The 57,671-nt window shown below is 72.1% G+C and carries 46 protein-coding genes (2 of these 46 cut by a window edge); 16 read left to right on the top strand and 30 right to left on the bottom strand.

Annotated features, from left to right (window positions below; all coding sequences use genetic code 11):
• From ACIOC1_RS09730 to gmd, 4 genes are all read right to left on the bottom strand, one after another.
• On the bottom strand, positions 1–586 hold the 5' portion of the coding sequence (locus ACIOC1_RS09730) for a glycosyltransferase family 2 protein (RefSeq protein ID WP_355334560.1). 239 nt of this gene lie to the left of the window's left edge; the window shows 586 of its 825 coding nt (coding positions 1–586); its start codon is at positions 584–586; its stop codon lies off the left edge, out of view.
• Positions 587–636: 50 nt separating this feature from the next.
• Complete coding sequence (locus tag ACIOC1_RS09725) at positions 637–1,389, bottom strand: hypothetical protein (RefSeq protein ID WP_401853073.1); 753 nt, start codon at positions 1,387–1,389, stop codon at positions 637–639.
• The gene (locus ACIOC1_RS09720; RefSeq protein WP_401853070.1) at positions 1,386–3,608 is read right to left on the bottom strand and encodes a LamG-like jellyroll fold domain-containing protein; all 2,223 of its coding nucleotides are present in this window, start codon (positions 3,606–3,608) and stop codon (positions 1,386–1,388) included. Before ACIOC1_RS09720 ends, ACIOC1_RS09725 begins: the two co-directional genes overlap by 4 nt.
• Before the next feature lie 119 nt (positions 3,609–3,727).
• Positions 3,728–4,741, bottom strand: a complete 1,014-nt coding sequence (gmd, locus tag ACIOC1_RS09715) for a GDP-mannose 4,6-dehydratase (protein ID WP_188285703.1) — start codon at positions 4,739–4,741, stop codon at positions 3,728–3,730.
• A gap of 95 nt (positions 4,742–4,836) precedes the next feature.
• Between gmd and ACIOC1_RS09710 the strand changes: the two genes are divergently transcribed.
• On the top strand, positions 4,837–5,799 hold the full coding sequence (locus ACIOC1_RS09710) for a GDP-L-fucose synthase (protein WP_355334550.1): 963 nt from the start codon (positions 4,837–4,839) through the stop codon (positions 5,797–5,799).
• Here ACIOC1_RS09710 and ACIOC1_RS09705 read toward each other — a convergent pair.
• Positions 5,796–7,292, bottom strand: a complete 1,497-nt coding sequence (locus ACIOC1_RS09705) for an exopolysaccharide biosynthesis polyprenyl glycosylphosphotransferase (protein ID WP_391043682.1) — start codon at positions 7,290–7,292, stop codon at positions 5,796–5,798. The two genes, ACIOC1_RS09710 and ACIOC1_RS09705, sit on opposite strands and share 4 nt — an antisense overlap.
• A 286-nt stretch (positions 7,293–7,578) precedes the next feature.
• Between ACIOC1_RS09705 and ACIOC1_RS09700 the strand changes: the two genes are divergently transcribed.
• Complete coding sequence (locus tag ACIOC1_RS09700; RefSeq protein ID WP_401853066.1) at positions 7,579–8,574, top strand: small ribosomal subunit Rsm22 family protein; 996 nt, start codon at positions 7,579–7,581, stop codon at positions 8,572–8,574.
• A 4-nt stretch (positions 8,575–8,578) separates the two neighbouring features.
• On the opposite strand, the gene corA is transcribed toward ACIOC1_RS09700, so the two are convergent.
• The 6 genes from corA to ACIOC1_RS09670 form a co-directional block, all read right to left on the bottom strand.
• A complete protein-coding gene (gene corA / locus ACIOC1_RS09695; protein ID WP_391043687.1) occupies positions 8,579–9,742 on the bottom strand; it encodes a magnesium/cobalt transporter CorA in 1,164 nt (387 codons plus the stop codon).
• Complete coding sequence (locus ACIOC1_RS09690; protein WP_355334541.1) at positions 9,739–11,316, bottom strand: NAD(P)/FAD-dependent oxidoreductase; 1,578 nt, start codon at positions 11,314–11,316, stop codon at positions 9,739–9,741. The genes corA and ACIOC1_RS09690 overlap by 4 nt, the downstream gene beginning before the upstream one ends.
• 147 nt (positions 11,317–11,463) lie before the next feature.
• Positions 11,464–12,285 (bottom strand): dimethylargininase, encoded by an 822-nt coding sequence (ddaH, locus tag ACIOC1_RS09685; RefSeq protein WP_391043693.1) that lies wholly within the window; start codon positions 12,283–12,285, stop codon positions 11,464–11,466.
• A gap of 457 nt (positions 12,286–12,742) precedes the next feature.
• Positions 12,743–13,573, bottom strand: a complete 831-nt coding sequence (locus ACIOC1_RS09680) for a heme ABC transporter ATP-binding protein (protein WP_355334538.1) — start codon at positions 13,571–13,573, stop codon at positions 12,743–12,745.
• A complete protein-coding gene (locus ACIOC1_RS09675) occupies positions 13,570–14,580 on the bottom strand; it encodes a FecCD family ABC transporter permease (RefSeq protein WP_401853063.1) in 1,011 nt (336 codons plus the stop codon). Before ACIOC1_RS09675 ends, ACIOC1_RS09680 begins: the two co-directional genes overlap by 4 nt.
• 254 nt (positions 14,581–14,834) lie before the next feature.
• Positions 14,835–15,869 (bottom strand): ABC transporter substrate-binding protein, encoded by a 1,035-nt coding sequence (locus ACIOC1_RS09670; protein WP_355334535.1) that lies wholly within the window; start codon positions 15,867–15,869, stop codon positions 14,835–14,837.
• A 562-nt stretch (positions 15,870–16,431) separates the two neighbouring features.
• Between ACIOC1_RS09670 and ACIOC1_RS09665 the strand changes: the two genes are divergently transcribed.
• Together ACIOC1_RS09665 and ACIOC1_RS09660 are read left to right on the top strand one after the other, a co-directional pair.
• Positions 16,432–17,922, top strand: a complete 1,491-nt coding sequence (locus tag ACIOC1_RS09665; protein WP_401853060.1) for an HtaA domain-containing protein — start codon at positions 16,432–16,434, stop codon at positions 17,920–17,922.
• A 208-nt stretch (positions 17,923–18,130) separates the two neighbouring features.
• Positions 18,131–19,708 (top strand): HtaA domain-containing protein, encoded by a 1,578-nt coding sequence (locus tag ACIOC1_RS09660; protein ID WP_401853058.1) that lies wholly within the window; start codon positions 18,131–18,133, stop codon positions 19,706–19,708.
• Between the two features lie 169 nt (positions 19,709–19,877).
• Here ACIOC1_RS09660 and ACIOC1_RS09655 read toward each other — a convergent pair whose 3' ends face one another.
• The gene (locus tag ACIOC1_RS09655) at positions 19,878–20,576 is read right to left on the bottom strand and encodes a heme oxygenase (biliverdin-producing) (RefSeq protein ID WP_401853632.1); all 699 of its coding nucleotides are present in this window, start codon (positions 20,574–20,576) and stop codon (positions 19,878–19,880) included.
• 221 nt (positions 20,577–20,797) lie between these two features.
• Between ACIOC1_RS09655 and ACIOC1_RS09650 the strand changes: the two genes are divergently transcribed.
• Positions 20,798–21,538, top strand: a complete 741-nt coding sequence (locus ACIOC1_RS09650; protein ID WP_355334526.1) for a bifunctional DNA primase/polymerase — start codon at positions 20,798–20,800, stop codon at positions 21,536–21,538.
• 65 nt (positions 21,539–21,603) lie between these two features.
• Here the strand turns inward: ACIOC1_RS09650 and ACIOC1_RS09645 are convergent, their stop codons facing one another.
• Both ACIOC1_RS09645 and map read right to left on the bottom strand, forming a co-directional pair.
• The gene (locus ACIOC1_RS09645) at positions 21,604–22,578 is read right to left on the bottom strand and encodes a hypothetical protein (protein WP_401853055.1); all 975 of its coding nucleotides are present in this window, start codon (positions 22,576–22,578) and stop codon (positions 21,604–21,606) included.
• Positions 22,575–23,432 (bottom strand): type I methionyl aminopeptidase, encoded by an 858-nt coding sequence (gene map, locus ACIOC1_RS09640; RefSeq protein WP_355334521.1) that lies wholly within the window; start codon positions 23,430–23,432, stop codon positions 22,575–22,577. Before map ends, ACIOC1_RS09645 begins: the two co-directional genes overlap by 4 nt.
• An 81-nt stretch (positions 23,433–23,513) precedes the next feature.
• Between map and ACIOC1_RS09635 the strand changes: the two genes are divergently transcribed.
• A complete protein-coding gene (locus ACIOC1_RS09635; protein WP_391160044.1) occupies positions 23,514–23,771 on the top strand; it encodes a hypothetical protein in 258 nt (85 codons plus the stop codon).
• Positions 23,772–23,796: 25 nt separating this feature from the next.
• On the opposite strand, the gene ACIOC1_RS09630 is transcribed toward ACIOC1_RS09635, so the two are convergent.
• Complete coding sequence (locus ACIOC1_RS09630) at positions 23,797–25,074, bottom strand: MFS transporter (RefSeq protein ID WP_401853052.1); 1,278 nt, start codon at positions 25,072–25,074, stop codon at positions 23,797–23,799.
• 254 nt (positions 25,075–25,328) lie between these two features.
• Positions 25,329–25,931: a hypothetical protein gene (locus ACIOC1_RS09625; RefSeq protein WP_401853050.1), complete on the bottom strand. Its 603-nt coding sequence runs from the start codon at positions 25,929–25,931 to the stop codon at positions 25,329–25,331.
• An 82-nt stretch (positions 25,932–26,013) separates the two neighbouring features.
• Here ACIOC1_RS09625 and npdG point away from each other — a divergent pair, with 82 nt between their 5' ends.
• Positions 26,014–26,727, top strand: a complete 714-nt coding sequence (gene npdG, locus ACIOC1_RS09620) for an NADPH-dependent F420 reductase (protein ID WP_355334512.1) — start codon at positions 26,014–26,016, stop codon at positions 26,725–26,727.
• Between the two features lie 169 nt (positions 26,728–26,896).
• Positions 26,897–27,100 (top strand): hypothetical protein, encoded by a 204-nt coding sequence (locus ACIOC1_RS09615; protein ID WP_355334509.1) that lies wholly within the window; start codon positions 26,897–26,899, stop codon positions 27,098–27,100.
• Between the two features lie 2 nt (positions 27,101–27,102).
• On the opposite strand, the gene ACIOC1_RS09610 is transcribed toward ACIOC1_RS09615, so the two are convergent.
• Positions 27,103–27,894 (bottom strand): site-2 protease family protein, encoded by a 792-nt coding sequence (locus ACIOC1_RS09610; RefSeq protein WP_391160037.1) that lies wholly within the window; start codon positions 27,892–27,894, stop codon positions 27,103–27,105.
• Between the two features lie 342 nt (positions 27,895–28,236).
• On the opposite strand from ACIOC1_RS09610, the gene ACIOC1_RS09605 reads away from it, so the two are divergent.
• The gene (locus tag ACIOC1_RS09605; protein ID WP_401853047.1) at positions 28,237–31,956 is read left to right on the top strand and encodes an AfsR/SARP family transcriptional regulator; all 3,720 of its coding nucleotides are present in this window, start codon (positions 28,237–28,239) and stop codon (positions 31,954–31,956) included.
• A gap of 33 nt (positions 31,957–31,989) precedes the next feature.
• Here the strand turns inward: ACIOC1_RS09605 and ACIOC1_RS09600 are convergent, their stop codons facing one another.
• The 5 genes from ACIOC1_RS09600 to panB all read right to left on the bottom strand — a co-directional run bounded on the left by ACIOC1_RS09600 (position 31,990) and on the right by panB (position 36,437).
• A complete protein-coding gene (locus tag ACIOC1_RS09600) occupies positions 31,990–32,823 on the bottom strand; it encodes an ABC transporter permease (RefSeq protein WP_188280623.1) in 834 nt (277 codons plus the stop codon).
• Entirely contained in the window at positions 32,820–33,872 is a 1,053-nt protein-coding gene (locus ACIOC1_RS09595; RefSeq protein ID WP_355334499.1) for an ATP-binding cassette domain-containing protein, read from the bottom strand. The genes ACIOC1_RS09600 and ACIOC1_RS09595 overlap by 4 nt, the downstream gene beginning before the upstream one ends.
• Before the next feature lie 121 nt (positions 33,873–33,993).
• Complete coding sequence (locus ACIOC1_RS09590; RefSeq protein ID WP_355334496.1) at positions 33,994–34,671, bottom strand: zf-HC2 domain-containing protein; 678 nt, start codon at positions 34,669–34,671, stop codon at positions 33,994–33,996.
• Positions 34,668–35,294 carry a sigma-70 family RNA polymerase sigma factor gene (locus ACIOC1_RS09585; protein ID WP_355334493.1) on the bottom strand — a complete coding sequence of 209 codons (627 nt, stop codon included), beginning with the start codon at positions 35,292–35,294 and terminating at the stop codon, positions 34,668–34,670. Before ACIOC1_RS09585 ends, ACIOC1_RS09590 begins: the two co-directional genes overlap by 4 nt.
• 219 nt (positions 35,295–35,513) lie before the next feature.
• Entirely contained in the window at positions 35,514–36,437 is a 924-nt protein-coding gene (gene panB, locus ACIOC1_RS09580) for a 3-methyl-2-oxobutanoate hydroxymethyltransferase (protein ID WP_355334490.1), read from the bottom strand.
• A gap of 160 nt (positions 36,438–36,597) precedes the next feature.
• Between panB and ACIOC1_RS09575 the strand changes: the two genes are divergently transcribed.
• The 4 genes from ACIOC1_RS09575 to ACIOC1_RS09560 all read left to right on the top strand — a co-directional run bounded on the left by ACIOC1_RS09575 (position 36,598) and on the right by ACIOC1_RS09560 (position 41,562).
• The gene (locus ACIOC1_RS09575; RefSeq protein ID WP_355334487.1) at positions 36,598–38,199 is read left to right on the top strand and encodes an MFS transporter; all 1,602 of its coding nucleotides are present in this window, start codon (positions 36,598–36,600) and stop codon (positions 38,197–38,199) included.
• Positions 38,196–38,813 carry a TetR/AcrR family transcriptional regulator gene (locus ACIOC1_RS09570; protein WP_355334485.1) on the top strand — a complete coding sequence of 206 codons (618 nt, stop codon included), beginning with the start codon at positions 38,196–38,198 and terminating at the stop codon, positions 38,811–38,813. The genes ACIOC1_RS09575 and ACIOC1_RS09570 overlap by 4 nt, the downstream gene beginning before the upstream one ends.
• Before the next feature lie 248 nt (positions 38,814–39,061).
• Positions 39,062–40,045 carry an endonuclease/exonuclease/phosphatase family protein gene (locus ACIOC1_RS09565; RefSeq protein WP_401853630.1) on the top strand — a complete coding sequence of 328 codons (984 nt, stop codon included), beginning with the start codon at positions 39,062–39,064 and terminating at the stop codon, positions 40,043–40,045.
• 140 nt (positions 40,046–40,185) lie between these two features.
• Complete coding sequence (locus ACIOC1_RS09560) at positions 40,186–41,562, top strand: glycosyltransferase 87 family protein (RefSeq protein WP_355334480.1); 1,377 nt, start codon at positions 40,186–40,188, stop codon at positions 41,560–41,562.
• Here ACIOC1_RS09560 and ACIOC1_RS09555 read toward each other — a convergent pair.
• The 7 genes from ACIOC1_RS09555 to ACIOC1_RS09525 all read right to left on the bottom strand — a co-directional run bounded on the left by ACIOC1_RS09555 (position 41,468) and on the right by ACIOC1_RS09525 (position 52,265).
• Complete coding sequence (locus ACIOC1_RS09555) at positions 41,468–42,958, bottom strand: N,N-dimethylformamidase beta subunit family domain-containing protein (protein ID WP_401853628.1); 1,491 nt, start codon at positions 42,956–42,958, stop codon at positions 41,468–41,470. The two genes, ACIOC1_RS09560 and ACIOC1_RS09555, sit on opposite strands and share 95 nt — an antisense overlap.
• A gap of 256 nt (positions 42,959–43,214) precedes the next feature.
• Positions 43,215–44,975, bottom strand: coding sequence for an NAD+ synthase (locus ACIOC1_RS09550; RefSeq protein ID WP_391043735.1), 1,761 nt, complete (start codon positions 44,973–44,975; stop codon positions 43,215–43,217).
• Between the two features lie 408 nt (positions 44,976–45,383).
• Positions 45,384–47,021, bottom strand: coding sequence for an alpha-amylase family glycosyl hydrolase (locus ACIOC1_RS09545; RefSeq protein ID WP_355334474.1), 1,638 nt, complete (start codon positions 47,019–47,021; stop codon positions 45,384–45,386).
• A gap of 122 nt (positions 47,022–47,143) precedes the next feature.
• Positions 47,144–48,034, bottom strand: a complete 891-nt coding sequence (locus ACIOC1_RS09540; protein ID WP_355334473.1) for a carbohydrate ABC transporter permease — start codon at positions 48,032–48,034, stop codon at positions 47,144–47,146.
• Positions 48,035–48,048: 14 nt separating this feature from the next.
• On the bottom strand, positions 48,049–49,005 hold the full coding sequence (locus ACIOC1_RS09535; RefSeq protein ID WP_355334470.1) for a sugar ABC transporter permease: 957 nt from the start codon (positions 49,003–49,005) through the stop codon (positions 48,049–48,051).
• An 83-nt stretch (positions 49,006–49,088) separates the two neighbouring features.
• Positions 49,089–50,501: an extracellular solute-binding protein gene (locus tag ACIOC1_RS09530; protein WP_355334468.1), complete on the bottom strand. Its 1,413-nt coding sequence runs from the start codon at positions 50,499–50,501 to the stop codon at positions 49,089–49,091.
• 738 nt (positions 50,502–51,239) lie between these two features.
• Positions 51,240–52,265 carry a LacI family DNA-binding transcriptional regulator gene (locus ACIOC1_RS09525; RefSeq protein WP_188279764.1) on the bottom strand — a complete coding sequence of 342 codons (1,026 nt, stop codon included), beginning with the start codon at positions 52,263–52,265 and terminating at the stop codon, positions 51,240–51,242.
• Positions 52,266–52,435: 170 nt separating this feature from the next.
• Between ACIOC1_RS09525 and ACIOC1_RS09520 the strand changes: the two genes are divergently transcribed.
• Positions 52,436–54,682: a discoidin domain-containing protein gene (locus tag ACIOC1_RS09520; protein WP_401853040.1), complete on the top strand. Its 2,247-nt coding sequence runs from the start codon at positions 52,436–52,438 to the stop codon at positions 54,680–54,682.
• On the opposite strand, the gene ACIOC1_RS09515 is transcribed toward ACIOC1_RS09520, so the two are convergent.
• The gene (locus ACIOC1_RS09515) at positions 54,670–55,938 is read right to left on the bottom strand and encodes a helix-turn-helix domain-containing protein (RefSeq protein WP_391160020.1); all 1,269 of its coding nucleotides are present in this window, start codon (positions 55,936–55,938) and stop codon (positions 54,670–54,672) included. The genes ACIOC1_RS09520 and ACIOC1_RS09515 overlap by 13 nt on opposite strands.
• Before the next feature lie 503 nt (positions 55,939–56,441).
• Between ACIOC1_RS09515 and ACIOC1_RS09510 the strand changes: the two genes are divergently transcribed.
• Positions 56,442–57,074 (top strand): hypothetical protein, encoded by a 633-nt coding sequence (locus ACIOC1_RS09510; protein ID WP_355334461.1) that lies wholly within the window; start codon positions 56,442–56,444, stop codon positions 57,072–57,074.
• Between the two features lie 259 nt (positions 57,075–57,333).
• Positions 57,334–57,671 carry the beginning of a DUF6801 domain-containing protein gene (locus tag ACIOC1_RS09505; RefSeq protein WP_401853038.1) on the top strand. It continues 1,429 nt past the right edge of the window, so only the first 338 of its 1,767 coding nucleotides appear in the window; it begins with the start codon at positions 57,334–57,336; its stop codon lies beyond the right edge, outside the window.

Raw genomic sequence — 57,671 nt, 5'->3', positions numbered from 1 at the left:
AGTAGCGGTTGTGCCGCTCGAACCAGGTGCGCACCGGGTCGAGATCCTCGTGCTCGATCGGTGAGCGCAGCCGGGCGGCCGACGGCGCGACCGGCTGGTAGTGGCCCTCCTGCTCGCCCATGCCGGGCGCTTCGAGGTCGCCGACCTCGGGAAAGTGGCAGCGCGTGCGGTCCAGCAGCGCGCGCTTGACGATGGTGTAGCCGTGCCGCAGCCGCCGTCCCGCGAACCAGTAGCCCAGCGGGATGTCGAAGGCGGCCACCGACGGCGGCCCGGCCGCGAAGGCGGCCTTCAGCTCGGCCAGCAGCTCGGGGCTCGGCGTCTCGTCGCCGTCGAGGAAGAGCAGCCAGGGGATCTCGGTGCGCACATGGTCCAGACACCACTGCTTCTTCTTGGGGTACTTGCCGTCCCACGCGTACTCGACGATCTCCGCGCCGAGGCCCTCGGCGATCTTGCAGGTGTCGTCGGTGCTGGCCGAGTCGACCACCACCACGGCCTCGACGTGGTCGATGACCGACGACACCGTACGGGCGATGTTCTCCGCCTCGTTCTTGGTCGGTATCGCCACCACGATCGGGAGCTTGCTCATGCGGTCCCTCCGTTCATCTCGGTCTCGTCCTGCGGCTCACGGCGCATCGCTCACCCCGTGCCCGCGAGCCACACGTAGCAGCCGCTGGAGGTGACGCCGCGCGCGGCGGCGGGGACTGTCATCCGGGCGCCGCTGCCGGCCGACAGGGTGCCGTTCGAGCTGGTCACCCGCCAGGTGCAGTGCGTCGACGGGTGCGGCGCGCGGTAGGTGCCGGGCGCGACCGACGTGCCGGGGACGGCCTTCGCCGCCACCGTGAACGTCCCGTCGGCGAAGCCCCGCGCGGCGGCGTCGATCACCGACTGCTGGTCGGGGCAGAGGCTGCGGACGGCCGCCGCCGCGCCGGACCCGCTGATGTCGCCGGTGACGATCGCCCCGGCCGCCGCGTCCTTGTCGATCTTCGCGGTACGGGTCAGCCGGTCGCAGATCTCCTGGCCGCCCTCGAGGACGGCCACCGGGTCGGTGCCCTTGGGCACCCGCCCCGACAGATACGACTTCTGGGGCTTGCTGAAGGTCCCGCCGCCGGGCGGGGTGAGCTGCGCGTCCGGCACCTTCGGGGCGTCGGCCGCGGACCCCGGCGCCTCGGTGCTGTCGTCCGAACCGGCACCGGCGTCGGGGCTCGTGGTCGCGGACGGTCCCGAAGTGCCGCCCGTGGCCGTCGCGGAGACGCCGGGCGACGCCTTCGCGTCGTTCCTCGCCGTGTCGTGGCCGCCTCCGCCACCCCCGCCGCCGCAGGCGCCGAGCAGCACCGCCGCCGCCGTCACGAGGACGGCGGCGGCAGTGGCGGAGCGGTGTTTCCGGGTCACCCGGCGGTCCCGAGCGCGTACTGGTTCGCGATCTGGGCCGGGCTGAGGACCGTCGGGAAGACGGCCGCCTCGTCGATCGAGCCCGCGAAGAACTGGCTCTTCGGCTGGGAAGGCCAGCCGTTCAGGTTGTCGCCGCCGACCCGCCAGAAACCGTCGTAGTTCTGGCTGGTGGTGACGGTGGCGTCACTGCCCTTGAGGGCGCCGTCCACGTACAGCCGCATCCCGTTCGCCCCCTGCGTGGCGACGACCTGGTGCCAGTTGCCGTCGTTGTAGCCGCCGGTGGGCGTGGAGACGATGCGAGTGCTGCCGGTGTAGGCGCCGAAGATGAGCTGACCGCTGTCGGTCATGTAGACGTGCTTGTCGTAGTTGCCGCTGGTCTCGGTCGCCAGGTTCCCGAAGCCGATCAGCTTGCCGCCGGAGGTCGTGGTGGTCTTGAACCACGTCTCGACGCTGTACGCGGACGGTGTGGGGTGCGAGCGGTCGCTGTACGTCCACTGGGTGGAGCCGTTGAAGGTGTACGCCTTCGAGCCGGGCACCGCGCCCGGCGAGACGGCGTGCACCGGGCCGCCGACGCTGATCCCGCTGTCGTCGGCCGCGGAGGCGTCCGCGTTGTACGAACCGGCGGCGGCGTCGTAGCGCCAGTACAGATTCGCGCCGTCGGCGAGGACCTGCGTGGCGTACGGCTCGGCCGTGGCCGGGACGGTGGCCGCCGCGTTCGGCGACTGGGCGCTGGTGTTGACGCCGTCACTGGCCGACACCCGGTAGGTGTACTTCACGCCGGGCGTGACATTGGTGTCGGTGAACGTGATCTGCGGGCGGATCCAGGGCTTGGAGTCGCCGCTGACCGTGTAGACGGGGGTGGCGGCGCCGTTGCGGTACACGTTGTAGATCAGCGTGCCGTCGTCGTTGTCGGTGCTCGACTGCCAGGTCACCTTCACCGCACTGGGGTCGATGCTGCTCACCGCGGTCTGCGGCAGCGTCGGGGCGCCGGTGTCGGGGCCGTCGGCGAAGCGGGTCAGGCCCTGCTGCGCGCCGCCGTTGACGGTGGTGAACTCGCCGCCGACCCACATGTAGTCGTGGCCGCCGGACGACGAGATCGCCATCACGCGCGGGCCGATCTTCTCGCCGATCCCGTCGTTGGTGTCGGGGTACCACGACAGCAGGTGCGGGTCGGTGACCGACTCGGCGACCAGGTGCTTGCGCGTCGAGTTGGGGAATTCGCCCATGCTGGAGCAGTCGTGGGCGTGCGAGCCGCTGTAGAGCACGGTGCCGTGGACCACCAGGCTCTGCGTGGCGCCCAGGCAGGTGTCCCGCCAGATCTGGTTGAAGTCGGTGAGGCTGAGCGCCACCCGGCCGTCGAACACGCCGCCGCCGGTGCCCTCGTTGGCGGTGTAGAAGGCGTTGCTCGCCGGGTCCACGATGATCGACTTCGTCACCGAGGTCGCGTCGAGGAACCCGGGCGGGTACGCCTTGGTCAGCGCGCCGGTCGTGGTGTCGACCACGGCGAGCGAGTGCGAGTAGGTGCCGCCGACGTAGTTGAAGTCACCGCCGATGATGGCGTTCTGGCCGTCCGGGGTGATCGCCAGCGCCCGGCCCGGCAGGTCGGCGTTGGGCGACCACGGCAGCAGGGTGCCCGCGGTGTTCACCGCGGCGAACTTGCCACGGGACTGGCCGCCGACCGACGTGAAGTCGCCGCCGAAGTACACGGCGTCCGAGGTCGCGGCGATGGTGCGCACCGTGCCCGAGGCCGCCGGGTGGAAGGTCGTGCTGACCGCGCAGGTGGCCAGGTTGATCGCGGCCAGGCTGCTCACCCCGACGCCGTTGACCGCGCCGAAGAAGCCGCCCGCGTAGAGCGTCTGGCCGTCGGGCGAGACGGCCAGCGCGCGCACGGTGGCGTTGTTGGAGCCCACCGTGAAGTTGAGCTGGCAGCCGGTGGGCGCGCCGGTCGCGGCGTCGAAGGCCGCGAAGTTCGCGACGGACGTCTCGTTGGTCCCGGCCGCGGACCCGGCGGGCCGGATCGCGGAGAAGGTGCCCCCTGTGTAGACCACGCCGTTCGCCTGGGCCATGGCCCACACGATCCCGTTGGTCTGGTACGTGCTGAGATTGTCGGCGGTGATGCCGACCGGTGGTTGGAGCGCGGTCGCCGATGGCGACGACATCACTCCCAGCGTCGCGGCTGCCAGCAATATGGCAGCCGAGAACACCGGCAATTTACGCATGAGTTGCCCCCCAGGCCCCTGATGTGTTGCAACGGCCGATACGGCCGTCGTGATGCACGGCAGAGTAGGGGGTTCCGCTTAGCCCGGTCTGCCTTTTTGACGAATAAAGTGACATCACATCATCTGTCGATGCGAATCGTGGCCCCCGACAACTGGTCCGCCACCTGTCGGATGTCCGCGTCGACCATGATCCGGGCCAGCTCCGCCACCCTGACCTGCGCCTTCCAGTCCAGCAGGTCCCGTGCCTTGCTCGCGTCGCCGATGAGCGCGTCGACCTCGCTGGGCCGCTCGTATTTCGGGTCGTACCGGACATGCTCGGCCCAGTCCAGACCCGCGTGCTCGAAGGCCACCTCGAGGAACTGCCGTACGGTCGCGGCCTCGCCGGTCGCCACCACGTAGTCCTCCGGCTCGTCGCGCTGGAGCATCCGCCACATCGCGTCCACGTACTCCGGCGCGTAGCCCCAGTCGCGCACCGCGTCCAGATTGCCCAGGTAGAGCCGGTCCTGGAGGCCGGCCTGGATCCGCGCGATGGCGCGGGTGATCTTGCGCGTGACGAAGGTCTCACCGCGCCGCGGGGACTCGTGGTTGAACAGGATGCCGTTGACGGCGTACATCCCGTACGCCTCGCGATAGTTCACCGTCGCCCAGTAGGCGAAGACCTTCGCGCAGCCGTACGGGCTGCGCGGGTGGAACGGGGTGCGCTCGTTCTGCGGCGGCGGGGCGGCGCCGAACATCTCCGAGGACGACGCCTGGTAGATCCGCGCCTCGATGCCGCTCGCCCGCAGCGCCTCCAGCAGCCGCAGCGCGGACAGGCCGGTGACGTCCCCGGTGTACAGCGGCGCGTCGAAGGAGACCCGCACATGGGACTGCGCGCCCAGGTTGTAGATCTCGTCCGGCCGCAGGTCACGCAGCAGGCTCACCAGCGCGATGCCGTCGGTGAGATCCGCGTGATGCAGCACGAAGGAGCGGTTCTTCTCCTGGGGGTCCTGGTAGATGTGGTCGATCCGTTCGGTGTTGAACGTCGACGAGCGGCGCACGAGGCCGTGCACGGTGTAGCCCTTGGACAGCAGCAGCTCCGCGAGATACGAGCCGTCCTGGCCGGTGACGCCGGTGATGAGCGCGGTCTTGCCCATGTGAGTCCCCCCAACTGGTCGGGTTGTGCTGTATTTCGTACGTAAAGATGGGTTGGCACCCGATCGGGTGAAGTGTGCTGGCAGAATGCCGTTCCATGACAGACCTACTGCCGGACGCGGCCCGGATCTTCGTCGCGGGCCACCGCGGCCTCGTCGGCTCCGCCGTGGCCCGCCGCCTCACCGCCGACGGCCACCAGGTGCTCACCCGGGGCCGCGCGGAACTGGACCTGCGGGACGCGGCGGCGACCGCCGCGTATCTGCGCGACATCCGGCCCGACGCGGTGGTGCTCGCGGCGGCCAAGGTCGGGGGGATCATGGCCAACTCGACCTACCCCGTGCAGTTCCTTGAGGACAACCTCCGGATCCAGCTCAGCGTCGTCGCCGGGGCCCACGAGGCGGGCGTCGCCCGCCTGCTCTTCCTCGGCTCCTCGTGCATCTACCCCAAGCTGGCCCCGCAGCCGATCCACGAGGACGCGCTGCTCACCGGCCCCCTGGAGCCGACCAACGAGGCGTACGCGCTCGCCAAGATCGCCGGCATCGTCCAGGTGCAGTCCTACCGCAAGCAGTACGGCGCCTCGTACATCTCCGCGATGCCCACCAACCTCTACGGCCCCGGCGACAACTTCGACCTCGCCACCTCGCACGTGCTGCCCGCCCTCATCCGCCGCTTCCACGAGGCCGAGCGGGACGGCGCGGCCGAACTGACCCTGTGGGGCAGCGGCACACCGCGGCGCGAATTCCTGCACGTGGACGACCTCGCGGCGGCCTGCGCGCTGCTGCTGCGGGTCTACGACGGCGCCGAGCCGGTCAACGTCGGCTGCGGCGAGGACCTGACCATCCGCGAACTGGCCGAGACCGTCAGGGACGTCGTCGGCTACCGCGGCACGATCGGCTGGGACACCACAAAACCCGACGGCACGCCGCGCAAGCTGCTCGACGTGTCCCGTCTTCAGGCGCTCGGCTGGCGGCCGGAGATCGCGCTGCGGGACGGGATCGCCGCGGTGTACGCGGACTGGCGGGCGACCGCCGGGTCTGTGGCCGGAACAGTGACTCACTAGTACGCCCCGCGTCCGTCGACCACGGCCCGCAGGGTGCGGGCCATCACATCCGCGTCGCCCGAGAGCGACCAGTTGTCGACGTACCGCAGATCGATCGCGAGGGTCTCGTCCCAGGACAGCTCCGACCTGCCGCTGACCTGCCACAGACCCGTGATGCCCGGCTTGACCGCGAGGCGCCTGACCTCCACCTCGTTGTACCGCGCCACCTCGTCGGGCAGCGGCGGACGCGGGCCGACCATCGACATCTCGCCGCGCAGCACGTTCACGAGCTGCGGCAGCTCGTCCAGCGACAGCCGCCGCAGCAGCCGCCCGACGCGGGTGACCCGGGGGTCACGGCGCATCTTGAACATCAGGCCGTCGTTCTCGTTCGACCCGTGCAGATCGGGCTTGCGCTGCTCCGCGTCGACCACCATCGTGCGGAATTTCCACATGGTGAACGGCACACAGCCCTGCCCGTACCGGATCTGCCGGTGGAAGGCCGGGCCCTGCGAGGTCAGCCGGACCGCCGCCGCCACCAGGCCGAAGACCGGGGAGAGCAGCAGGAGTCCGAGCCCCGCGCCGACCCGGTCGAGGGCCGACTTGAGCACCGGCTGGACGCCGCGCCTGGACGGCGGGGCGATGTGCAGCATGGCCAGGCCCGCGGGCGCGTCCAACTGCACCCGGCGCACGGCCACATCGATCAGCCCCGGCAGCACCGCGAGCGGCAGGCCCGCGTCGTGCAGCGACCAGGACAGCCTGCGCAGCCGTTCCGCGGACAGCCGCGGTCCCGGCGCCACCAGGACCAGCTCCGCCCCGTGGTCGCGGGCGGCGCCGAGCACGATGCCCGCGTCCTCGGCGAGACCGGACGGCGCGACCGCGCCGAGCCGTGCGGTGACCGGGGCCCCGCACTCCAGCTTGGCGTTGCCCACCGGGACCACCCCGACCACCACATACGCGTGTTCGGTACGGGCCGCGAGGTGGCCCACCACATGGTCGGCGGAGCTCGGCTCGCCGATGACCAGCACCCTGCGCACGGCGTGGGCCTCGCGCCGGGCGGCGATCAGGTGGTGGTGGGTGAGCATCCGGCAGGCCGCCGTCAGCACGGGACCGGCGGTCAACCCGGCCAGCGCGTACGACGGTTCCGCCACCTGATCGAAGGCGGTCCTGAGCACGGCGAGCACCCCGAGCAGCATCAGCCAGTCCCGGAGCACCGCCCCGGCGCCGCGGTGCTCGCCGAGGACGTCCGCCGCGTAGCGCCGCCTGACCGCCTGGACACCGACCCAGGCGAGCGCCGCCACGGCGGCGCAGACCAGCGGGTGCGGCTGGCCGGTGGCATGGAAGATCGCCGCGACCGGGAACGCGATCCCGAGCACGTCGACGGTGAGCGCGAGCGGCAGATACCACCGCGCCTTGTCACTGAACCTGCCGTGCCCGCCGTAAGGGCCGGGCGCAGCGAGGGCACCGGTGGAACCCGATGCCCTCCTGCCGAACGCGTGCGCGGCTTTCGCGCGCACGGGTCTCGTATCGGCACTCATGGGTATGACCGGTAGAACCCGGTTTGCTTCGACACGCCGCATGGACCCCCCTGGCACATCGCGACCGACGAGGCGCTCTACCACTTCCCCAAGGGGTAGTGCGCCTGGATAAGAGCGAACGCTAGGCCAACACGAGGGCTTTCCGCTGCGGTTTACGCAGATTCGAGCCGTTGTTATGACCGAGTTAACACAAGTATGGATATCGAATGGCCACAGAGTGTAAGGAGGCCGTTACGGGTGTGCACGACCCTTACCCTTGGGACTTGTGTCCACTGTGCACCTACCCGACGACCTGCGTACAGCCCTGTCGGCGCGACTGAGCGCCACGGCCCCCACCAGGGCTTCCGCCGAGGTGGAACGCCTCATCGAAACATATCGTGGCAAGTCGCCGACGTCAGCGCCCATTCTGCGGGACGCGGCGTCGGTGGCGGCTTACGCGGCCTACCGTATGCCCGCCACGTACGCGGCCGTCAGGGCCGCGCTCGAGGCATTCCGTTTGCAGGCCGGGCAGTGGTCGCCCGCGACCCATCTCGACCTCGGCGGCGGGACCGGCGCGGCGACGTGGGCGGTGGCCGACGCGTTCCCGGGCGATCCCTCGGCGAGCGCGCACACCTCCACCGTCCTCGACTGGTCGCAGTCCGCCCTCGACCTGGGAAGTGAACTGGCGCGCACCGCCGAGTCGCCCGCCCTGCGCGCCGCGCGCTGGACCCGGTCGCCGCTCGGCGGCGGACCCGCGCTGCCCGCCGCCGACCTGGTCACCGTCTCGTACGTGATCGGGGAGTTGACCGCCGCCGACCGCACCGCGCTGATCGACGCGGCCGCGGTGGCGGCCACCGGGGCGGTGCTCGTCGTCGAGCCCGGCACCCCCGAGGGGTACGCGCGCACGATCGCCGCCCGCGACCGGCTGCTCGCCGCCGGGCTCACCGTCCTCGCGCCCTGCCCGCACGACGCGGCCTGCCCCATCACGGGCGACGACTGGTGCCACTTCGCCGCCCGCGTCCAGCGCAGCTCGCTGCACCGGCAGGTCAAGGGCGGCTCACTGCCCTACGAGGACGAGAAGTTCAGCTACGTGGCCGCCGCGCGGTTCCCCGCGGCCCCCGCCCCCGGCCGCGTCGTGCGCCACCCGCAGATCCGCAAGGGCCTGGTCCTGCTCGACCTGTGCACCGCCGACCGCGGCCTGGTCCGCGACACCGTCAGCAAACGGCACGGCGACACCTACCGCGCGGCCCGCGACGCCTCCTGGGGCGACCCCTGGAGCTAGCGCCCTACAGCCAGCCGTAGCGGTGGAAGGCGCGGTAGCACAGGAAGGACAGCGTGGCCATCACGCCCACCATCAGCGGGTAGCCGAAGGACCAGCGCAGCTCGGGCATGTGGTCGAAGTTCATGCCGTAGAAGCCCGCGATCATCGTCGGGACGGCGAGGATCGCGGCGCCCGCGCTGATCCGCCGCATGTCGACGTTCTGTTGCACGGCGAGTTGGCTGAGATTGGCCGCCAGCAGACCGTCGACCAGCTCGCCGTAGCCCACCAGCCGCTCGCGGACGTGGGTCAGGTGGTCGGCGACGTCGCGCAGATAGCGGGCGACCTCGGCGCCGATGAGCCGGTCCGGCTCCTCGCTCAGCCGCTGCAAGGGCCTGGCCATCGGGTGCACGGCCCGCTTGAACTCGATGAGCTCCCGCTTGAGCTGGTAGATCCGCTCGGCGTCGTCGCGGTGCGAGTCGGCGAAGACGTCGGCCTCCAGGTCGTCCACGTCCAGCTCGACCTCGTCGGCGACGTCCAGGTAGTCGTCCACGACCTGGTCGACGATGGCGTGCAGGACCGCCGAGGGGCCGTGCGCCAGCATCTCCGGGCTGCTTTCGAGGGCGTGCCGTACGCGGGTCAGCCCCGGCGCGCTGCCGTGCCGCACCACCACGACGAAGTCCGCGCCGAGGAAGATCATCAGCTCACCGGTGTCGACCACCTCGCTGGTCGCGGTCAGCTTCTCGTGCTCGACGAAGACGATCGTCTTGACCACCATGAACAGCGAGTCGCCGTACCGCTCCAGCTTGGGCCGCTGGTGCGCGGTCACCGCGTCCTCGACCGCCAGCGGATGCAGCCCGAACACCTCGGCGATCTCGGTCAGATGCTCCGCCTCCGGCTCGTGCAGCCCGATCCAGGCGAAGCCGCCGGTGTGCTTCCTGGCCTCCGCCAGCGCCTCGCGCGGCGGCAGCGACGCCACCCGCGAGCCGTCCGCGTACACCGCGCAGTCGACCACCACGTCCGCGGTGCGGCGGCGCTGCTCGGGCACCGTGCCGTCCTCGCCGAGGGTGTGCCAGGTGCCGCCGCGCCGCCACTGCCTGCGGCCGCCCGTGCGGCGGGCGAGCCGCCTGGGGTCGATCAGCCGCGGGTCCAGACGCCGGCCAGGGGTGATGCCGCGTTCGTCGGTGGTCATCGTGCCTTCTCCAGTACCGCCATGGCCGCGTTGTGCCCGGGAACGCCGCTCACCCCGCCGCCGCGGGCCGCGCCCGCGCCGCAGAGGAAGACGTTCTCATGCGGGGTGCCGACGCCCCAGCGGCCTGTGGCGTACGTCACCTGATCCGCGTCCGGCGCGGCGTACGGCCACGACAGGTCGCGGTGGAAGATGTGGCCGCCGGGCAGGCCCACCTCGCGCTCCAGGTCCAGCGGCGACTTCGCCTCCAGACACGGCCTGCCGTCGCCGTCCAGCAGCAGGCAGTCCGCCAGCGGCTCGGCGAGCACCGCGTCGAGTTGCGCCAGCGTCGCCTCCAGCAGCGCGTCCTTCGCCCCCGCCGGGTCCGCCGCGAACAGCCGCGCGGGCGTGTGCAGTCCGAACAGGGTCAGCGTGTGGACGCCCCGCCCTGCCAGTTCCGGCGAGAGGATCGACGGGTCGGTCAGGCTGTGGCAGTAGATCTCCGACGGCGGCGCGTCCGGCAGGCGCCCCGCGGCGGCCTGCTCGTACGCGGTCGCCAACTGCTCGTAGCCCTCGGCGATGTGGAAGGTCCCGGCGAACGCCTCGCGCGGGTCCACCGAGGTGTCGCGCAGCCGCGGCAGCCTGCGCAGCAGCATGTTGACCTTGAGCTGCGCGCCCTCGGGGGCCGGACCCGGCGCCGCCTCGCCCAGCAGCCCGGCCAGCGTGTGCGGCGCCGCGTTGACCAGCACGTCACGCGCCCCGACCGTCACCTGCCGCCCGTCGCGCTCGTACGTCACCTCCGCGCGTACGCCGTCCGCCGCGATGCCCGTGACCTCGGCGCCGGTGACGATCTCGGCGCCCGCCGCGCGGGCCGCGTCCGCCAGCGCGTCGGTGAACGCGCCCATCCCGCCCACCGGCACGTCCCAGTCGCCGGTCCCGCCGCCGATCACGTGGTAGAGGAAACAGCGGTTCTGCCGCAGCGACGGGTCGTGGGCGTGCGTGAAGGTGCCGATCAGCGCGTCGGTGAGGACCACGCCCCGCACCAGGTCGTCCGCGAAGGCCGCCTCCACCGTCTCGCCCAGCGGCCGCTCGAACAGCGCCTCCCAGGCCGCGGAGTCGCCGATCGCGCTCTCCAGCGCGGCCCGCGAGGGCAGCGGCTCGGTCAGCGTCGGGAACACCGCCTGCGCGACCCGCCCGGTCATCGCGTAGAACCGCTGCCACGCCTCGAAGTCCCGGTCGTCGCCGGTCAGCGCGGCGAACTGCTCCCGCGTACGGGCCGCGTCGCCCGCGTCCACCAGCAGGCCGCCGGTACCGCGCGGGGTGTACGAGGAGATCCGGCGGCGGCGCACCGCGAACCGCAGCCCCAGCTCGTCGGTGATCCGCGCGGGCAGCAGGCTCACCAGGTAGGAGTAGCGCGACAGCCGTGCGTCCACCCCGGCGAAGGCCCGGGTCGACACGGCCGCGCCGCCGGTCGCGGGCAGCCGTTCGAGCAGCAGCACCCGGCGGCCCGCGCGGGCCAGATAGGCGGCGGCGACCAGCCCGTTGTGGCCGCCGCCGACGATCACCACGTCATGCCGTGCCCCGCTCGAAACGTCCATCCCCGCACCCTATGACGCGGCGGCGCACGGCATGGGGCGGTCGGGACCGGGCGGTTCAGCTGGTCGGCGGCCGAGCCGCCACCACGCCGAGGCCCCCGGCCGGGAGGACCCGCGGCGTGGCGTGCGCGGGCTCGGGCCACGCGCCGGTCAGCCGACGGCCGGGCGCAGCTCCATCGTGCAGCACTTCACGCTGCCGCCGGCCTTGTGCAGCTCCGACATGTCCACCGGGACCGGCTCGAAGCCCCGGTCGCGCAACGGCCCGAGCAGGCCGGTGGCGGTACGCGGCAGCAGGACGTTGCGGCCGTCGCTGACCGCGTTGAGGCCGAGCGCGGCGGCATCCTGCGCCGTCGCCAGCAGCGCGTCGGGGAAGAGCCGGGCCAGCACGGCGCGGCTGCCGGGGGAGAAGGCGCCGGGGTAGTACATGATCTCGTCCCGCGCGTCGTCGAGCACGGCCAGCGCCGTGTCCAGGTGGTAGTAGCGCGGGTCGGTCAGCTCCAGGCCGATCACCGGACGGCCGAAGAACTCCTGCGCCTCCGAGTGCGACAGCGGGCTGCTCCGGAAGCCCTGGCCCGCCAGGATCCACGTCGCCGTGACCGCGAAGTCGCCCTCTGCCTCGTTGATGTGCACCGGCTCGCGCGGATCGGGAAAGCCGTTGCTCCTGAACCACGCCAGGTGCGCCGGGGCCTCGGCCTCGCGCTCGGGGTTCGCGAACCTCGCGCCCAGCACCTTCCCGTCCACGACGGTCGCGCCGTTCGCCGCGAACACCATGTCCGGCAGGTCCTCCACCGCGTCCAGCAGTTCCACGGTGTGGCCCAGCGCCCGGTACCTGTCGCGCAGGTCCTCCCACTGGAACAGGGCCAGTGCCGGGTCCACCGGCTTCGTCGGGTCCATCCACGGGTTGATCGAGTACGTCACTCGGAAGTGCGCCGGTGGACACATCAGGTACCGGCGGGGTGTCGCAGTGCGCAAAGAGGGCTCCTCGGGGGGTGGTGAAGGGCCGCCTCCGGCGGACGGTCGGCCCCCCGGAGTTCGTACGTACGCCCCGATTCTGCGCCTCCCGCTGGGGTCCCGCACCACCAAGTACCCCAAAGGGTTCCCCCCTTTCCCCCCGTACGGTTCCTTCGCGTCGGGCGGTGAGCCGATCCTTTTAGGGGCGCGGGGAACTGCGCGCTCAGCCATGACGCTCCTGCGGGTCACCACCGGCCCCGGCGGGGCGGTTCGGTTGTCACCGGACCACCGGCCCGGTGGGGGCTGGCCGCGCAGTTCCCCGCGCCCCTGACGGGGCACCGTCTCTCGTCCGGGCGGTGAGCCGATCCTTTAGGGGCGCGGGGAACTGCGCGACAAGCCACGACGCTCCCGCACGTCACCACCGGTCCCGGTGGGGCAGTTCGGTTGTCTCCGGACCACCGGGCCGGTGGGTGGGGGGTCAGCGGAGGGGGAGGATCAGGGGGGTGCCGCTGCGGGGGTGGGGGAGGACTTCGACGGGGTGGCGGTAGACGGCGGAGAGCCGTTCGGCGGTGAGCACCGCCGCAGGCGAACCGTTGGCGGTGACGCGGCCGGAGGACAGGACGGCGACACGGTCGGCATGGGCGGCGGCGAGACCGAGGTCGTGGAGGACGACGACGACCCCGCGCCCGAGAGCGGCCTGCTCGCGGCAGACGCGCAGGACGAGCTCCTGGTGGTGAAGGTCAAGGGCGGCGGTCGGCTCGTCGAGCAGCAGCAGCGGCGCGCGTTGGGCGAGCACCCGCGCGAGCGCGACGCGGGCCCGCTCGCCGCCCGAGAGCGCGGGATAGGCCCGCTCGGCGAAGCCCGTGACCTCGGTGGCGCGCATGGCCGCCGCCACGGCGGCCTCGTCCTCGTGGGCGAGGACGGTCCCGGCCCACGGCGCGCGCCCCATCCGTACGACCTCGTCGGCGGTGAAGGGGAAGGCGAGCGGCGAGGACTGCGGGAGGACGGCCCGGCGCAGGGCGAGCTGCCGGGCGGTCCAGCGGCCGAGGGGCGCGCCGCCGACCCGCACCTCACCGGAGTCGGCGGGCACGTCACCGGCCAGCGCCCCCAGCAGCGTGGACTTGCCCGCGCCGTTGGGCCCGACCAGGGCGAGCACTTCGCCCGCGTGGACGGCGACGCCGACCCCGTCGAGCACGGGGCGCCCGCCGAGCCGTACGACCAGGTCGTGGGCCTCGGCCAGGACGTCGCCGGGGGCGGGCGGCGGCGGGAGGGACGTACGAGCCCGGCGTCGTACCGCGAGCGGCCTCATGCCCAACCCCCCTGCCGGCCGCGGGTCCTGCGCAGCAGCCAGAAGAAGAAGGGGCTGCCGACGAGGGCGGTCAGCACGCCCAGCGGCAGCTCCGCGGGCGAGGCGAGCGTACGGGCGGCGAGGTCGGCGGCGACCAGGACGAGCGCGCCGCCGAGGGCGCTGCCCGGCACCAGGAAACGGTGTCCCGGCCCCGCGGCCATCCGCAGCAGATGCGGCACGACGAGCCCGACGAAGGCGACGATCCCCGCGACCGCGACGGCCGCCGCCGTCAGCAGCGCCACGATCAGGATCACCGCGATCCGCATCCGTTCGACGTCCACGCCGAGGTGCTTGGCCTGGCGTTCGCCGAGCGCCAGCAGGTCCAGGCGGCGGGAGAAGAACGGTGCCACGGCGAGACCCGCCAGCGCGCAGGGCAGCACCGCGAGCACCTTCGGCCAGCTCGCCTGGGCCAGCGAACCGAGCTGCCAGAAGGTGATCTGGGTGAGCTGCGAGTTGTCCGCGAAGAAGACGAACAGGCCGATGAGGGCGCCCGCGAAGGCGTTCACCGCGATGCCGGTGAGGACGAGGGTGACGACCTCCGTCCGGCCGCCCGACCGGGACAGGCCGTACACGACGAGGACGGTCAGCAGCCCGGCGACGAAGGCGCACACCGTCACCGACCAGGTGCCCGCGAAGGTCAGGCCGAGCGCGATCGACCCGACGGCGCCCACCGCGGCGCCGGACGAGATCCCGATCACCCCCGGCTCGGCCAGCGGATTCCCGAACACGCCCTGCATCAGCGCCCCCGCGCACCCCAGCGAGCCGCCGACCAGCAGCGCCAGCACGATGCGCGGCAGCCGTACGTCCCACAGCACCGACTCCGCCACCCGGTCCAGCCGGTGGCCCCCGAGGCCGCAGCGGTGCGCCACCGACGCCAGCACGTCCCCCGCCGGAATCCCGTACGCCCCGATCCCGGCCGACACGACGCTCAGCACGACCAGCCCCGCGGCCAGCACCCCGATCAACACGGTCGCCCGGCCACGCCGGTTGGCCTGACGGCCGGTCGGCCGCGGCCCGTCGTCCGCGATCCCCCCGGGCCCGCTCGCTTCCTTGGGCCCCGTTCGCGTAAGCGCCGCGTCATCGTGCGCCGGTACCGAGTCCTGGGCTCCTGGGCCGGCGTCCCGAGCGGGAGCCGCAGTCGTGGTCGGCCGGGTGTCGTCGTCCGTCCCGGCGGGCGCGGTGTGTTCCTCGTTCGGGGAGGCCGTGGTCGTCATGGGCCGGGTCACCGGGCCTTTTGGTGGATGCCGGTGGTGAGCCGGCGCAGGACGGAGTCGGTGCGGGGGCCGAAGTTGAGGAGGGTGCCGTCGTCGATGGCGACGACACGGTGGTCAAGACCGGCGGGCGTCTGGGCGACGCCCGGGACCTTTTCGAGGCCGCTGACCCCGCCGACGGAGTCGAGCCCCTTGGTCATGACGAGGATGACGTCGGGCGCGGCCTTCACCAGGGCCTCGCTGGTGATGGGGGTGAAGTCCTTGTCGAGGCCGGAGGCGGTCCCGGCGTCGACGCCGCCCGCCGCCGCGATGAGGGAGTCGGCGCCGGAGCCGCGCCCGCCGATCAGGTAGACCGACGCGGTGCCGCGCAGGTAGAGGAAGGCGACGCGCGGCTTGTCGGACGTGCTCGGAATCGTCGCGCGGACGGCGTCGATCCGTTGCGCCGTACGCGCGCGCAGCGTGTCACCCGCGGCCTTCACACCGAGCGCGGCGGCCACGGCGTCGATCCGCGGGCCCACATCGTCGAGCGAGGTCGCCGTCTTGACGACGACGAGCGGGACGCCCGCGTCGCGGATCTGGCGGATCGCCTCGGCCGGGCCCGTGGTGTCCTCGGCGAGGACGAGGGTGGGGTGCAGGGACAGGACGCCCTCGGCGGAGACGTCGTGGGCGCGGGTCACCACTGGCAGCTTCGCCGCCTGCGCGAAGGTCGCCGTGATGTCGCGCGCGACGACGTTCTTGCCGAGGCCCAGCGTGAAGACGATCTCGGACAGCCCGCCGGTGAGCGGCACGATCCGGTCGGCGGCGGTGACGGTGACCTTCCGGCCGTCCGCCGAGGTGACGGTGGCGGGCAGTACGGGCACGGGCGCCGCACCGGCCAGCGGTTCGATCCGGTCGGCGTCCGCTCCCGCGCTCGACGTCGCCCCCGTACCGCTCGCGGACGGCCCCGCCTTCCCCGCCGAGCCGCCGCACGCGGTGAGCGCGAGTGCCAGCAGCCCGCCGAGCAGCGAGAACGCCACGCCCCGCGCGGCGCACGCGTTCCGCCGCACGGAAGCGCGGCGCCGCGAGCGACCGCCCCCCGAGCCGCCGGCTTCCGGGGCGGCCCGGACGGCGGTCGGTGGTGAACCGGCGGGGGACGAAGGCGGGGTTGGTGACGCGGCGAGGTCCGGGGCGGCCCGGAGGCTGATCGGCTGTGAACGGGCAGGGGACGAACGCGGGGTTGGTGACGCGGCGAGGTCCGGGGCGGCCCGGACGGCGGTCGGCTGTGGACCGGCGGCCGGTGGACGGTTGGGTTCCGGCGCGGTGCGGTCGCCCAAGTCGGCCTGGGCATGCCCGCGTTGCGGAGTGTCGGCGTCCGGGGCGTCCAAGAAGCGCCCGGCCTGCGAGCCCGTCGTCGGGAAGCCCGCGGCATGCGGCTCGGCATCCGCTCGGTCGGGACGTCGTTCGGAACCTGTTCGCACTGCCAACCCGTCCCTTGCCGTGGTGCCGTCATGTCGTGATGCCGCTGTGCCCGCGCGCCAGCGCGTTCGGCGACGTCGCGGGAGGGTTCCCCGCCGGTCGGTGATTAGCTTAGGTTAGCCTTACCTGAGTTTGCCAGTCCTGGAGGGGTCCATGCCGTTGTTCCGTCATGCCCGCGTGCGCCGTACCGGCGGCCGGGCCGTCTCGCTCACGGCCGTGAGCACCGCGCTGCTCGGCGCGGTCGCGCTGACCGCGCTGACCGCGGTGCTGCCCGCGTCAAGGGCGGACGCCGCGACGAGCCGTACGGTCGCCGGGGGACGGCTGGACTGGGGAATCAAGGCGTCGTTCCAGAGCTATGTCACCGGGCCCATCGCGAAAGGCAGTTGGGCGATGACCGGCGGCGCGGGCACCTTCGGCAGCAACCAGTTCCGCTTCCCTTCGGCGCGGGGCTCGTACGATCCGGGCAGCGGCGCGCTGACCGCCGCCTTCGCGGGCGGCGTCCACTTCCTGGGGCACCGGCAGACCAGCGGCGCCTATCAACTCGACCTCACCATCAGCCGTCCCACCGTCAAGATCTCCGGCGGCCACGGCACGCTCTACGCCGACATGCGCAGCAAGGACAAGAACACCGGTCGGGTCACCACCACCGCCCAGGTGCCGCTCGCCTCGCTCGCCGTCGGCGGCGTCAACACCCGCGGGGTCACCGGGTCGCAGATCACCCTCAGCGGCATCCCGGCCACCCTCACCTCGCAGGGCGCCCGCGCCTTCGCGGGCTACTACACCACCGGCACCCCGCTGGACCCGGTCAGCCTCTCGGTCGACCTGCGCGCACCCGCCTCGCCGACCACCGCCCCGCCGCGGACCCCGACCGGCGGCGCGAGCGACAAGGCGTCGGGGAAGCCGACCGCCACTTCGACGGCCGTGCCCGGCACGGTCGTTGACGCCGCCGCCGACTGGGGCGTACGCCGTACCTTCCGCGAGTACGTGACCGGCGACATCGCCAAGGGCCGCTGGACGGTGGCCGACGGCGCGCGGGACGGCGGCGCCCTGTTCCGCTTCGGCGCGGGCCGCGGCACGTACGACGCCTCGCACCACTCGCTGGACGCCCGGTTCGGCGGGACGGTGCGCTTCGTCGGGATGAAGGCGGCGGACGGCACGTACGGGCTGGACCTGTCGATCAGCGCGGTCCGCGTCACGGTCACCGACGGCAAGGGCACGCTGTACGCGGACGGCGAGCCGTTCATCACCTTCGCCGCGCCCGCCGCGCTCGCGCCGAAGAACGGCCTGATCTCCCTGGCCGAGGTCCCGACCACGCTGACGGCGCAGGGCGCCAAGGCGTTCAACGGCCTCTACACCGCGGGTACTTCGATGGACCCGCTCACGCTCTCCGTCGCCCTCGACAAGGCGGCGGCCCTGCCCGCGCTGCCCGACATCGGCTCCGACCCCACGGCGTCCGCCACCCCGGCGGCGTCCCCGGCGCCGAGCACCGCACCCGCCGCGCCGCGCACCGAGTCCGCCGCGGACAGCTCGCACGACGGCGCGCCGGTCGGCCTGCTGGCCGGCGGTTCGGCCGCGGTCCTCGCCGCGGCGGCGGTCGTCTTCACCGTCGTACGGCGCAAACGCCGTACCGAAGACGGTGGCTGACGGCGCGTCACCCAGACGTCGGCTGACGGTGCGTCACCTCCCCCCGCACCTCGCACCACCCGCTCGAACCGCAGCACCGCAGGACGCGTACGGCCGCACGCAGCGTGCGGCCGCAGGGCCCGTACGCCCTCCGTACGGCCGCATGCCCGCACCGGGCACCACCGCACCGAGCACCACCTTCCGAGGAACACAAGGAGCACACCACCCCATGACCGCCCGCCTCAGCTCCCGCGCGCTCGCCCTGGCGATAGCCACCGCCACCGCGGGGGCGGCCACCGCCCTGCTGGTCCCGGCGTTCGCCGCCGCCGACTCGCCGTCGTCCCCGGCCGTACCGCTCACCGGCGGCACCTTCGACTGGGGCGTCAAGCAGTCGTTCCGCTCGTACGTGACCGGCCCCGCGGGGGGCACCATCACCACCGCGGACGGCGCGACCGCCAACTCCAACGGCACCTTCCACTTCACCAACGGCCAAGGCTCGTACGACACGTCGACGCACGGCGTGACCGTCGGCTTCGACGGCAGCGTCGAGTTCGCGTCCACGCTGCACGGCTTCGACATCAAGCTGGCCGACCTCAAGGTCGTCACCGTCGGCACCACGGGCAGGATCACCGCCGACGTGACCGCCGCGGGCAGCACGTCGAACGACGTGGAATTCGCCACGCTCGACCTGTCGAACGTCAGGCCCGGCGGCGGCGCGGGCGGCGCGATGACCTTCAACGGCATCCCGGCCACGCTGACCGCCGACGGGTCGAGCGCCTTCAACGGCATGTACCAGCCCGGTACGGCGCTGGACGCCGCGGACCTGTCCGTCACTCCGGGCGCCGCCCCGACGACCACGCCGCCCACCACCCCGCCGACCACCGCCCCCACCACGCCGCCGACCACCGCACCGACCACCAACCCGCCGACCACCAACCCGCCGACCGGCGAGCCCACCGGTGAGCCCACGGGCGAGCCGACCGCCACGCCCACCACGACCGCGCCCGGCGGGCCCGCCGCCGTCGTGGACGGCAACCTCGACTGGGGCGTCAAGCAGTCCTTCCGCTCCTACGTCACAGGACCGATCGCCGACGGCAAGGTGGAGCTCACCGACGGCGCCACCGGCACCGCCTCCGGCTACCGCTTCCCCAAGGGCGCCGGCACCTACGACGCCGACACCAAGACCCTCAACGCCTCCTTCTCCGGCGGCGTCCGCTTCCTCGGCCACCTCCAGCAGGGCACGTACGCGCTCGACCTGAAGTTCGGCAACTTCACGGTGGCCACCAAGGGCGCCACCGGCACCCTCACCGCCGACGTGTCGGCCAAGGACATGGCCTCGGGCAAGGTCACCGACTACAAGGGCATCGCCGTGGCCACCCTGAGCGGTGTCGCGCCGACCGCCGACGGCGACGTCGTCACGGTCTCCGGCGCCTCCGCCGTGCTCACCGAGGACGGCGCGAAGGCGTTCAGCGGCTTCTACAAGGCGGGCGACGCGCTCGACCCGGTGACGGTCGCCGTCTCGCTGGACGACAGCGCCACCCTGCCGACCGGTTCGCCGAGCCCGTCGGCCGGTTCGTCGGGCGGTTCCTCCGACGGCGGTACGACCGGCGGCTCCACCAGCGGCGGTACGACCGGCGGTTCCGGCAGCACGGTCGGCGGCACCGGCAACGACTTCACCACCGACGGCGAGCTGGCCTCCACCGGCTCCGGCACCCCGTCCGCCGCGCTGCTCGCCGCCGCGGGCGCCCTGCTGGTGACCGGCGCCGCCGCGACCGTCACCGTGGCCCGCCGCCGCAACACCGTCTGACGCAACACCGTCTGACGCAACACCGTCCGACGCGAAGACGCCTGACGCAACCCCGTCCGACGCGGCACCGTCCGCCGCGAAGACCTCAGGCACAGCCGAAAGCCGGGCGGCCCACCGTGAGTTCAGGTGGGCCGCCCGGCTTCGCGGGGGTCGTACGGACAGCGCGCCCTCACGCGGAGAGCGGGAAGGCGTCCCCCAGCTCTCGGAAGACCGCGATGTTCAGCGCGAAGGCGGTCCTGCACTCCTCGACCACCCGCTGCTTCTCCAGGTCGTCGACCGCGAGGCCGTCCAGCAGTTCGCGGTACTCGCGCTTGAAGGCGGCCGGGTTGTCGATGTCCTCGAAGACGTAGAAGCGGACACCGTCGCCCTTGCGGGCGAAGCCCCAGGTCTTCTCCGCGACACCGCGGACGACCTGGCCGCCGGAGAGGTCGCCGAGGTAGCGGGTGTAGTGGTGCGCGACATAACCGGCGGGCCACTCGCGGGCGACCTCGGCCACCCGGGCCGCGTACCGGGCGGTGGCGGGCAGCGCGGTCGCGCGTTCCTTCCAGCCCTCGCCGAGCAGGTGGTCGAGGTCCTGTTCGAGGGAGGCGACGCGCAGCAGCTCGGTGCGGGTGAAGGGCGCGGCCACCGAGTCGTCGGCCAGCAGGTGCGCGCCCTCCTCCAGCGCCCGGTACACGAACCAGAGCTGCTCGGTGTAGCGCGCGTACGCGTCCACGCCGAGCCGCCCGCCGAGCAGGTCGTCCATGAAGGTCGAGTCGTGCGCCTCCTGGTGCTGGGCCCGGGTCGCGGCGCGGATCACGGCGGAGAAGGGGGATGCGGCGGACGGTGCGTCCGGAGTGGCCGACGTGTCCGAAGTGGCCGACGGAATCGACGTGGTCAAAGGAACCTCCTGGTCAAGGCTGTGCGCCGACCTCGATCCTCCCAACTTAGGCTTACCTAAGTCAATAGGTTGCCGACATGATGTCGGAAACGGCCGCCACGGGAACACTTCCACCCCGGGTGGGTGTTCATTCCTGGCAAGAGGGAGGATGTGCTCCACCGTCCGCGTACCGTGGTCCGCGGGACGGGAGTGGCGAGGAAAGGAGCCCGATGGCAGGCAAGAGCAGGGTGTCCGACTGGTTGCGCCGCCGTACGGAGAGCGCTTCGGGCAACAGCCGGGCGGCCAGGGCGGCAGCCGCCGCTGCCGCCGACGACCTGCGCCGTGACGAGCTGATCCAGGCGGCCGTCGCCGCCTCGTATCCCGTCGCACCGGCCGTGCACCCCGAGGGCTTCGGCTGTTCGTGCGACCGGATCGGCTGTCACATCCCCGGTGTGCACCCCGTCTCGCAGGCGTGGCAGACCCAGGCGAGCACCGACCCGCAGCGGGTCGCCCAGTGGCTCAGCGGCCAGCCGCTCGCCAACTTCATCACCGCCACCGGGCTCAACCACGACGTCCTCGACGTCCCCGCGGAAGCGGGCCGCGTCGCGCTGGAACGGCTGACCGCCGACGGCGCCACCATCGGCCCGGTCGCCCTCCAGGGCGAGGACCGGATGCTGTTCTTCACCGCCACCCGCGGCACCCCCGCCGACGAGGACGAGTGGTGGCCCTGCGCCCTCGACTGCAACCCGGAGACCGCCGACGAGCACCCCGGCATCCGCTGGCACTGCCGCGGCAGCTATGTGCTGCTGCCCCCGGCCCGGCTGCCGTCCGGCGGCACGGTCGTCTGGCTCCCCGACCTCGGCCCCGACCTCCCGCTGCCCGACCCGCTCCCCGTCCTCGACATCCTCACCGACGCCTGCGCCCAGTTCGCCTACGAACCCGAGCCGGAACCGGTCGCCCGCACGCGCTGAGCCCGTCCCCGCGGAGCCCGTTCCCGCTGAGTCCCGTCCCCGCAGAGCCCGTCCCCGCTGAGTCCCTACGCGCCCGTCGCCGAGACCAGGCCCGCCAGGCGGCTGAGGACGGTCGTTTTCGCGTCCGGTCCCGCGCTGCGGGCGGGGACCGTGGCGGCCTGCTGTGACATGCGGGAGAGGGTGACGGAGGTGCGGGGGGTGCCGGTCATCAGGGCCTTGGTGTCCTGGTCGATGCTGAGCTGGTAGCCCTCGCGGTACGTGGCGCGGGTCTGATGGCGACTGGCGAACAGCACGAGCGCGCCGCCGGACCTGGTACGCAGCGCGACCGGGGTGAAGTCGCCGCCGTCGGCGGGCTGATCGGCGTACTGCGTCACGGAGTTGGCCGTACGCCGGTTCTTGTCGCGCCCGGCCAGCAGCTCGGAGGTCGCCGGACCGTCGGCGAACGCCGGTGCGGCGGGAGCCTGTTGGAGATACGAGGTGTACGCCGTGCTCAACCGGCCCGGCTGCACGAGCAGATCGGTGCCCGCGGCCGGCAACGCCTCGACCAGACCGTCCTTGTCGGTGGCGAGGGCGGGCAGCGCGTCCGGTGCCATGACGGCAAGGAAGGACGCCTTCCACGGGTCGCCCGCGGTGAACCGGCGGAAGACCAGCAGCCACCGCGAGTCGCCGCCGCGGTTGGTCGCGGTGTCCGCCACGAAGAACTTCGGCCAGCCGCGCTGCCTCGGCACCAGGAAGCGTGAGTCGGAGAAGGCCAGCGGCGTGAACGACGCGTTGCCCTCGGGGTGGTTGGCGTGCTTGGCCCGCACCCCCGCCTCGTCGATGGCGCCCAGCGCGCCCGACTCGATCTCGGCGACCAGCGACTCGTCGTACGCCTTCGTCGCCGCGTTGTTGACCTTCGCGAAATTCGCCAGCACCTCGGCCGCCTCCGCGGGCCGCACCGACGCGATGTCCGCGCGCTCACCGTGCACGGTGACACAACCGGCCAACGGCACCGCCAGCGCGGTCGCCGCCGCCGCCAGACACAGGCTCCGACGGTTCATGGCAGGGTCAGCACCTCCGCGCCGTCCGCCGTGACCACCAGCGTGTGCTCGAACTGGGCGGTGCGCTTGCGGTCCTTGGTGACCACGGTCCAGCCGTCGTCCCACATGTCGTACTCGTGCGTGCCCAGCGTCAGCATCGGCTCGATGGTGAACGTCATGCCGGGCCGCATCACCGTCGTCGCCCGCGGGTCGTCGTAGTGCGGGATGATCAGCCCCGAGTGGAACGCGGTGTGGATGCCGTGCCCGGTGAAGTCCCGCACCACGCCGTACCCGAAGCGCTTCGCGTACGACTCGATGACCCGGCCGATCACATTGATCTGCCGCCCGGGACGTACCGCCTTGATCGCCCGGTCGAGCGACTCCCGTGTGCGCTCCACCAGCAGCCGCGACTCCTCGGCGACGTCGCCCACGAAGTACGTGGCGTTGCAGTCCCCGTGCACCCCGTGGATGAACGCGGTCACGTCCAGGTTCACGATGTCGCCGTCGCGCAGCACCGTCGAGTCCGGGATGCCGTGGCAGATCACCTCGTTCACCGACGTGCACAGCGACTTGGGGAAGCCGCGGTAACCCAGGTCAGAGGGGTACGCCTGATGGTCCACCATGTACGCGTGCGCGATCCGGTCCAGCTCGTCGGTCGTCACCCCCGGGGCGATGGCCTTCGCGGCCTCCTCCATCGCGCGCGCCGCGATCCGCGAGGCGGTCCGCATCTTCTCGACCGTCTCCGCGTCCTGCACCTCGGGCCCGGTGTACGGCGCCGGCCCCGGCCTGCCCACGTACTCGGGGCGCGGGATCGAGGCCGGCACGTGCCGGGTGGGGGAGAGCTTGCCGGGAACGAGCAGCGACTGACCAGACATGCCGACGAGTGTATCCGCGCCCGATCGGGGAACATGGCCGCAGGCGGCCACCCGCGGCACCCCCGACCACAGGAGACGATCATGGCGCTGTTCAGGGCGAAGAAGCCGGCCGGAAAGCCCGGCGAATGGTTCTACTGCATCGAGCACCACAAGGTCGAGGAGGGGCCCGAATGCCCCGCCAAGGACCGCTTCGGCCCTTACTCCACCCGCGAGGAGGCGCAGCGGGCGATGGACACCGCCGCCGAGCGCAATCTCCAGTGGGACACCGACCCGAAGTGGCACGACACCGCCGACGGTGACGGCCAGGACGCCGGGAACGACAGGCCGGGGGCCTCCTGACGGAGCAGTCGGGCGGGGCCGGTCGTCAGGACGCGGTCGCGGGTGCCGTTTCCGTACCGCTTTCCGTGCCGCTCTCCGTCCCGCTCTTCGTCTCCGCCGCCGCCGGGTGCTGCCGCGCGTCGTACGACATCAGCTTCGGGAGAGCGGCGGCCAGGGCGACGACCGCCGCCGCGCACGCGACACCGCCGGTCCAGACGGAGGTACGGGCGGTGGTGAGGGCGGCCACGCCGCCGCTGCGGAGCTGACCGAGCTGCGGGCCGACCGAGTACGACAGCAGCTCGATCCCCGCCAGGCGTCCGCGCAGCTCGTCGGGGATCGTCTGATTCCACATCGTGGAGCGGCCGACGCCGCTGATCATGTCGCAGCCGCCCGCCGCCGCCAGGCACAGCAGTACGAGCCAGATCCGGCCCGTCCAGCCCGCCGCGGCCATGGCCAGGCCCCAGCCCACGGCCGCGTACACGACCATCCGGCCGTGCCGGTGGATCCGGGTGGTCCAGCCGCTGGTCAGGCTGACCGCGAGGGAGCCGACCGACCCGGCCGCGTACATCAGGCCGAGCGACCACGGCGCGTGCAGGTCGTCCGCGAGGAACGGGAAGATCGCCGCCGGGTACGCGAAGAACATCGCCGCCAGGTCGATCGCGTACGTGCCGAGGAGTTCCTTGCGGCTCCACGCGTAGCGCGCGCCCTCCGCGATCGAGCGCAGCGAGGGCGGTTTCGCGTCGTGCGCGGCCGGTGAACGGCTCAGCCCCAGGCCGAGCGCGACGGAGAGCGCGAAGGTCGCCGCGTCGGCCGCGTACGCCCACGAAAGGCCCGCGTACGCGATCACCAGGCCCGCGACGGACGGGCCCGCGATGGCCCCGACCTGCCAGCGCAGCGCGTTGAGCGCCGCAGCGGCGGCGAGTTGGTCGCGCCGGACGATCCTGGGCACGATCGCGTCCAGGGCGGGCCGCTGGAGTCCCGTCAGCGCGCTCGACAGCGCCGCCACCACGTACAGCGGCCACACCACCGGGTGCGGCACCACCGTGTTGACCAGCAGCCCCAACGCCAGCAGGCCCTGCGCCGCCTCGGTCGCGTTGATCAGCAGCTTCCGGTCCATCGCGTCCGCGAGCGCCCCGCCGTACAGCCCGAACACGATCAGCGGCACCAGCTCCACCGCGCCGATCGCTCCCACCGCGACGGCCGAGCCCGTCAGCTCCTTGATCTGCACCGGCAGGGCCACGAACGTCAGGAAGCTTCCGAACGTCGTGATGGCTCCCGCCAGCCACATTCTCCGGAAGTCCGCCGAGGTGCGCCACGGCGTCATGTCGGGGAGCAACGCCCTCTTCCGCTTCCGCGGGGGTGGGGGGTCATCGGTCACGGTCACTGTCACGTAGGGCGATGCTCCCCGGCCCGGCCTCCCCCCGCAAAGCCTTTTTCCCCCGCCCGACCCGCCCCCACTGGGCCGGTGGCCCGGCGACAACCGCTCTGCCCCGCCGGGGCGGGTGGTGTCGTGCGGGAGCGCGGGCCGCCCCCACCGGCCGGTGGTGAGGTGCGGGAGGGCTTGTGAACGGGGTGGGGTTACCAGCGGGGGGGTGGGGTGGAGAGGTGGTCGGCCAGGCGGGAGAGGGGGTCGCGGAAAGGGGGGCGGCGAGGGGCCGTGGCCTCACCCGCAGCGGAGCTGACAAGGTGCTGGAGGACGTCGAGGGAGAGCGCGGGCGCGTCGGGGGAGGGCAGGCTCAGGACGTCGTGGGCGACGCCGTCGAAAGACTGACTCTCCGCGGAAGCGGACAGGGCGAGGACGGTGGCGCCGGAGCGCCTGGCGTCGTGGACGCGTTCGAGGATGCCCGCCCCCGGCCGGTCGGGGGCGACGAGCAGCACGGTCTCGCCGCGCCCGGCGGCGGCCAGCCGCCGCAGACCGACGGCGAGATGCGGCGGCGCGCCCGGCGGCACGCGGAACCGCAGGAGCGTGGGGGAGAGTTCGGGCACCCCGCTCCAGGCGGCCTCGTCGTCGAGGTGCGCGGCGAGATGCCACGGCTCGTACGCGTCGGTGCCGACGAGCAACAGCGGTCCCGGCCCGCGCTGGACCGCGGTTCTGAGCGTCCCGCCGAAGGCCCGGGCGGCGCGCGGCCACTCCGTTCCGGCGAGCACTTCGCGCAGCAGCGCGACCCGTACGGCGTCCATGGCACGGCATCCTTCCGCCCCCGGAGTGATCCGCGCCACCGAACGCCGTCGAACACCGCCCGCACCTGGCAGGATCGCCGGTATGACTACCCCTGAGGACGTGAAGACCCCGGCCAAGGCACCGGCCAAGGACCCCTGGGAGCTGCCCGACGTGTCGGGCCTGGTGGTGGGAGTGCTCGGCGGCACCGGTGACCAGGGCCGCGGGCTCGCCTACCGGCTGGCCAGGTCGGGCCAGAAGGTCGTCATCGGCTCCCGCAACGCCGAGCGCGCGCAGACCGCCGCCGCCGAACTCGGCCTCGGCGTCGAGGGCGCGGACAACGCGGAGTGCGCCCGCCGCAGCGACATCGTGATCGTCGCGGTGCCGTGGGACGGCCACGCCAAGACCCTGGAGTCACTGCGCGAGGAACTGGCGGGCAAGCTCGTCGTGGACTGCGTCAACCCGCTCGGTTTCGACAAGCAGGGCGCGTACGCCCTCAAGCCCGACGAGGGCAGCGCCGCCCAGCAGGCCGCCGCCCTGCTCCCGGACTCGCGGGTCACCGCCGCCTTCCACCACCTGTCGGCGGTGCTGCTCCAGGACCCGGAGATCGCGGAGATCGACACCGATGTGATGGTCCTCGGCGAGGCCCGCGCCGACACCGACATCGTCCAGGCGCTCGCCGCCCGTATCCCCGGCATGCGCGGTGTCTTCGCGGGCCGGCTGCGCAACGCCCACCAGGTCGAGTCGCTGGTCGCCAACCTCATCTCGGTCAACCGCCGTTACAAGGCCCACGCGGGCCTGCGCCTCACCGACGTCTGAGCCGCATCGAGCCGTAGCCGCGCCGCATCCGAGCCGTAGCCGAGCCGGCCACACGGGCCGGCCACGCGAGCCGTACGTCCGAGACGTACGAGCCCGTCCCGAGCGGTCCGGGGCATGGGGGACAATGGCGGACGACCGTACGCGTCCGCCCGGACAGGAGCCGCACCCCATGCCCCGCCTCGCCCTCTACGCCCTCATCGCGTGCCTGCTCGCCGTCGCCGCCGCGGTGGTGTCCTTCGCGCACGGCAGCTTCCTGGGCATCGTGTGGGTGCTGCTCGCCGGGCTGACCAGCAACATGTGCTGGTACTACTTCCGCAAGGCGAAGATGGACGCCGCCGCTGCCGCCGACGCGACGGGCCAGCCGCAGAGCTGACGTCACTTCCGCCAGAACTGGAACAGCGTGTAGCCGTAGTCCACGTAGTCGCGCGGCACGTGCAGCCAGCCCATCACGGTGTCGATGGCGTGGAAGAACTTCACGTTCACCGCCGGAATCCACAGCACACCGAAGACCGCCAGCAGGCCGAACTGTGAGAAGGGCTCGAACTGGCGGCGGGCGGCGGGCGAGAGCCACGGCTCGATGATGCCGTAGCCGTCCAGGCCCGGGACCGGCAGCAGGTTCAGGATCGCGGCGGTCACCTGGAGCATCGCCAGGAAGGCGAGCGCGCACAGGAACTCGGTCGGCCAGGAGTCCAGCGCGCCGAGCGCGAACGGCAGCATCAGCAGCACCGCGAAGGCGACGTTGACCAGCGGGCCCGCCGCCGAGATGAGGCTGTGCCGCCAGCGCCCCTGGATGCGGCCGCGCTCGATGAAGACGGCCCCGCCGGGCAGGCCGATGCCGCCCAGGATCACGAAGACCACCGGCAGCACGATGGACAGCAGCGCGTGCGTGTACTTCAGCGGGTTGAGGGTCAGATAGCCCTTCGCGCCGATGGAGATGTCACCGCTGTGCAGGGCGCTGCGGGCGTGCGCGTATTCGTGCAGACATAGGGAGACGACCCAGCCGGACACGACGAACAGGAAGACCGCGAAGCCGTGGTCGGAGGCGAACTGGCTCCACACCGCCCAGCCGGACACGGCCATCACCGCGACGATGGCGAGGAAGACCGGGCTGATCCTCCGGTCGCTGTCGCCGCGACGGTCGGCCCTGCGGATCGATGTGACGCTCATGGACGGGCTCCTGGCGTGGGCGGTGGGGCGCTGAGGCTACGGGAGGTCGTGCGCGGGCCCGGCGGCCCGACGGTGGGGGACCGACGGTGGTGGGGACGGACGCGGCCTGAGGCAGCCGCCCGATCATGCCATCCGGGACGGAAACGACACAGGCCGTGCCCGGGAAACGTCCGGCGGCGTGACCAGGTTCCAACGCCGCGTCACCCCGGGCCACCGCTGTACGGAGGCGCGCGAGCGGACGCCACGCCTCCGCCCCCGCGTGGACCGTACGCCCTCGCCGCCGCGGGCGGACCGGGGCCGACCGGGGCGCGGTGACCGTGCGGGCTCCGTAACAATGGGGCCGTGCGATACGCGATTCTCGGCACCACCCAGGCTCTGCGCGACGACGGCACGCCCGCCGCACTGGCGGGCGGTCGGCTGCGCGCGCTGCTGACGGCGCTCGCACTGCGGCCCGGCCGGGTGATCGGCGCGGACGCGCTCATCGACGAGGTGTGGGACGGCGACCCGCCCGCCGGGGCGACCGGCGCGCTGCAAGCGCTGATCGGTCGGCTGCGCCGGGCCATCGGCCATGACGCGGTCGGCTCGGTCGACGGCGGCTACCGGCTGGAGGCGGTGCCCGAGGACGTGGATCTCTACCGGTTCGAGCGGCTGGCCGACGAGGGGGCGCGGGCGCTGGCCGACGGCGACCCGGTCAAGGCCGCCGGGCTGCTCGGCGACGCGCTCGCGCTGTGGCGCGGGGCCGCGCTCGCGGACCTGCCCGACCGGGGCACGGCCGCCGTCCGCAGCGAGGCGCTGCGCCGGGACGCCCAGCGGCAGCGGCTCACCGCGGAACTGGCCCTCGGCAGGGCAGGTCCGATCCTCCCCGAGCTGGCGGAGCTGGCCGCCGCGCACCCCCTGGACGAGCCGCTGCGCGCCCTCCACATCCGCGCCCTGCGCGCCGCGGGCCGTACCGCCGACGCCCTGGCCGCGTACGAGGCGGTCCGCCGTGATCTCGCCGACCAGCTCGGCGCCGACCCCAGCCCCGAACTGCGCGCCCTGCACGCGGAACTGCTGAACCCCCCGCCGCTGCCGGGTGACCGTCCGGTCGGGACTCCGCCCGGCCCGGGCGGTTCCGCGGCCGGAAGGGCGCAGAGCCGGGCCCGCGGCACCCGAACGCCCACCCCCGGATCCGACACCCGCGGCCCGACCGCGGCCCCCGGCCCACGCCCGGCCGATCACGGACAGGTCGGCCAGGACCACCGGACCGGACCCGCTTCGGGCGGAGACGGGCAGGGCGGCCCGGCCGAGTACGGCCCCGGCGGGGCCGTCATGGGCGCCGCCGCGGGCGAGGCGGCTGACGGCGGTGCGTTCGGGCGTCGGGGCGCGGCCGTTGCGGGCGGGGCCCGGCCCGTACCGGGGAACGCCCGCGCGCGGCTGACCAGCTTCGTCGGCCGCGAGGCCGACCTGGCCGCGGTGCGCGGCGACCTGTCGCGCGCCCGGCTCGTCACGCTCACCGGACCCGGCGGCACGGGCAAGACGCGGCTGTCGCAGGAGGCCGGTGACCTGGTGGCGCCGCGCTGGAAGGACGGCGTCTGGTACGTCGAACTGGCGCCGGTCAGCGATCCGCGGACGGTGCCCGAGGCGGTGATCAGCTCGCTGGGGCTGCGCGAGACGCTGCTGCACTCCGGCAGTGCCACCGAGGCCGCGCTGTCCGTCGAGACCAAGACCAAGGACCCGGCCCGGCAGCTCACCGACTACTGCGCGAGCCGCGAGCTGCTGCTGGTGCTGGACAACTGCGAGCACGTGATCGGCGCCGCCGCGACCCTGACCGAACAGCTCCTCGCGCACTGCCCGGGCGTCTCGGTGCTCGCCACCAGCCGCGAACCCCTGGGCGTGCCGGGCGAGTTGGTACGGCCGCTGGACCCGCTGCCGGATCCGACGGCGCTGCGGCTGCTCGCCGACCGGGGCGCGGCGGCCAGGCCCGGCTTCTCGGTGGACGAGGATCCGGTGGCCTGCGCCGAGCTGTGCCGCCGCCTGGACGGGCTGCCGCTGGCCATCGAGCTGGCCGCGGCCCGGCTGCGCAGTCTCTCGCCGCGCCAGCTCGCCGACCGCCTCGACGACCGCTTCCGCCTCCTGACCGGCGGCAGCCGTACGCTGCTGCCCCGCCAGCAGACGCTGCGCGCCGTCGTGGACTGGAGCTGGGACCTGCTGGACCCGGCCGAACGCGTCCTGCTCCGCCGCCTGGCCGTCTTCCGCGGCGGCTGGACCCTGGAGGCCGTCGAGGCGATCTGCCCGGACCCCGAAGGGGCCGGCCCCGCGGAAGCCGGCCCGGCGAAAGCGGCGGACGGCGCCCGCGAGGGCGTCCGCATCGACGCCGTCGACGCCGCGGCGCTGCTCGCCTCCCTGGTCGACAAGTCCCTCGTGCTGGCCGACCTCACCGACGACGGCGTACGCCACCGGATGCTGGAGACGATCTCGGAGTACGCGACCGAGCGCCTGGAGGAGTCCGGCGAGCGCGCGGCCGTCGAGCGGCGGCACCTCACGTACTTCAGGGAGTACGTGCGCACCGCCGACCCGATGCTGCGCGGCGCGGGGCGCGGTCAGCACCGGGGCGCGGGCGAGGAGGGCGTGGGCCAACTCGTATGGCTGGAACGGCTGGAGCGCGAGCACGAGAATCTGCGGGCCGCGCTGCGCCGGGCGGTGGAGACCGGCGACGAGCAGGACGCGCTGCTGCTGGTGCTGAGCTGCTGCTGGTTCTGGGAGGTCCGCAACTACCAGTCGGAGCGCCGCCATTGGCCCGCGGCGGTGGCCGCGATGGGTCCCGACCCGTTCGAGACGCCGCCCGCCCTCGAACCGCTGGACCGCGGTCCGCTGGACGATCCGCCGCCGCTGGAGGGCGAGCGGCTGCTGGAGGCCAGGCGCTGGGTGCGGATCGAGGACATGGCGTCCATGCAGGGCGAGACCGACTGGTGGGAGCACCCGAAGCTGGCCCGTATCGGCCGCGCGCTGATAGAGACCTACCCGCCGCATCTGCCGCAGTCCGCCCGCTTCCCCGGCATCCTGCGGCCCTACGGCGCCTTCTTCTCCGGCGACTTCTCCCGGCTCGGCCCGCTGATGGACGAGACCGTGGAGAGCTGCCGCGTCCACGGGCGGCAGTGGGAGCTGGCCTTCGCGCTGCAACTGCGCGCGAAGATCAACAACGACATCAGTGAACGGCTCGCCGACGCGCTGGCCGACATCGCGGAGAGCCGCGGGCTCTTCCAGCGGCTCGGTGACGAGTGGGGCACCGCGGAGACGCTGTCCGCCGAGGCGGAGGCGGCCTCCAACGGCGGTGAGTGGGCGCGCGCCGCGCAATGCTGCCGCGAGGGCATCGCGCTGGCCCGCAAGATCGGCTCCCACCAGCACGTACCGGTGCTCACCGTCCGGATGGGCGAGGCGCTGTTCCACTCGGGCGAGGAGGACGAGGGCGAGCGGCTGCTGCGCGAGGGGGTCGCGGACGCCGACAAGTACGCGGCGGCCAGCGAGGGCGCGGGCTTCTTCGGCCGGGTGCTGCTCGCCCAGGTGCTCAGCCGCCGCGGCAGGTTCGACGAGGCGCTGGAGCTGATCGACGACGCCCTCGACGCGACGGTCCGCCACGCCAACGGTGTGCCCGGCTTCATCAAGGGGCTGCTGCACGCCATGCGCGGCTCCCTGATCGGCCGGGCCGGCGACCCGGAGACCGGGCTGCGGCTGATCGACGACGGTGTCGCGGAGCTCAGCCGCCACCCGCTGGCCACCGTCATCACCCCGCGGCTGGCGATCATGCTCTCGCCCGGGGTGGTGGATCTGCTGACGATGCTCGCCACCGCCGACGGCGCCGACCAGGAGCGCGCGCTGCGCAGGGCGCGCCGCGCGGTGGCGCTGCTCAACGCCAACGGCCGCCTGCGGCCGTCCGTGATGGCCCCGGCCGAGCGGCAGGACATGGAGCAGGCGGAGGGCCGGCTGCGGGAGTTGCTCACCGACGCCGGGTACGAGGCCGCGCACGCGGAGAGCGACGGCCTCACCCTGGAGGAGGCCGTCGCTCTCATGCGTGACGTGGACTGACGCGAACCGGTGCCGGGCGGCCCGGCGGCCGGGTCAGGTCTTCTTGCGGAAGCGCGCCACCGCCAGCGGCATCGTCACCGCGGTGATGCCGACCGACCAGGCCAGCGTGATCAGCACCGGGTGGGTGACCGAGCCGCCGTTGATCAGCCCGCGGGCCGCGTCGGCCAGGTTGGAGAGCGGGTTGACCTTGGTGAAGCCCTCCAGCCAGCCGGGCATGGTGGTCGGCGGCGCGAAGATCGAGCTGCCGAACTGAAGGGGCATCAGCACCAGCATGGCGACGCCCTGGACCGCCTGGGGCGTCTTCATGGCCAGGCCCAGCAGGATGAAGATCCACATCAGGGAGGCGCCGAACACCGCCGACAGGGCGATGGCCCCGAACAGGTGCAGGACATCGGTGTGGATGGACAGGCCGAGCGCGAAGCCCATGCCCAGCAGGATCGCGATGGCGATCATCATCCGGCCCATCTCGACGACGATCTTCGCGATGAGCACCGAGGACCGCGCGATCGGCATCGTGCGGAAGCGGTCCATGACCCCCTTGCGGAAGTCGTCGTTGACCCCGCTGCCGACGGCCATGGAGATGTTCATGCCCATCATGGCCATCAGGCCGGGGATCACGTAGTTCACGTACTCCTGCTGGTTGCCCTTGCCCGCCACCGCGCCGCCGAAGACGTACACGAACAGCAGGGTGAAGATGACGGGCATCAGGACCGCGTCGAACATCGACTCCGGGTCCTGCTTGATCTGGAGCATGTTGCGGCGCGCGAGCGCGCCGATGTGCCGGAGGTTGGCCCGCAGGCCGATCCGTCCCTCGCCGGTGGCCGCTGCCTTCGCGGGCGCGGTGACCGTCGCCGTAGCCGCGCTCATGCCGCGACCTCCACTTCGTTCTTGTCGTCGATCCGGGTGTCCTCGTCCGGCCGGGCGTCGGGCTGGCCCGCGCCGTCGTCGGACTTCTTGCCGGTGATGGCGAGGAAGACCTCGTCCAGGCTGGGCAGGTGGGTGCCGATGTGCGCGATGGAGAAACCGCGGGTGCCCAGCAGGCCGACCACGGCGGTCAGTTGCTCGTCGCTGAGGATCGGCACGCTCACCACGCCGTCCTCGCGGTCGGCGGTGGCGCCCGCCACCCCGTCGAGACCGGCGCCGGAGATGGCCTCGGCCATCGCCGCCACCATCGAGGGCTCGCTCGGCCGGATCACCAGGGTGCGCCCGCCGACCTTCGCCTTCAGCTCCTCCACCCGGCCGTTGGCGATCACCCGGCCGCGGTCGATGACCGTCAGCTCGTTGGCGAGCTGCTCGGCCTCCTCCATGTACTGGGTGGTGAGCAGGACGGTCGCGCCCTCGGAGACCATCCGCTGGACCTCGGCCCACACCTCGTTGCGGGTGCGGGGGTCCAGGCCGGTGGTCGGCTCGTCCAGGTAGAGCACCGCCGGGTTGCCGATCATGCTGGCCGCCAGGTCGAGGCGGCGGCGCATGCCGCCCGAGTACTCCTGGGCCGGGCGCTTGGCGGCCTCGGTGAGCGAGAAGCGCTCCAGCAGCTCGTTGGCGCGGGCCTTGGCGTCCTTGCCGGACAGGTCGAGCAGCCGCCCGATCATGTACAGGTTCTCCCGGCCGGACAGCTTCTCGTCCACCGAGGCGTACTGGCCGGTCAGGCCGATCACCCGGCGGAGCTGCCGGGGCTGCTTGAGCACGTCGTATCCGGCGACCCACGCCGAGCCCGCGTCGGGCTGGACCAGCGTGGACAGCACGCGCACCAGGGTGGTCTTGCCCGCTCCGTTCGGGCCGAGCACGCCGAGTACGGTGCCCTGGCGGACATCGAGGTCCACCCCGTCGAGGGCCTTGGTCTCACCGTAGTGCTTGACCAGACCCCGTACCTCTACGGCGGAGTGCCCGCCGCCGTCAGTCAGTCGCTTCGTCATGCCGACAACAATGGCGGGCGCCGCTGACACCGCGCCGACATCGCGCCGACAGCCGGGGACCGACCGTATCGGTGGCGTGTCAGCGACCTGTCAGCGACCGGTCACCGATCGGTCGGTAACGCTAGAGCGGCACGCTGACCAGCAGTGTTCCGTCCGCCGCCCGGATCTCGAAGCGGCTGATCGAGTCCTTGTGCAGTCCTGCGGCGCCGTGCACGGTCAGCGGTCGCGGCTGGGCGTCCGTGCCGTAACCGGTCTCCGGCACCGCCCAGGTGGCCACCGTCTGGCCGTTGCCGTCCAGCGCGACCGCGACCAGGCGGCACGTCTGCGGGCCGCGTACGCCCGTCAGCCGCAGGTCCACCACGCTGCCCCAGCCCTTGTCCGCGATGCCGACGGTCGCCCTGACGCCGGTCTCCGGGTTGGTCGCGGAGCGCTGGTCGGACGCGAAGGCCCCGGCGGCCGGGCGCCCGCCGCCGTCGTCGGTGGCCAGCACCGCGACCAGCGGTCCGCCGACCACCAGCACCGCCACGGCGGCCACCGCGGCCAGCCGCCGCCGCTTGCGCGCCCCGCGCTCGCGCGCCACCTGGTCCAGCAGCCGCCCGAGCATCGCGTCACCGCCGGGCGGGTGCGCGAAGGCGACGCCGTCCTCGCGCATCTCGTGGAGCACCGGCAGCAGCCCGCTCAGCTCGTCCAGCTCCCGGCCGCAGCTCTCGCACTCGGCCAGGTGCTCCTCGAAGCGGGTCATCTCCGCTTCGTCCAGCGCCCCGAGCAGATAGGCGCCCACATCGACGTGCGGTGTCATGAAGTGGTCACCCCTCTCTCCTCCAGCGCGTTCCGCAGGGCCCGCAGCGCGTAGAACACCCGCGACCGTACGGTGCCCTGCGGCAGTCCCAGTTCGTCCGCCGCCTCGTTGACCGTACGGCCGCGGAAGTATGTCTCGACCAGCACCTCGCGGTGCGCGTCCGACAGGTCCCGCAGGGCGTCGGAGATGGTCATCAGCCGCAGCGACCGTTCCAGCTCGTCCCTGGCGGGGAGCAGGTCGAGTGCGGCGGGCGAGGTCTCCGGCGGCCGGGAGCCGCGGCTGCGGTGGCCGTCGATCACGATCCGCCGGGCCACCGTCACCAGCCAGGGCCGCAGTGAACGGGCCGCCGGGTCGAGCTTGGCCGCGCTCTTCCAGGCCCGCAGCAGCGTCTCCTGCACGACGTCCTCGGCCAGGAACCGGTCGCCCGCGACGAGCCGCAGCACATAGGCGTAGAGCGCGCCTGCGTGCTCGCGGTACAGCGCCCGCATCAGCTCCTCCTCCGGAGCCGACACCGGCGGTTCCGGCGGTTCCGGCGGCCCGGGGGCGCCGGGAGGTGGTCCGTCCACGGCGGCATCCTGCCGTACCCGCTGCCGTGGGTCGAGTTCGCCCGTGCCGGGACCCATGCCGACCTCCTCCCGTTCCGCGCCGCTCCCCTCCCCGTATACGGACGCCGGGCCCGGATGACTCATGCCGTTCCGGACAAAACCGTTCCGGACGGGAACGCGGGCAGGAACGCGGGCAGGAACGCGGACAGGTTTTCGGACGGGAACGAGAAGGGCGGCGCACCCGGGAGAACCGGGGCGCCGCCCTGCGCTGACGGGCGCGGGATCAGGGGAAGGGGATCAGTGGAAGGTGTGCTCCTCGGCGGGGAAGGCGCCGCCCACGACGTCCTCGGCGAAGGACTTGGCGGCGTCGCCGAGCACGCGGCGCAGATCGGCGTACTGCTTGGTGAAGCGCGGCACCTTGCCGCCGGTGAGCCCGGCCATGTCGGTCCAGACCAGCACCTGGGCGTCGGTGTCGGGGCCCGCCCCGATGCCGATGGTGGGGATCTGGAGCGAGCGGGTGACCTCGGCCGCCACCTCGGCGGGGACGAGTTCGAGGACGACGGCGAAGGCGCCGGCCTCCTGCGCGGCCTTGGCGTCCTGGACGAGCCGGTGGGCGGCCTCGTCGCCGCGGCCCTGCACGCGGTAGCCCATGGTGTTCACGGACTGCGGGGTCAGGCCCAGGTGCGCCATGACCGGGATACCGGCCCGGACGATCGCCTCGGTCTGGGCCAGGGAGCGCTCGCCGCCCTCCAGCTTGACCGCGCCGACCCCGGCCTCCTTGATCAGCCGGGTGGCGCTGCGCAGGGCCTGCACGGGACCTTCCTGGTACGCGCCGAAGGTCAGGTCGCCGACGATCAGCGCGCGGCTGGTGCCGCGTACGACGGCGGAGGCCAGGATCGTCATCTCGTCCATGGTGACCGGGACGGTGGTCTCGTAGCCGAGGTGACAGTTGCCCATCGAGTCGCCGACCAGCATGACTGGGATACCGGCCTCGTCGAAGACCGACGCGGTCATCGCGTCGTAGGCGGTGAGCATGGGCCACTTCTCGCCGCGCTCCTTGGCCAGGGCCAGGTCGCGGACGGTGATACGACGGGTGCCGGTGCCCCCGTAGAGCGCCTTGGGGTGGTCGGCGGGCTGGGCGCCGGGCGTGCCGGTCGCGGTCGTGCCCTGGCCGGCCTGGGAGTCACGGCCCTGCGCGCGGGCAGCCGAAAGCTGCGTCATGGTGACGGCTCCTTCAGTCATCTCGAGGCGCCCTGACGGCGTCCCCGGATCCCTTCCATGCTGGCACGGCTCGCCCGGTCCGGAAAGAGGGGGCACGTTTTTGCCGCCCCTTTACGATACGAGACGGGATCGTATCGAATAAGACCTTAGGCTGACCTCCATGGCCGACAACTCGATAACCGCCCCGCCGTCCCACGTGCCGGAGGCGATCCACCGCCGCCGCTGGGCGATTCTCACCGTGCTGCTGTTCAGCCTCCTCGTGGTGGTGCTGGACAACTCGATCCTCAACGTGGCGATGAAGACCATCGCCCAGCCCTCACCCACCGGCCTCGGCGCCTCGCAGAGCCAGCTCGAATGGGCGATCAACTCCTACACCCTGGTCTTCGCGGGCCTGCTGTTCACCGCCGGCCTGCTCGGCGACCGCCTCGGCCGCAAGAAGGTCCTGCTCTTCGGCATGGTCGTGTTCGGCGCCGGCTCCGCGCTGTCCGCGTTCTCCGGCTCCGCGGGCGAACTGATCGGCTACCGCGCGGTGATGGGCCTCGGCGGCGCCTTCATCATGCCCGCCACCCTGGCGATCATCATGAACGTCTTCGAGCGCAAGGAGCAGCCCAAGGCGATCGGCATCTGGACCGGCGTGGTCGGCCTCGCCATCGCCATCGGCCCGATCACCGGCGGTGCGCTGCTCGAACACTTCTGGTGGGGCTCGGTCTTCCTGATCAACGTGCCGATCGTGATCGCCGCGATCGTCGCCATGTTCATCCTGGTGCCCGACTCGCGCGACCCGCGCCCCGGCCGCCTCGACCCGGTCGGTGTGGTGCTCTCCATCGTCGGCCTGGTCCTGCTGATCTACGGCATCATCAAGGGCGGCCAGTTCGGCGACTTCACCAAGCCCGAGGTGTGGGCCACGATCGTCGGCGGCCTCGTCGTCCTCGGCGCCTTCGTGCTGTTCGAGAAGCGCAGCGACCACCCGGCCTTCGACGTCACCTACTTCAAGGACCGCCGCTTCTCCGCCTCCGTCGCGGCCATCGGCCTGGTCTTCTTCGCCCTGATGGGCGTCACCTTCTTCATCGTCTTCTACACCCAGACCGTGCGCGGCTACAGCCCGCTCAAGACCGGTCTGCTGCTGCTCCCGCTGGCCGCCGCGCAGATGGTCTTCGCGCCGCGCGCCCGGCTGGTGGTCGACCGCTTCGGGGCGCGCGCGGTGTGCACCGCGGGCCTGACCCTCACCGCGATCTCCTTCCTCGGCTTCCTGCTGCTCGGCCAGTCCACGCCGATCTGGGTGCTGGAAGTGCTGTTCTTCCTGATGGGTACGGCGATGGCGCACGTCATGCCGCCCGCCACCGTCATGATCATGTCGTCGCTGCCGCGCGAGAAGGCGGGCTCCGGGTCCGCGGTCAACAACACTTTCCGGCAGGTCGGCGGGGCGATCGGCGTCGCGGTCCTCGGCTCGGTGCTGTCCACCGTCTACCGCAACGGCATCGACGACCACCTCGACGTCCTGCCCGCCGGCGCGCGGCACTCGGCGGGGGAGTCCATCCAGGCCACCATCGGGATCGCGGAGAAGCTCGGCCCCAAGGGCCAGTCGCTGATCCAGCCCGCGAACGACGCCTTCATCCACGCCATGCACATCACCGCCGCGTGCTCGGCCGCGGTCGCCCTGGTCGGCGCCGTCGTCACCCTGGTCTTCCTGCCCGCCAAGGAGCGGGTCGGACAGGCGCCCGACGCCGCGGCGGAGCCGGAGAAGGTGGGTGCCGAGCAGTGATCGACCCTCCCAGTACGTCGGCCGCGCGGCGCGGTCGCCCGCGCTCCGCGGCCGTCGACGGCGCGGTCATCGAGACCGTGCTGCGGCTGATCGCCGAGGGCACCTCGCTGTCCGAGCTGTCCATGGAGGGCATCGCGCGGGAGGCCGGGGTCGGCAAGGCCACGGTCTACCGCCGCTGGCCGGGCAAGGAGGCGCTGCTGATCGACGTGCTCGCCACGGTCGACTCCCACCCGCTGCCCGAACTGCCCGGCACGTCCTTCCGTGACGATCTGATCGTCGCGGTCGAGTCGATACGGCGGCGCGGTGTGGCCAAGCGGGAGTCCGCGCTGATGCGGACGATGCTGACCGAGGCGCAGAGCAGCCCCGATCTGTGGCGCTGCTACCACGACACGGTCATCGCCACCCGCCGTGAGGCGCTGGCCCAACTGCTGCGGCGCGGCATGGCCGACGGCGACATCCGGCCGGAACTGGGCAGGGACGTCGAGCTGCTGGTCGACTTCGTGACCGGACCGATGCTGGCGCGCTCCACGCTCCGGCCGGACGCCGAACTGTCGCCCGACCTCACCGAACGGCTGGTCGATCTGCTGCTCGACGGGATGCGCCCACGCGGCTGACCAGCGGCGGGGCGTACGGGAGTACACGGGGGCGCGGGGGATCTCCACCGCGCCCCCCACATATGTCCTCCGTGTCCCCGTCGTGTCACAGGTGGGGCCGATGCGGTGGGTGAAGGAACCCGCCGCACCCCGCTGTCCGTCGGTTCTCATAACGATCCCCTAAGGTCGGCAGAGCACCCGGCAAGGCAGTGAGGACCCTCATGACCCAGGCGCAGAGCGGCACGGACGCGACCACGGACGGCAGCGCCATGCCGCCCAGGAACGCCTCCGGAGCCCGCGCCCGGTTCCGTCACTGGTGGCAGCCCGAAGGCATGTGGCGGCGCGGCGTCATTCTCGCCGTCGTCGCCGTCCTCGTGGCCGTCCTGCTGCTCGTGCACGCCGACCTGCCCAACCGGATCGGCAACCTCGGCAGTCTGCTGGAGACCTTCCTGCCCTGGATCGGCCTGGCCGTGCCGGTGCTGCTGGTGGCCGCCGTGCTGCGGCGCTCCACGACCGCGCTGATCGCCCTGCTGCTGCCGTCGGTGATCTGGCTCAACCTCTTCGGCGGCCTGGTCACCGACAAGACGTCCTCCGGCGGCGATCTGACGGTGCTCACCCACAATGTGAACGCCGAGAACCCGGACCCCGACGGCACCGCCAAGGACGTCATCGCGGCCGGCGCCGACATCGTCGCCCTGGAGGAACTGGCCGAGAGCCAGGCGCCCCGCTACGCGCGCGACCTCGCCGCCGCCTACCCGTACCACTCGGTGCAGGGCACGGTCGGGCTGTGGAGCAAGTACCCGCTGTCCGGGGTGCGCACGGTGGACATCAAGATGGGGTGGACCCGCGCCATGCGGGCCGCGGTGAAGACCCCGGACGGCCAGGTCGCGGTGTACGTGGCGCATCTGCCGTCCGTGCGGGTGAAGTTCAACGCCGGATTCACCGCGGGACAGCGCGACAACGCGGCCGACGCGCTCGGCCGGGCCATCGCGGACGAGAACCTGCACAGCGTGGTGCTGCTCGGCGACCTCAACGGCACCATGAACGACCGGGCGCTGGCCTCGGTCACCTCGCAGATGCGCTCCACGCAGGGCGCGGCGGGCAACGGCTTCGGCTTCAGCTGGCCCGCGTCCTTCCCGATGGCCAGGATCGACCAGATCATGGTCAAGGGCATCGAGCCCAAGGCGTCCTGGACCCTGCCGAAGACCGGCAGCGACCACCTCCCGGTCGCCGCCCGCCTCCAGGTGCCGTAGCCCCTCCGCACACGGCTTTCCCGCGGCTCGGCGCGCTCCGCCGGATGGCGCACCGAGGTGGCGGCGCGGCGGCGGTTGCGCGAGCGTGACCCGCAGGTGCTCGTCGCCGGCGCCCGGTCCGCTGCCGTGAGGGTGTCGCCATGCAAGAACCGATGTCCGCCGCCGCGCGCAGACGCGGGTGGCGTGAGTGGCTTTCCCCCGCCCGGGCCGCCGTCGCCGCCGGGTGGTGCCTGCTGTCCGTCGCGGGCGTGTGGCTGGTGCAGCGCCTGGTGCGGGTCTCGATGATCGACGTGATGGTCTACCGGGCGGCGGGCTGGACGGTACGCACCGGCGGCGACCTGTACTCGCTGCGCGCCGACGGACTGCCGATGACGTATCCGCCGTTCGCGGGACTGCTGTTCGTCCCGCTGACCTGGCTGGACGTGGGCGCCATGCGCACCGCCGCGACCGTGGCGAATCTGCTGCTCGCGGTGGCCTTCGCCGCCCTGTCGCTGCGGCTGGTCGACCGGCGGCCGACCGTGGCGTCCGCGCTGCTCCTGACCGCGCTGGTGGTGTGGTGCGAGCCGGTCTGGGCGACCCTGCGCTACGGGCAGGTCAATCTGCTGCTCGCCGTGCTGGTGCTGGCCGACCTCACCTGCCGGGCCGACCGCAGGTGGGCGGGGGTCGGCATCGGCATCGCCGCGGGCATCAAGCTCACCCCGGTGCTGTTCGTCGCGCTGCTCGCCCTGGCCGCCTTCACCACCCGCGGGCGCGGCACCCCGTATCTGCGCCGCGCGTCGGTCGCGGCCGGGACCTTCGCGGCCACCGTCGGAGTCGCCGCGCTGGCCCTCCCGCACGACTCGGTCCGCTACTGGACCCAGGACGTCTTCTCGCCCGACCGCGCCGGTTACGCCGAAGAGGTCGCCAACCAGTCGCTGCGCGGCGTCCTGGCCCGGCTGACGCACAGCGGCGACCCCGGCACGCTCTGGCTCTGCGTCGCGCTCGCCGTCGCCCTCGCGGGACTGGCCGTCGCGGTGGGCGCGCTCACGGCCGGGGACCGGCTGCCGTTCGCCGCCGCCTGGGCCGCGGTCTCCTGCGGTGTGACAGCCCTCCTGGTCAGCCCGGTGTCGTGGACCCACCACTGGGTCTGGGCGGTGCCCATGGCCGTGCTGCTCGTCGCCGAGGGGGTACGCCGCCACGACCGGCGGTGGGTCTGGGGCGCGGCGGCGGCCGTCCTGGTGTTCTGCTCGTACGCGCTCTGGGCCCTCCCGCACGGCCGGGGACGCCCCGAACTGCGCGAGAACCCCGCCCAGATGCTCCTCGCGGCCTGCTACCCGCTGGCCGGGCTCGCCTTCCTCGCCGTCGCGGGCCGCGTGGTGACCACGGCGCTGCGCACCGAGTCCCCGCCCCCGGCCCGCGCGGCGCGCTCCCGCGGAGCCCGCCTCAGGTCCCGTACAGCCGGCTCACGTTCGCCCGCGGGGCGGGCCGGGAAGCGGCGGCCCGCCCCGCGGCGAAGCCGGTCAGCAGATTCTCCGTGACCTTGGTGACGAACGTCCGGGTGCGCTCGTCCATGCCGTGGTCGCGGCCCATCAGACCCGTGCCCGCCATCAGCCCCTCGACCCAGCGCATCGTCCCGGTGGCGAAGACGCCCGCGCCGCCGGGCACCGTGTAGTACGCCGAGTCCGAGTGGCTGGCGCGGCCGTCGCACACCAGCGGCGAGTGGGCGACGACCTCGATCGGCGCCGGGGTCGGACAGCCGGGGTCCACCCGGTCGTACTCGACGCCGACCAGGTGCGCGAAGCGGTCGCCCCGCGCGGCGCCGGTGCCCGCGAAGAGCCAGTGGTCGGCGCTCTCCACCACGTACGGGGCGTCGGTCGGATACCCCTCGTAGATGACGCCGGTCAGCGAGGACTCGGGGTCGGGGGCGGGCCGGGCGCGGAAGTCGTTGGTCGGCTTCGCCGGGTCGCGCGCGAGGCCGGGGTCGCTCTGATAATCGGTCTTGTAGCAGACCACGGTGCGTGGTTCGCCGCCCCGGACGGCTTCGAGGCGGACCCGCCGGAAGCAGGTGTTCGCGCCGAGGAAGACCAGATTGGTGCCCGCGTCCCGCGCCGCCGTGACGTGCGCGCGCTGCTCCGGCGTCCAGTACTCGTCGTGGCCGAGCGCCACGGCCGTGGTCGCGCCGCGCAGCACGCCGGGGTCGCGGTGGACGTCGATCCCCGTCGTGTACGCCAGCGGCAGCCCGAGCCGCTCGGCGAGGACCACCAGGGCGCGTTCGTACACCAGGAACTTCTCGGCGCCGTTCTTCGCGTACGGCCGGTCGAACGACACGGCAAGCGACCGGTCTCCGTAGCCGCCGTCCCGGCCGTTGTAGAGGCTGTAGCCGCCCCAGTCGTTGTACGCCTGCCAGGTCGCGGGCGCGTGCATGATCAGGGTCCGGCCGGTGGCCGCGGCCGAGCGGACCACGAGCGGGACGTACCGCTGATGGCCGTCGTCGGAGGTGAGCAGCAGCAGATAGGCGCCCTCGGGCCAGCCGTCGGTGGGGACGTCGAGGCCGCGCTCCCAGCCCGCCGTCACGGTCCTGGTGGACCCGGACGTCCTGGGCCCCGGCTGCCGGTGCCCCGCCGTCCGCGGCGACGTCCACACCCGTGTGGCCTGCGACCCGCCGTACCAGCCGACCCGGTAGGCGGCGACGCGGAAGCCGGGCGCGGTCGTCGACACGTACAGCCCCACGCGCTCACCGGGCCGGACGCTGACCCTGTCGGCGTACCCCTCGATCGCGTCCGGCGGTCCCAGCGAGCGGATCCGCCAGTCGTCGGTGCCCGCCCGCCGGACGGGGGTGGGGCCGCTGGTGGGGGTGCGGCGCACCGCGGCGGAGCCGCTGTCGCACCCGGCCGCCGCCGCGCCGACCACCCCGGCGACGGCCGCGTGGAGCACGCGCCGCCGGGCCGGACCGGGCGGCGCGCCGTCGTCCGCGGGACGGGCGTACGGGCCGGGCGGCGGGCCCTGGGCGCCCGGCTGGGGCGCCGGGCCCTTCGCGGCCGGGTGCTCGCGTTCGTCGTCCACTTCCGCGTCCCCTTCCCGGTGCGCCGGGCGCTGGGGCGCGGCTCGGCTCCGTCAGGACGATCCTGCGCGTGATCCGGCCGCCCGCGGCTCCGGCGCGCCGAACGCGGCGGTCACCGGGCGGTGTTGGTCAGCTCTGCTCGCCCTCGCGCCAGCGGTTGGTGATCGGCAGCCTGCGGTCCTTGCCGAAGCCCTTCGCGGAGATCTTCGTGCCCGGCGGGTACTGCCGCCGCTTGTACTCGGCGGTGTCGGTCAGCTTGAGGATACGCGTCACCAACTCGGCGTCGAAGCCCGCCGCGATGATCGCCTCGCGGCCCTGGTCCCGGTCGACGTACATCTCCAGGACCCGGTCGAGGACGTCGTAGTCCGGCAGCGAGTCGGTGTCGACCTGGCCGGGGCGCAGCTCCGCGCTCGGCGGCTTCGCGATCGAGTTCTCCGGGATCGGCGGGGTCTCGCCGCGCGCCTCGGCGTCGGCGTTGCGCCAGCGCGCCAGCCGGAAGACGGTCGTCTTGTAGACGTCCTTGATCGGGCCGTACGCGCCGACCGAGTCGCCGTACAGCGTCGAGTACCCCACCGCCAGCTCGCTCTTGTTGCCCGGCGCGAGCACGATCTGGCCCTCCTGGTTGGAGATCCCCATCAGCGTGACGCCGCGCAGCCGCGACTGGAGGTTCTCCTCGGCGAGGCCGGTCAGCGACAGCGACGCCATGTAGGCGTCGAACATCGGGGCGATCGACACCGTACGGAGATTGAGGCCGGTCCTGCGGGCCAGCTCCGCCGCGTCGCCCTTGGAGTGGTCCGAGGAGTACGCCGACGGCATCGACACGCCGTACACGTTCGCCGCGCCGATCGCGTCGACCGCGATGGCGGCCACCAGGGCCGAGTCGATGCCGCCGGACAGACCGATCAGCACCGAGCGGAAGCCGTTCTTCTCGACGTACGCGCGCAGGCCGGTGACCAGCGCGCCGTAGATCTCGGCGTCGTCGGTCAGCCGCTCGGCCTCGCCGCCGGTGAACTCCGCCGGATACGGTTCGACCGGCGCCTCGGAGAGCGTCACATGGCGGATCTCCAGGCCGTCGGCCACCCGCCCGGACGGCGCCCGCCCGGGCGCGGCGGGCAGGTCGAGGTCGAGCAGCACGCACTCCTCGGCGAACTGCGGGGCCCGCGCGATCACCTCGCCGTCCTCGCCGACGACGATCGTGTCACCGTCGAAGACCAGCTCGTCCTGGCCGCCGACCATCGCCAGATACGCCAGCGTGCAGCCCGCCTCCCGCGCGCGCCTGCGCACCAGGTCCAGGCGCGTGTCGTCCTTGTCCCGCTCGTACGGCGACGCGTTGACCGACAGCAGCAGACCGGCGCCGGCCGCGCGGGCCGCCGGGACCCGGCCGCCGTCCTGCCACAGGTCCTCGCAGATCGCCAGCGCCACGTCCACGCCCCGCACCCGGATCACCGGCATGGTGTCGCCCGGCACGAAGTACCGGAATTCGTCGAAGACCCCGTAGTTGGGCAGGTGGTGCTTGGCGAAGCGCAGCGCCACCTCGCCGCCGTGCAGCACCGCCGCGCAGTTCTGCGGCGCCCCCGCGGGCTGCCCGAACCTCGGCCGCGCGTTCTCGCTGCGGCCCAGATAGCCCACGACCACCGGCAGCTCGCCCAGGCCCTCGTCCGCCAGCCGCTTCGCCAGCGCCACCAGGGCCGCGCGGCTCGCGTCCACGAACGAGGCGCGCAGCGCCAGATCCTCCACCGGGTACCCGGTGAGCATCATTTCGGGAAACGCCGCCAGGTGCGCTCCGCGCGCGGACGCGTGATGGGCCCAGCGCACGACGGTCTCGGTGTTCCCGGCGATGTCGCCGACGCGGGAGTCGATCTGATTCAGGGCGAGGCGTAGTTGAGGCATGGCCTCATCTTAATCGTCAATGCGACGAGATGTCGCCCGGGGTGCCCGTGCCCAGGGGGTCGGCCCCGAAGGGGCGCGGGAACCGCGCGGCCACCGCCCGGCCACCTCGCGGTGGGGGGGGCAGGCCCCAAGGGGCGCGGGGAACCGCGCGGCCACCGCCCGGCCACCTCGCGGTGCAGGGCAGACCCCAAGGGGCGCGGGGAACCGCGCGCTCAGCCACCGTGCTCCCGCAGGTCACCACCGGCTCCCGCGGGGCGGATCGGTTGTCTCCGGGCCACCGGCCCGTTGGTGGCTGGCCGCGCGGTTCCCCGCGCCCCTCACAAATTCGGCGTACCGCCCCGGTCAGGGAACCGGCCGGGGCCGCGCCCCGGAGAAGATCGGCTTACCGTCCCTCGCGAGAAAATCGTTTCAGCGGCGCAGCCAGACGGCGGTGTCGGCGGGGATACGGCCGTCGAGGAGAGGTCCGCTGGTGAGCAGGAGCTCACTGTGCGCGGGCAGCTCCGCGGGGGTGTCGGCCAGGTTGACGACGCAGACGAACGCGTCGGTGCGGCTGAAGGCGAGGACGCCCGGGTCGGAGTCGAGCCAGTGCATGGGACCGTCGCCCAGACCGGCCTCCGCGCTGCGAATCCGCAGCGCCGCCCGGTACAGCGAGAGCATCGACGCCGGGTCGGCGGACTGGATCTCGGCGGTGCGCCCCGCCCAGTCGGCCGGCTGCGGAAGCCACGGCTCCGCCGAACCCTCGGGGCTGAAGCCGAACGGCGAGGAGTCACCGGACCAGGGCAGCGGCACACGGCAGCCGTCCCGGCCGGGGTCGGTGCCGCCGGACCGCAGGTACATCGGGTCCTGGAGCTTGGCCGCCGGAATGTCCTCGACCTCGGGCAGCCCCAGCTCCTCGCCCTGGTAGAGGTAGACGGATCCGGGCAGCGCCAGGGTCAGCAGCGCGGCGGCCCGCGCCCTGCGGGTGCCCAGCTCCAGGTCGGTCGGGATACCGAACGCCTTGGTCGCGAAGTCGAAGCCGGTGTCGACCCGCCCGTAGCGGGTGACCGTACGCGTCACGTCGTGGTTGCACAGCACCCACGTGGCGGGCGCGCCCACCGGCTCGTGCGCGGCCAGCGTCGTCTCGATGGACTTGCGGAGCTGCTCCGGCGCCCAGGGGCAGGCGAGGAAGTCGAAGTTGAACGCGGTGTGCATCTCGTCCGGCCGCAGATAGTGCGCGAAACGCACCGCGTCCGGCAGCCACACCTCGCCGACCAGGATCCGCGTGTTGTCGTATCCGTCGGCGATCCGCCGCCAGCCGCGGTAGATCTCGTGCAGGTCGTCCCGGTCGATGTACGGGTGCGGGGCGGCCGGGTCGCTGCTCAGGTCGGGCAGCTCCGGGTCCTTGGCGACCATCGCGGCGGAGTCGATCCGTACGCCGCCCGCGCCGCGGTCGAACCAGAACCGCAGGATGTCCTCGTGCTCGGCCCGGACGTCCGGGTGGTTCCAGTTGAGGTCGGGCTGCTCGGAGTCGAAGAGGTTCAGGAACCAGTCGCCGGGCGTGCCGTCCGGGTCGGTCGTCCTCGTCCAGGCCGGGCCGCCGAACTGCGAAGGCCAGTTGTTCGGCGGCAGCTCGCCGTCGTCACCGCGGCCGGGGCGGAACCAGAAGCGGTCGCGCGCGGGCGATCCGGGACCGGCCGCCAGCGCCTCGCGGAACCACGGGTGGGCCGCCGATATGTGGTTCGGCACGATGTCGATGATCGTCCTGATGCCCAGCGCCAGGCCCTCGGAGATCAGCTTCTCGGCCTCGGCGAGCGTGCCGAAGACCGGGTCGATGTCCCGGTAGTCGGCCACGTCGTATCCGCCGTCGGCCATCGGCGACGGGTACCAGGGGTTGAACCAGAGGGCGTTGACGCCCAGCTCGGCCAGGTAGGGCAGCCGGGAACGCACCCCGGCGAGGTCTCCGGTGCCGTCGCCGTTGCTGTCGGCGAAGCTCCGCGGATAGACCTGGTAGATGACCGCGCCGCGCCACCAGTTCTCGTCGGCCTCGGGCTGAGGGGTGTCTGCCACGTCAACGTCCTTTCGGGCAGGTGGGACCCCGCCGCCGGCCCCGGAGGCGGGGATGTGGGCATAGAGGCCGGCGGCGGAGTGCTTGGGGGTGCGTTACGGAAGGCTTGCGGTCCGGTGACCCGTCAGCCCTTGAGGCTGCCCGCGGTCAGGCCGGACATGATGTTGCGCTGGAAGAGCAGGAAGATCAGCAGGGTCGGCACCGCGGAGATGGCCAGCGCGGCGATCAGCACGTTCTGCGGTACGCCCTGCGAGAGCGAGTTGATGCCGATGTTGATCGGCTGGTTCTTCGGGTCGGGCTCCACCAGCATCGGCCAGAGGAAGTCCTTCCAGACGTTGACCACCGCGAAGATCGACACGACGCCGAGGATCGGACGCGACATCGGCAGCACGATCGACCACAGCGTGCGCAGCGGCCCGGCGCCGTCGATCTTCGCCGCGGACATCAGATCCTCGGGAATCGAGTCGAAGAATCGCTTCAGCAGGAAGATGTTGAAACCGTTGGCCACCGTGGGCAGCCAGATCGCCCACGGGGTGCCGATCAGGTTCACGTGCAGCAGCGGCAGGTCGAGGACCGTCATGTACTGCGGCACGATCAGCACCGCCGCCGGGATCATCAGCGTGGCGAGCATCATGCCGAGGATCAGATTGCCGAGCACCGGCCGGAGCTTGGAGATCGCGTACGCCGCCGCCACGTCGAAGACGAGTTGCAGCAGCAGCGCGCCGAACGCGTAATAGAAGGTGTTGAAGAGCAGCCGGGCGATCTTCAGCTCGCTCCAGGCGTCCGAGTAGTTGCTCGCCTTCGGGTGTTTCGGGAAGAGCGTCGGCGGATTCGCCAGGACTTCCTGGGCCGACTTGAAGCCGCCGGTCACCATCCAGTAGAGCGGGCCGAGGAACACCAGGGTGAAGACCAGGATGACCAGGCTCAGCACGGTCCAGTAGACGAATTTCGCCCGCGGTCGGCTCAAAGCGGCCGACGAGATCAGGGTCCGGTTTTGCTGGGTGAACGCTGCCATGTCCGTCTTCCGTCCTAGTCGCTGTTCCGGCTCAGCCGCGCGTACACACCGGAGAATCCGGCCAGCACCAGCAGCAGGAAAAGGCCCAGCGCCGCGGCGCTTCCGAAATTGTTGTAGCGGAACGCGTACTGGTAGACCATGTACACGACCGTCGTGGTGGAGTTCTCCGGGCCGTTGCCGCCGGTCAGCAGATAGACGTTGGTGAACTCCTGCATGGTCGCCACGATCTGGAGCAGCAGCATGAGTGAGAGCACCATGCGGGTCTGCGGGATCGTGACGTGCCAGATCTTGCTGAACAGCCCGGCTCCGTCCAGGTCGGCGGCCTCGTACAGCTCGCCGGGGATGTTCTGGAGCGCGGCCAGATAGATCAGCGTGGCGCTTCCCATGCTCATCCAGGTGGCCGCGATCACCACCGAGATCATCGCCGTGTGCGACGAGTCCAGCCATGCGGAGGTCGGCAGGTGCAGGGTCTTCAGAATGTGGTTGAAGAGCCCGTACTCCGGGTTGTAGAAGTACTTGAACAGCAGCACACCGGCGACCGGCGGAAGCATCACCGGCAGGTACACCAGAATGCGCAGGTACGCCTGTGCGTGCCGCAGTTCATTGAGCAGGATCGCCACGAAGAACGGCACGATGAAGCCGATCACCAGCGCGTACACCGTGAATTGCAGGGTGTTGCGCCAGGCCGTCCAGAAATACGGGTCGTGGTAGACCTGCTTGAGATTGTCGAAGCCCACCCAGGTGGTGACACCGCGCTTGGTCTTCTGGAAGCTCATGATGAACTCGCGGACCATCGGGTACCACGAGAAGAACCCGAAGCAGAGGACCGCGCCGATCAGGAAGCCGTACGCCTGGACGTTCTGCCGGACTTTACGGCTCAGGCCGGAACGGCGCTGCGTTCCATCGGGCTGACCAACGGGACGCCCGGCGTGGCGCCTACTCGATTTCTCGGGGACGGTTGTCGCCGCCATGGGTGCTCCTCGACTGAAGTGATGCGTCGGGCCGGTACCGCTGAGCGGGGGCCGGTCGCCGGACCGGCCCCCGCGGGCTGTCGTTACTGAGAGGCGGCCAGGAGGCTGTTGACCTGGGACTCGGCAGTGGAGAGCAGCTTGGAGATGTCAGCGTTCTTGTTGGTCAGAACACCGGACATCACCGTGTCGAGCACGGTGTAGATCTTCTGGGCGTTCGGCGGCTCGGGCTTCACGGGCACCTGGGCGTCGACGTACGTCTTGAAGTTCTCGACCGGGACGGTCGCGTTCGCGGCCTTGGTGGAGTTGTCCTTCTCCTTCGACGCGCCGGTGAAGAAGAAGGGCTGCGGGAGACCGACGGGCAGGCCGTCCGTCTTGTTCCGCGGGTAGTTGAACTGGCCCTTCTCGAGGGTCAGGTACTTGAAGTTGATCCAGGCGATGCCGGCCTTGATCTGGTCCGGGGAGGCCGACTTCTTGAACATGTAGTCGGCGCCGCCGAACAGCGAGGTCTTGCCGCCGGGGATCGGGGCCATGCCGAGGTCCTCGAACTTGGCCTTGTACTGCTGGACGACCAGCGGGATGTCGTCGGGAGCGCCGACGTACATGCCGACGACGCCGGTGCCCATCGCCTTCTGGACGTCGCCCCACTCCTTGCCCGGGGTGGCGGGCATGCTGTTGTCCGTCCAGCGCATGTCGTGCAGCGTGGTCAGCAGGGTCTTGGCGCTGTCGTCGTTGAACGTCGCCTTCTTGCCGTCCTCGGACACCATGGTGCCGCCGAGGCCGTACAGCTCGGACGTGAAGTGCCAGCCGCCCTGGTTGCCGCCGGCGTTCTCGATGAAGCCGTGGATGCCCTTGCTGCCGAGCTTGTCCTCGATCTGCTTGGAGGCGGCGCGGACGCCTTCCCACGTGGTGGGCGGGTTGTTCGGGTCCAGACCGGCGTCCTTGAAGATCTTCCGGTTGTAGATCAGGCCCATCTGGTAGTTCGAGGTGGGCAGACCGTACAGCTTGCCGCCGTCCTTGAGGACGTCGAGGACACCGGGGTCGATGTCCTTGAGGTTCGGGACCGTCTTGTCGTTGACGTATTCCGTGATGTCGGCCGCCTGGCCGGCGTCCAGCACCTGCTGGAGGTCGGTCATGTACGTGTAGAACGCGTCGGTCTGGCTACCGCCCTGGAGCTGGGCGGTGAACTTGGCCGGGTCCTCGCAAGGGAACGCGTCCTTGCTGTTGACCGTGACGTTCGGGTACGTCTTGTTGAACTCGGCGACGTCGTCGATCCACTGCTGGCGCTCGGCCTTCTTCGTGGTCGGCGGCTCACAGTCGACCGTGATCGACACCTTGGTCTTCGGGTCCAAGGGGGTGCCGGCGCTGCTGGAGCTGCTGCTGGCCTTCGTTCCCGGGTCATCCTTCTTGTCGTCGCTGCTGGAACACGCGGCAGCGGACAATCCGATGCCCGCGACCAGCGCGACCGCCACCAGTCTGCGGTAGCCGATTCTGCTCATGTTCAAAACCCTTTCCCCTGAACCACTGCGCGTCGTTGGACTGCGATCTGGGACCCCCGCGGCACATGGTGCACGTGATGCTCGGCGCAGTTGCACGCCGCCGTTTCGGGTTGGCTCAACGTACTTAACCCGATAGATGTCCGCAAGATGTCGCGCGAATTTCGCAAAGACACGACTTGGTTACGACGTCGGACGGCTCGCAAGTGGAAGCGGGGTCACCGGCCGTGTGCTCGCGGACGGCCCGTGACGGCCCCTCCGCGGGCCCGGCGCGGGCCGGGCCGGAGGGGGTGCCCACGGGCCCGGGAGGGTCGCCCGGCGGGCCCCAGGGGGCCGCGGCCGGCGGGTCGCCGGGGGAGCGGACGGCGGCGCCGGGGGGGGGGGCGGGGGGGGCCCCCCCGGGGGGGGGGGGGCGGGGGGGGGGGGGGCCGCGCCCCGGGCGGGGGCACCCCCCGGCCGGGCCCAGATACAGGGGCGGGGCCGGTGCGGGGGGGGGGGGGGGGGGGGGGGGGGGGGCGTGGGGGCGCGGGGGGGGGGGGGGGCCGGGGGGGGGCGGGGGGGGGGGGGGGGGGGGGGGGGGGGGGGGGGCGGGGGGGGGGCCGCGGGGCCCCCCCCCCCGCCGCCGCGGTGGCATGGCTGAGCTCGGGCCGAGCCCGGGACGGGCTCAGCCCAGGTCCTGGCCCTGATCCTGGCTCGGGCCCTGGCTCAGGTCCGGGTTCGCGGGTGACTCGTGGTGCGGGGTCAGACGTTGGCGCGGGCCTCCGGGTGGGGGAGGCGGGAGGGGTGCGGGGCGGGACCGGTGGAACCGCGTACTACCAGTTCCGGTTCGAAGAACAGCTCGTCGTGGTCGACCGACGCCCCGCTGATCTCTCCGGCCAGCAGGTCCACGGCCGCCCGGCCCATCGCCTCGATCGGCTGCCGGACGGTGGTCAGCGGCGGCTCGGTGCAGTTCATCAGCGACGAGTCGTCGTAACCGATTACCGACACGTCCTCCGGCACCGACAGCCGCCTTCTGCGAGCCGCCCTTATGGTGCCGAGCGCCAGCAGGTCGCTCGCGCAGATGAAGGCCGTGATGCCGCGCGCGAGCAGCCGGCTGGCCGCCGCCTGGCCGCCCTCCAGCGTGAACAGCGCGTGCTCGACGGTCACCGACGGGTCGACCCGGCGGGCGGCGGCGAGCTTGCGGCGCGACGGTACGTGGTCGGGCGGGCCGAGCACGAGGGCTATCCGCTGATGGCCGAGCGAGATGAGGTGGTTCATCGCCTGCTCGACCGCGACCGCGTCGTCACAACTGACGCGCGGGAAGTCGAGATGGTCGATGGCCGCGTTCATCAGCACGGTGGGCAGATTGCGCTCGGCCAGCCGCGCGTAGTGGTCGTGCGGTGACTCGGCCTGGGCGTAGAGCCCGCCGAAGAAGACCACGCCGGAGACATGCTGCTGGAGCAGCAGTTCCACGTAGTCGGCCTCGGAGACGCCGCCCGCGGTCTGGGTGCACAGCACCGGGGTGAAGCCCTGCTGCGCCAGCGCGCCGCCGACCACCTCGGCGAAAGCCGGGAAGATCGGATTTTGCAGCTCGGGCATGACCATGCCGACCAGCCGGGCGCGTTCCCCCCGGAGCTGGGTGGGCCGTTCGTAACCGAGCACGTCAAGAGCGGTGAGGACCGCTGCCCGGGTTCCGTCGGAGACGCCAGGCTTCCCGTTCAGCACGCGGCTGACGGTGGCCTCACTCACCCCGACCTTCTTTGCCACCTCGGCAAGTCGTCGTGTCATGGCGTCGATTCTAGTACAGGTGGCGCAAGTTTCTTGCGGTGAATTTGCGAGATCTCTGCAAGCCATCCAAATTTTGCGAAATCCAATCGACATCTTGCTGTCTCATGCATGACATCTCTAGGGTGTGCGTCACCTCTGTGACTCCAGTCAGAAGGGACACCCCCCACCCCATGGACAACAGACGTCGTTCCACGGCCTGGTTGGCTTCCGCCACCGCGGCGGCGGTCGTCGCGGGCGGGCTCGCGCTCGCCGTGACGGCCCAGTCGGCCAGCGCCGCCCCCTCCGTATCGACCGTCTCGCCCTTCGCCGTGAGCGGAGGCGCGAGCGTCCCGTTCACCGAGTACGAGGCCGAGGCCGCCGCCACCAACGGCTCGGCGGTCGGCCCCGACTACACCCAGTCCACCGTCGCCTCCGAGGCGTCGGGCCGTCGCGCGGTCAGCCTCAACGGCCAGGGCAAGTACGTCGAGTTCACCCTGACCGCCCCGGCCAACGCGGTGGATGTCGCCTACAACCTGCCGCGCGGCGCCTCAGGCACCGTCTCGGTCTACGTCAACGGCACCAAGATCAGCCAGAAGCTGGCGGTCACCGCGCAGTACAGCTACGTCGACACGTCGTGGATCGCCGGTTCCAAGACCCACCACTTCTTCGACGACTCGCGGATCAAGCTGGGCCAGAATCTGGCCGCCGGCGCCAAGGTCAAGCTCCAGCTCGACGCGGGCGACACCGGCCAGGCCACCATCGACGTCGCCGACTTCGAGCAGGTGGCGGGGGCGGCGAGCGCCCCGGCGAACTCCATATCCGTCGTCAGCAACGGCGCCGACGCCACCGGGGGCGCCGACTCCACCAGCGCCTTCAACACGACCATCGCCCAGGCGAAGTCGCAGGGCAAGGAGGTCTGGATCCCGTCCGGCGACTTCAAGCTGGGCTCCACCGTCCAGGCCGACGGCGTCACCATCCGCGGCGCGGGCAACTGGTACTCCGTCCTGCACAGCTCGCACCTGATCGACCAGACCAGCGCGAGCGGCAACACCAAGCTGTACGACTTCGCCGTCTTCGGCGAGGTCAGCGTCCGCAACGACGGCTCGCCCGACAGCTTCATCACCGGCAGCCTCGGCCCGAACTCGGTGGTCTCCGGGATCTGGGTGCAGCGCGAGAAGTGCGGTCTGTGGCTGACCGGCAACAACAACAACCTCGTGGTGCAGAACAACCGCATCCTCGGCACCACCGCCGACGGCCTCAACCTGGACGGCAGCGCCAACGGCGTCCAGGTGAAGAACAACTTCCTGCGCAACCAGGGCGACGACAGTCTCGCCATGTGGTCGCTCGGCGCGCCCGACACGGGCAACACCTTCAGCAACAACACCATCGTGCAGCCCAACCTGGCCAACGGCATCGCGATCTACGGCGGCAGCAACAACACCGTCTCCAACAACGTGATCGCCGACACCAACGCGCTCGGCGGCGGCATCGCCATCTCCAACCAGGCGTTCCTCCAGCCCTTCAACCCGCTGTCCGGCACCGTCACGGTCTCCGGCAACACCCTGATCCGTACCGGCGCGCTGAACCCCAACTGGGGCCACCCGATGGGTGCGTTGCGCGTCGACAGCTACGACTACGCGATCAACAACGACATCCGGATCAGCAACACGACCTTCATCGGCAGCCCGTACAGCGACTTCGAATTCGTCTCCGGCGGCGGCCACGGCTACACCATCAACGGCGTCACCGTCAGCGGCGCGACGGCCAGCAACACCGGCACGGTCGTGGTGCAGGCCGAGACGCCCGGCTCCGCGACCTTCACCAATGTGACGGCCACCGGCACCGGCGCGACGGGTACGTACAACTGCTCCTACCCGGCGAACCTGCCCGCCTTCACCATCAACCGCGGTGCGGGCAACAGCGGTTGGGACAGCAACTGGAACGACTGCTCCACCTGGCCGCAGCCGGGCTCGGGCAACCCGACCACCCCGCCGACCACGCCCCCCACCACCCCGGCCTCCGGCAACCTGGCCCAGGGGCACCCGGCCTCCGACACCGGTCACTCCGATGTCTACGTCGCGGGCAACGCGGTGGACGGCAACGCCAACAGCTACTGGGAGAGCACCAACAACGCCTTCCCGCAGTCGCTGACCGTCGACCTCGGCGCGGCCAGGACCGTCGGCCGGGTCGTCCTCAAGCTCCCGCCCGCCACGGCGTGGGCCACCCGTACCGAGACGCTGAGCGTCCTCGGCTCCACCGACAACAACACCTACAGCACGCTGAAGTCGTCCGCGGGCTACACCTTCAACCCCGCGAGCGGGAACACCGTCACCATCCCGGTGACTCCCGCGAGCGCCCGCTACGTACGGCTGACCATCACCGGCAACACCGGCTGGCCCGCGGGCCAGATCTCCGAGTTCGAGGTCTACTCCTCGTAACGTGAGGGGTCGCGCGCCGGGCGGCGGTCCTCCGACAGGAGGCCGCCGTCCGGCGTTTCGCCGTTCTCCTGGAGGTGCAGCGCGCGCAGCGCGATCTCGGTGGCGAACCGGTCGTCGGGGCGCGCGAGTTGGTCGCCGAAAGCGCGGTCGAGGATACGGATCCGGTAGCGCACGGTCTGCGGGTGCACGCCGAGCTGGTCGGCGATCTGCGCCGCGGTGCCTCGGGTGGTCAGCCAGATCCGAAGGGTGTCGATCAGCCGGGCGCGCTGGGTGGCGGTCAGCCCGACCAGCGGCCCCAGATAGCGCTTGGCGATCTGCGCGACCAGCGCGGGATCGCCCAATAACCACAGCGGCAGCAGATGGTTCTCGCTCAGCGCCACCGAGTCGTCGTCGATGATCCCGGCGTCGGCCAGCGCCAGTGTGTGCCGGGCCCAGCGCAGCGAATCCGCGGCCTCGCTCAGCGAGGTGGTCAGCCCGATCGCCGCCCGGCAGCCGTTGAGCGCCGCGTGCAGCCGCTCCCGCCGCTCGTCGGTGAACGGTCCCGGCACCAGCAGATGCGGCTCCGGGTCCGCGAAGTCCATCAGGATGTCCTTGTCGAGCGCCGCCCCGGCCGGACGCGTGTCGGGGGCGACCGCGATCAGCGTCACCTCCTCCGGCAGCGGCCACGCCGAGTGCTCGGCCAGTTCCGCCAGCGCGCTGCGGGCCACGGAGGCGCCGTTGAGAATCCGCCGCAACAGTCGGCGGCGGCGATTGTCGGGCTCCTCGCCCAGTTCCGCCATCGCCTGCACATAGCCCTCGCGGGAGAGTTCGGCGAGATCGCCCATGTACGCGAAGAGCGCGTCGGCGAAGGTCAGCATGAAGGACGCCGACAGGTTGTAGCGGCGGCCCACGCTGCGCACCCGGCGCAGCGCCACCTGGCAGCCGATGCGGTACGCGGCCTGGAGGTTGTCCAGGCTGCGGCCCTCGTACGCCTCGAAGCGGCCGAACTGGCGGCACAGGTCGTCGCGGAGCGCGGTGGTCGCGGTCGGCGCGGCCACCCGGTCGACGAAAGTGGCGATGCTCTGCTCGATACCGATTTTGATCACCCGGGCGTTCGGGCCCTCCAGCAAGTGGCCGTATTCGGGGATCGTGGTGACGATTTCCGTGGCCATCTCTTTTAAAAGGCTGGGGAGTTCCGGCCGCATGATGGCGGCGAACTCCCGTGGAATCGGACCGATCGATTCCGCCTGCTCCGGCGTCTGCCGCGTTACGGTCATGTCCGTACCCCCCCTCCCGCGACGGCCCTGCTGGCCGGTGAACCGGTGAAGTGGTGTGCCACGCATGGTAGTCGCGGGCAACCTCGCTGCAACATAGACCAATCGCGTACGGAACGCAGCACCTTGCACACGGAAACGTGTCAGGCCCGCGACGGTGGGCGACGGCGACCGATGGCCATGGTTGCACTCCGGGTGATCGCCCGTCGGGCCGGCCGATGCGCGCACCGTGCGGCCGACTTGCTCACTTGCTTATAAAAAATCCCGGCGCACTGTTGCTTCCGTGACAGAAAAATACCCGAGAGTAGGGTCCGCCGGAGAATCTTGGCCGGGATTATTGCGCCTCCGGGTTACCCGTGCGTAACGTCCTGCTCCGCAAGGGCAACCGAGCGGAATCGGTGCCACGTTCCAGGTAGTGAGTCGTAACCGAATTCCCCTTCCCGCCACACATGGAAGACGCGGAAGCCGGTTTATCAGGTACGTCATCTCCCAGGAAGGATCAGCCCGTGCACAAGCTCTCCAGGACCGCCAAGGGAACCATGGTCACCGGTGCCGCGATGGCGGCGGCGCTCGGCCTCGCGGTCAGCCCGGCCTCGGCCGTCACGTACACCGTCTCGGGCAGCTCGTCGACCGGTGCGATCACCGCGACGGCCACCACGCCCACGCTGACCGACACCACCACGGGCACCAAGCTCACCTGCACCTCGTCGGCGGCCACCGCCACCGTGACCAACGGTTCGCACGGCGGCACCCTCGGCACCATCAACACCGTCTCGTGGAACACCTGCAAGGTCGGCGGCATCACCTTCTCCGTCGCCGCCCAGGGCACCCCGTGGACGCTGACCGGCACCGCCGCCACCACGTCCGCGGGCGTCACCACCGGCACGCTGACCGGCGTCAAGGCCACCCTGTCCGGTCTGTGCAACGCGACCTTCGCCGACCCCAGCGGCGTGGGCAACGGCGCCACCCTCAACGCCACGTACACCAACTCCACCCACACGCTGGCCATCACCGGCGGCACCCTCAAGGCGTACAACGTCTCCGGTCTGTGCCTCGGCCTGATCAACAACAACGACCTGGCCACCTACTCGGCCGGCTACGTCGTGACCCCCACGACGCTGAAGGTCGTCTCTCCCTGAGCCCCGCCCCTCGCGTAACACCGGCCGCCGCGACCGCTGAAGCCCGCGCCGGCCGAACCGGGACCCCGGACCGCCGCAGTGGCGGCCGGGGTCCCGAACACGCACTGGAGGACAAAACTCCGCTTGTGTTTTGTCATTCGGTGACAGGAAATCCGCCCCGGTCCACACCGTCGAATATTCGTCCGGTCGATCACTTGTGGGGCCTTATTACTCGACCGTAATGTCCTGCGTCGCCGACGCCTTCCTGAGGAGTTCCGTAATGAGGGGTGCCGTGAAGCCGCGCCGCGCGGTGCGGTTCGCCGCTGTCGCAGCGGCGGCGCTCCTGGCCGGGCTGCTGCCAGGACCCGACTCCGCGGCCAGCGGCCCGGACGGCAAGGTGACCCTCGGATACGCGTGCGCCTTCCCCGCCGGTACGGCCGCCGACGGCTCCGGCGGCACCGATAAGGCCGTCGTCCAGGACGTCACCGTCGCGCTGGTGCAGAACTACCCGGACACCGCCGTGGTCGGAAAGCCCATCCAGCCGGGCGACCTGACGGCGACGGTCACCATGCCGCGGGCCGGCGCCGAGGCGCTGCTGCCCGCCGGCACCACAGCCCT

Origin of the sequence: Streptomyces sp. NPDC088197, assembly GCF_044741185.1 — a bacterium.
In the GTDB taxonomy this organism is placed as follows: Bacteria; Actinomycetota; Actinomycetes; order Streptomycetales; family Streptomycetaceae; genus Actinacidiphila.
This window is presented reverse-complemented; position numbering and strand designations above follow the sequence as displayed.

Bases quoted from the DNA above. Each gene is read 5' to 3' on its own strand.
- ACIOC1_RS09720 (WP_401853070.1), bottom strand. From the start codon at position 3,608: ATGCGTAAATTGCCGGTGTTCTCGGCTGCCATATTGCTGGCAGCCGCG.
- gmd (WP_188285703.1), bottom strand. From the start codon at position 4,741: ATGGGCAAGACCGCGCTCATCACCGGCGTCACCGGCCAGGACGGCTCG.
- ACIOC1_RS09710 (WP_355334550.1), top strand. From the start codon at position 4,837: ATGACAGACCTACTGCCGGACGCGGCCCGGATCTTCGTCGCGGGCCAC.
- corA (WP_391043687.1), bottom strand. From the start codon at position 9,742: ATGACCACCGACGAACGCGGCATCACCCCTGGCCGGCGTCTGGACCCG.
- ACIOC1_RS09690 (WP_355334541.1), bottom strand. From the start codon at position 11,316: ATGGACGTTTCGAGCGGGGCACGGCATGACGTGGTGATCGTCGGCGGC.
- ACIOC1_RS09680 (WP_355334538.1), bottom strand. From the start codon at position 13,573: ATGAGGCCGCTCGCGGTACGACGCCGGGCTCGTACGTCCCTCCCGCCG.
- ACIOC1_RS09665 (WP_401853060.1), top strand. From the start codon at position 16,432: ATGCCGTTGTTCCGTCATGCCCGCGTGCGCCGTACCGGCGGCCGGGCC.
- ACIOC1_RS09660 (WP_401853058.1), top strand. From the start codon at position 18,131: ATGACCGCCCGCCTCAGCTCCCGCGCGCTCGCCCTGGCGATAGCCACC.
- ACIOC1_RS09650 (WP_355334526.1), top strand. From the start codon at position 20,798: ATGGCAGGCAAGAGCAGGGTGTCCGACTGGTTGCGCCGCCGTACGGAG.
- ACIOC1_RS09645 (WP_401853055.1), bottom strand. From the start codon at position 22,578: ATGAACCGTCGGAGCCTGTGTCTGGCGGCGGCGGCGACCGCGCTGGCG.
- map (WP_355334521.1), bottom strand. From the start codon at position 23,432: ATGTCTGGTCAGTCGCTGCTCGTTCCCGGCAAGCTCTCCCCCACCCGG.
- ACIOC1_RS09635 (WP_391160044.1), top strand. From the start codon at position 23,514: ATGGCGCTGTTCAGGGCGAAGAAGCCGGCCGGAAAGCCCGGCGAATGG.
- ACIOC1_RS09630 (WP_401853052.1), bottom strand. From the start codon at position 25,074: ATGACGCCGTGGCGCACCTCGGCGGACTTCCGGAGAATGTGGCTGGCG.
- ACIOC1_RS09625 (WP_401853050.1), bottom strand. From the start codon at position 25,931: ATGGACGCCGTACGGGTCGCGCTGCTGCGCGAAGTGCTCGCCGGAACG.
- npdG (WP_355334512.1), top strand. From the start codon at position 26,014: ATGACTACCCCTGAGGACGTGAAGACCCCGGCCAAGGCACCGGCCAAG.
- ACIOC1_RS09615 (WP_355334509.1), top strand. From the start codon at position 26,897: ATGCCCCGCCTCGCCCTCTACGCCCTCATCGCGTGCCTGCTCGCCGTC.
- ACIOC1_RS09610 (WP_391160037.1), bottom strand. From the start codon at position 27,894: ATGAGCGTCACATCGATCCGCAGGGCCGACCGTCGCGGCGACAGCGAC.
- ACIOC1_RS09600 (WP_188280623.1), bottom strand. From the start codon at position 32,823: ATGAGCGCGGCTACGGCGACGGTCACCGCGCCCGCGAAGGCAGCGGCC.
- ACIOC1_RS09595 (WP_355334499.1), bottom strand. From the start codon at position 33,872: ATGACGAAGCGACTGACTGACGGCGGCGGGCACTCCGCCGTAGAGGTA.
- ACIOC1_RS09590 (WP_355334496.1), bottom strand. From the start codon at position 34,671: ATGACACCGCACGTCGATGTGGGCGCCTATCTGCTCGGGGCGCTGGAC.
- ACIOC1_RS09585 (WP_355334493.1), bottom strand. From the start codon at position 35,294: ATGGGTCCCGGCACGGGCGAACTCGACCCACGGCAGCGGGTACGGCAG.
- panB (WP_355334490.1), bottom strand. From the start codon at position 36,437: ATGACGCAGCTTTCGGCTGCCCGCGCGCAGGGCCGTGACTCCCAGGCC.
- ACIOC1_RS09575 (WP_355334487.1), top strand. From the start codon at position 36,598: ATGGCCGACAACTCGATAACCGCCCCGCCGTCCCACGTGCCGGAGGCG.
- ACIOC1_RS09565 (WP_401853630.1), top strand. From the start codon at position 39,062: ATGCCGCCCAGGAACGCCTCCGGAGCCCGCGCCCGGTTCCGTCACTGG.
- ACIOC1_RS09560 (WP_355334480.1), top strand. From the start codon at position 40,186: ATGCAAGAACCGATGTCCGCCGCCGCGCGCAGACGCGGGTGGCGTGAG.
- ACIOC1_RS09550 (WP_391043735.1), bottom strand. From the start codon at position 44,975: ATGCCTCAACTACGCCTCGCCCTGAATCAGATCGACTCCCGCGTCGGC.
- ACIOC1_RS09540 (WP_355334473.1), bottom strand. From the start codon at position 48,034: ATGGCAGCGTTCACCCAGCAAAACCGGACCCTGATCTCGTCGGCCGCT.
- ACIOC1_RS09535 (WP_355334470.1), bottom strand. From the start codon at position 49,005: ATGGCGGCGACAACCGTCCCCGAGAAATCGAGTAGGCGCCACGCCGGG.
- ACIOC1_RS09530 (WP_355334468.1), bottom strand. From the start codon at position 50,501: ATGAGCAGAATCGGCTACCGCAGACTGGTGGCGGTCGCGCTGGTCGCG.
- ACIOC1_RS09525 (WP_188279764.1), bottom strand. From the start codon at position 52,265: ATGACACGACGACTTGCCGAGGTGGCAAAGAAGGTCGGGGTGAGTGAG.
- ACIOC1_RS09520 (WP_401853040.1), top strand. From the start codon at position 52,436: ATGGACAACAGACGTCGTTCCACGGCCTGGTTGGCTTCCGCCACCGCG.
- ACIOC1_RS09515 (WP_391160020.1), bottom strand. From the start codon at position 55,938: ATGACCGTAACGCGGCAGACGCCGGAGCAGGCGGAATCGATCGGTCCG.